Here is a 57,671-nt window from a genome sequence, read left to right on the forward strand (position 1 = left end):
GCATCTGCACGCCACCGCCGGCAGCGCTTCCTTCGAAGCGGTCGGCGGTCACCTGTTGGCGCTCGAGGTCGGTCGCGATTTCGATGGAGCTCCATGTGATGATCCTGAGAGATCGGCTCGAACGGACCACCGACGCGTCGATTGGCGCCAACATCCTGCAACTCGAACCGGCCGGTTTTGACACGAGACTGGCTGCCCTGCCTCGTTTTAGTCGCTGATGGCGCCGCGGGGGACGAACAGTCGGATCGAGACTCCGTTCGGCATCCAGTCGCGCGCGATATCGACCCCGAGACTCTGACTTATTATCTGCTCAAGCCGGCTTCCAAAACCGATCGAACGTCGCTCCAATGCAGCCTGCGGAGGACCGCTGCTCTCAAGCCACACGATCTCCACGATCTCACCCTTCATCGTCGCTGCTATCTCCAGCTTCCCCTCCTCGATGGACAGCGCACCATATTTCGCGGCATTGGTTGCGAATTCATGGAAGAGCAGCGCGAAGTTTGTAATTTTGGTGCCGCTGATGTCGATGTCATCTCCGATCAGCTGCCAACGATTGGCACCGTCCCGCTCATAAGGCGCGAGGATATTCGACAGAAGCTGAAAGAGGGTGGTCTCCGGAGCGCCGGTCGCGGTCTCACCATTTAAACTCGGCAATGTCATCTCATGCGCCCTCGAGAGGGCCATCAACCTGTCCTTCATTCCCGCGGCTAGATCAGCAGTCGTCTTTGCCGTCCTTCCTGCAAGGGTGATGATGCTGCCGGTAATGGCAAACAGGTTTTTTACCCGGTGATGCATCTCGCGCAGCAGAAGTTCCTGACGCTCGGCGGCGCGCTTACGCTCTGATATGTCGCGGGCGATCTTCGATGCGCCGATGATCTTTCCGGTGCCGTCCCGAATAGGCGAGATGGTGAGAGAAATGTCGATCAGGCTACCATCTTTACGTCGTCGTATCGTCTCGAAGTGATCAACGCGCTCGCCGGCCTGAATGCGGGCGAGAATGGCAGGCTCCTCGTTCAGGCGATCGGGTGGAATGACGATCGTGATCGGGTTGCCGATAGCCTCGTCTGCCGTATAACCGAAAAGACGCTCAGCGCCCTTGTTCCAGGTCGTGATGACTCCGCTGAGGCTCTTGCTGACGATCGCATCGTCGGAGGATTCGACAATCGCCGCAAGAAAAGCTGCAGCATTATGTCCGTGCTGCGCAGCTTCTATGTCCGCCTCCAGCTGTCGTAAACGGAGCTGGGCCTGGTCCTCGTGCTGCTGGTTATCGGAAATCGACATTTACGCCCCGTCAGTCAATGCATGTTTCACGAAATCGAGACGGCCGAGGCCGCTAATGCAGCGCTGACCATATTCGCTAAACATCACCAGCAACAGTCAGAATGATAATAGGGGTCGCAAATCCGCATGACGCCTTCCGAACGCGAGATCGCTGGTGTCCTTCCCGAGAGAGGGGTGACAGTTCATACCGGAGACATGGGTTACACTTTTTGCCTTTTCGAGGAGAGCGAAGGTGCCTTGGCAGGAGTGCAACCGCATGGACGAGCGTCTCAAATTCGTTGCGCGGATACTGGATGGCGAGAAGATAGCGGCGCTGTGCCGCGAATTCGGCATCTCCCGCAAGACGGGTCACAAAATCATCAGCCGCTATAACGACAGCGGTCTGCAAGGACTGACAGATCGATCGCGACGGCCTTACCGGCACGCCAATCAGCTTCCTTTCCAAATCGAGAAGCTGATTGTGCGGACCAAGCAGGACAAGCCCAACTGGGGCGCACCAAAGATCAGGGAGCGGCTGGCGCGGCTATATCCGGATGTTCACACGCCGGCGATCTCAACCGTGCATGCCGTCCTCGACCGCAACGGCCTGGTCAAGCACGGTAGGCGACGGCGCAACAGGGCTGAAGGAACAGCACTCTCCAATCCAGGACTGCCCAACGACCTGTGGTGCGCCGATTACAAAGGCGAGTTCATGCTTGCCGATAAGCGCTATTGCTACCCCTTGACGATCACCGACTTCGCCAGCCGCTATCTTTTGGCCTGCGAAGCGTTGCACACGACCAAGGAGGTCTACGCCTTCACCGTTTTCGAACGCGTCTTCAAGGAGTTCGGCCTGCCCAAGGCGATCAGAACCGACAACGGAGTGCCTTTCGCCAGCCCCAACGGACTGTTCAATCTGTCTCGGCTCGCCGTCTGGTGGCTTAGGCTCGGTATCGACATCGAGCGCATCAAGCCCGGCCATCCGCAGCAGAACGGCCGCCACGAGCGCATGCATCTGACACTGAAACTTGAGACAACCAAGCCGGCCGGAGACAATTTCCTGCAGCAGCAAGCCCGCTTCGACGACTTCGTCGAGGAGTTCAACACCGAGCGGCCCCACCAGGCGCTCAACATGGCCTGCCCGGCAGAATGCTACGACGCTTCACCGCGCGTCTATCGCGGCCTACCCGATCTCGACTACCCGTTCCACGACCAGACAGTCACCGTCACAAAATGCGGACGCATCTGCTACAAGCGGAAGAAGATCAATCTCAGTCTGGTCTTCGCCGGTCAGGCCGTCGGCATCAAACAGGTCGAAGACCATATCTGGCTTACAAGCTTTATGGATTACGATCTGGGATACTTCGATGATGAGACATGCAGGCTTGAACGTAACCGATGTCCTACCCCCACGTTGTCTCGGCTTGCCTGATCTGTGATCGGCTTTCCATGGACGAGCGAAGGGAGTTTCTCCATGGAGACTACATTGGAGGTTCTCACGACCAGGAAGTCTGGACGTGAGGCGCATCGGCATTGGCCGGACGAGATCAAGGCGCAGATCGTTTCGGAAAGTCTTCGACCCGGAGCGTTGGTGAATGAAGTCGCAGAGCGACATGGTCTGAAGCCGAACCACCTGTCCACTTGGCGGACGATGGCCCGGCAGGGCAAGCTGGTTCTGCCTGCACCCGAGGATGCGGTCGAGTTCGCAGCCGTGATTGTTGATCCACCCGTCTCGGAGCCGCCGATCAAAAAAGCCAGCCGTCCCGAGATCGTCGTTGGCTCCGTCACTATCCGTCTGGAAGAAGGGGCGTCTGTCGCCCGGATCGCCGCTGTCGCGCGTGCCTGCTCGGTTTCTTCATGATCTTTCCATCGAACCGCGTCCGGGTCATGGTGGCGACCAAGCCCGTCGACTTCCGCAAGGGCCATGATGGATTGGCGGCGTTGGTCAAGAACGAGTTGCACAAGGACCCATTTACGGGGACGGTCTTCGTATTCCGGTCGCGGAAAGCAGACCGGCTGAAGTTGATCTACTGGGATGACAGCGGTCTGGTGATGGCCTACAAGCGGCTGGAAGAACACACGTTCACCTGGCCGGGCGTCAGGGATGGCTTGATGACCTTGGGCCACGCGCAGTTCGAAGCGCTGTTTGCAGGCCTCGACTGGCGTCGGGTTCGTTCCGTAGAGGCGAGACCGCCGGATGCCATCGAATAGATGCGGCACGATGACTCGGGCAGCGGATTCTTCCGGCCAAGCGTGACGGGGTTTGATAGACTTCGGGCATGTTGGATGCCGCCGATCTTCCAGACGATATTGCTGCCCTGAAGGCCATGCTGATCGCGGCGCAAGCCCGCGAAGTTCGCAAGGATGACCGGATCGAGCGACTGGAGAAGCTGGTCGCCGCTTTCAAGCAGGCTGCCTTCGGCCGCAAGTCCGAGAAGGCCGATCCCGAGCAATTCGATCTCGCACTGGAGGACCTGGAAACGGCCATTGCGGCCGTCCATGCCGAAGACGAGGCCGATAGCCTTTCGGGTAAACCGCGCCCCAAACCACGCGCCGCCAATCGCGGCTCTCTTCCCGCCCACCTTCCTCGTGTCGAGGAGATCATCGAGCCGAAAAGCCTGATCTGCCCCTGTGGCGGCGGCCTGCATCGCATCGGCGAGGACGTTTCCGAGCGGCTCGATGTGATCCCGGCGCAATTTCGCGTCGTTGTCACCCGTCGCCCCAAATATGCCTGCCGTTCTTGCACCGACGGCGTTGCCCAGGCTCCAGCGCCTGCACGACTGATCCATGCAGGATTGCCGACCGAGGCGACCATCGCGCATGTGCTGGTGTCCAAATACGCGGATCATCTGCCGCTCTACCGGCAGGCTCAGATAATGGGCCGCCAGGGTATCGATCTCGACCGCTCCACGCTCGCCGACTGGGTCGGCCGGGCAGCATTCGAACTTCGTCCGGTTTTCGACGCTTTGATCGCCGATTTGAAGCACTCGACCAAGCTGTTCATGGACGAGACTCGTGCGCCGGTGCTCGATCCCGGTCTCCGCAAAACCAAGACCGGATACTTCTGGGCGCTGGCCCGTGATGACCGACCGTGGGGCGGGGGTGCTCCACCCGGTGTAGCCTTCACCTATGCTCCAGGGCGTGGCGGGCAGCATGCCGAACGGATACTGCAAGGGTTTACGGGCGTGCTTCAGGTCGACGGCTACGCCGGATACAATCGGCTGATTGCGCCGGATCGTGGGGGTCCCGACATCCGGCTGGCCTATTGCTGGGCGCATGCACGGCGCAAACTGGTCGAGATCACACGCACCGGTTCGGCACCGATTGCCGAGGACGGCGTGAAGCGGATCGGCGAACTCTATCGCATCGAAGCAGAACTACGCGGTCTCGACGCCGACGCTCGCCTCGCTGGGAGGCAGGCACGGTCAGCGCCGTTGATCGCAGACATGCGGACATGGCTCACCCATCATCGTGCCCACGTCGCTGGCAAGTCGCCGCTCGGAGAAGCGCTCGCCTATGTCGCCAAATACTGGGATGGGCTTTGTGTTTTCCTGACTGATGGCCGCATCGAGATCGACAACAATTCCGTCGAGCGAACCATTAGGCCAATTGCCCTCAATCGCAAGAACGCGCTCTTCGCCGGGCATGACGCGGGAGCGGAGAACTGGGCGATCATCGCCTCGCTGATCGAGACCTGTAAGCTCAATTCCGTCGACCCCCTTGCGTATTTAACCAGCACGCTCACCACCATCGTCAATGGCCACAAGCAGAGCCGAATAGGAGAACTTCTGCCGTGGAATTGCCCGGCAGGGTAATATATGCTCAAAGGCTTCTATCGCCCCAATGCGGATGATTGACTGTTTGCCCCTGATGGAAGTAGCTCTGAACCACCTTATCTGAGCAGCGTTATGACCGTCACTATTCCGCACCAGTACCACTTTCCCGATATTGGCGACCAAGAGATTGCCAGTCTGGGCGTACCTTTTGCTTTTGTCTCAGTTTTCGACCACTGGTTGACGGAGGCGGAGTGTATGGCGACGAATTTGTTCACCTATAGAAATGCCTTTAAGGCCAATCAACTTCAGGATTATTTAGCGGGGGAAAGAAAATTTCTCGCGCTCTATAATCATCTCGGAAACGCCGGCGCCATCGTGAACCGTCCAGGAGTGCTTCGGTCCATAAATTCCGCTAGCTCCGAATTTCAACGAATACTGCGGCGTAGTCTGCGCGAGGCTCTGTTCATGGATATATATCTTGAGGGATATGGGGTGCGCATCCTCGGAAATTTTGACCGCACCGATGTAATTATCGCGGATACTCGCGAGCAACTAGATGTGTTGGAAGCGGAAATCGCTAAATTCGGTCTTCACATGCTGCGTAAGTAACATAGGCTGGCGACCGCTTTTGGGCGCATAGTTGCCGTCCTCATCATGGCTCCCGCCCTCGACACTGTAAAACCATCTTCGCCAAGGTGCGACCGGAGCAACGCTTACGCTTGAACCTTTGCCGAACCCTTTCGGTCCAAAAGTGTTACCTATGTCTCAGGAATAAACCGTAACCCATGTGTCCAGAACGGACCTGGCAAAATGCCTTCGCCTTGAAGGGGTTCGAACCGTCGACCCATAGATTATTGGTATGTTCACGCGGTTGGGGGCAAAGGATCAGTGCCTTCGCTAAGGATCGCGAGATACCGCCGGTAGCTAAAAACGCGACCTCGCTTGCGGCCAGTGACCTCCTCAACTACACCGAAACGCTCCAGGTCTGTAAGTGCCGCATTGACGGTGGGCGCGGAAAGGCCTGTCTGTTGAACGAGCTGATTGGCCGTCATAAACGGATTTTGCTGAAATAGGTCGTGGATCCGAAGTGCCGAGCCCGCTCGGTCGCTTTCGGATGTGATGCGCTCGCGGTCTTCCTTAAATACGTCGACGATCTGGGTCGCCGCGTGAAACGCCTGGTTGGCGGTATCGGCAACGCCAGAGAGGAAGAAGTCGAGCCAGGCTTCCCAATTGCCTTGTTCGCGAACCTCCTGAAGCAGTCGATAATATTCCGTCCGATGGGCCTTCAGATAGAGGCTCAGGTAGAGCAGCGGCTTACGCAGAACCCCGTTCGTGCAAAGATACAACGTGACAAGGAGGCGACCGATTCGCCCGTTGCCATCTAAGAATGGATGAATCGTCTCGAATTGGACGTGGAGAAGGCCAGCCTTAATTAGTGCCGGTAGTCTCGACCGATCTTCATGCATGAAATGCTCAAGGGCATCCAGGCAGGCGTCCATTTCCGTGACAGGCGGTGGGACGAAGAGGGCGTTGCCAGGCCGCGTCCCGCCAATCCAATTTTGCGAACGCCGGAATTCTCCCGGATTTTTGGTGCCACCACGCCCACTGTGCAGCAATCGCGCATGCATTTCGCGGATCAAACGCAGCGACATCGGCAGCGCTTCTAGTCGCTCCAAACCATACATCATGGCATCGACGTAATTAGAAACTTCGCGAATATCGTCGATGGGCTGTCCTGCCTGGGCTTCGGTCTCAAAACGCAGGAGATCGGACAGTGTCGACTGCGTCCCTTCGATTTGCGAAGATAGAACAGCCTCCTTCCTGACATACATATAAAGGAAGAGTTCCTGACGAGGAAGCAGCATCGTGATGCCATCTAGCCGTCCGAGAGCTCGCTCTGCCAAGCTAAGGCGTTCCAAGAGTGAAAGCACGTCAATGGCAGGTAGCGGCGGCAACGCAGGTGGTATGAACGCCCGCACTGTTTCGCCGGCAACTGATGTTTCGACAAAGCGGCCGCGCCGCTGATTGGGTTCGGAATCAGACATGACGCGAGTATGGGTTTCGGCCGCTATTTAAGCAAGCGTGGCTTTATTTAAATAAGGAGAAAGCTAAGGTAAGCGCTCTTAAATAAGCCTCGCCACGTTCGACCGCCTTGACGGGATCTGAACCGGCGAAGGCTTGCAATCGATCCGGGGTTAAATGGACAGGCAGCGCGCCACGTTCAGCGTTCAAACCGGTCTAGCATTTTTCTCAACTGCGCGTTTTGCAGCTTCAGCTTTCTGGCCAACTGATCCCTCAGCACCTTGATCTCGTCATCGAGGCTCATCTCGTTTGCAGTGTGTATGATCTTGCCATCGTTCGCTATCGCCACCGCTTCCTTGCCGCGGCTCCTTTGCTTGCGCGGTGCGACCTCGACAGTTCGCTTGATCCCAGGGGTATCATGTGCAGCGGTGACGTCGATACCAATACCACCGGATATAGCCGGATTAGCGACCTCCACTATTTTGGCGACTTCGCCGTCGACCTTGTCGCGGACATCGTTTTCGGCTTCTTCGGAATGCACAGGCACTGCGGAGATTGCAGCGGCATGCCCGTGACGAGGTAGCTCCTCACTTGCCGGTCGAGCAGCGCTAATCAAGCTCTCCTCGTCAAGCGTTTCAGTCGGAGCGGCAATAGCCAACGCGTCCGGCGTAACCTTCTCGCTCGAGCCGTTTTCTCTCTTTTGTCCGCGTCCCGGTGAGATCAGTCGGGCAAGAAGTTTCCAGGGAGACGCCATCTATCCGACCTCGCGCTTTATCCCGCAAGCAGGCAGTGAGTTTGAGTTCCGGCAACAGCATCCGTCGCCGCCAAACTGTATGTCTCGATAAGCATAGAAATGCGGCCGGCGGTTGACCGGCTGCTTAAATCAATCGAGCTTGAGCCGTTTGCGCAAATCGGCATTTTCAGCGCGAAGTTTCTCAGCCAGAAGCTTGCGCAGTCGTTGATTTTCCTCTTCCAACTGCAAAAGGTCTGCCATCTCATCGATCGCCGTCACCGGCGCGGCCGGCGCTGTCTGCACAGACTTTCTAGCACGGCGCACAGGTGCCCGTTTGGCACTCGCAGCAGCTTCGACAACCTTTGTCTTGCGCCCTCTCCTCTTCACACCACCAGTGCCGGACAGAGCAGTTGTCGGCTCTGCCGTTGCGTCAGCTGACGCGGTCTCGAGCGCCGCGGCTTTCTTGGCGCGCGGTTTGCGCTGTTTCTTCGGCGCAATGGGCGTTTCGACAACGGTCGGCACATCGGCACTCAATGCCGTATCAGTCTCGTCGGCCATGCTTATCTCCTGTGTATCTGACGCAGTTGTCGACGGCCAGGGAGGCGGTGTCAACAACGACTCGGGCTGATCTACTTTTGGTAAAGACATTTCATTGTCGGATTTGCCATTCTGAGAGCTGCCCGACAGAAACGTCATTGCCTCTTCCTCCAGGTCTCTAGCGGCGGACTTTAGATCCACGTTGCCCCAGATCGAGTTTGACTTGGTATCGAGATTTCGCCTGCCGGTCTTGTACTCGGCGGCAAAGCTGCGTTGCACTTTTTTCAATATAAGAGGCCTTGGAAAATCCGCGGAAGGGTTTGATGATATGCTGGTACATCACGAATAGCGCCTACCGGACTACCAGTCTACACCCACCGTTATTCCGCTCACCGCACCATTCCGGGAGCAGAATTTGTGGCCAATCGGATGGGAGCTGAGGGCGGTCTTTGCGCTCAGTGTTCTTGAAAGGAAACGACGACCAGTAGTTCGTCCCGAGACTTTCCCACAGGTTCCCGACGATCCATTATGCGATCTTTTTAGCCCAGAGCGTGAACACCATGGCAACAGGCCTGGGACAGACTCTAAAGTTTTCGCTGTGCCAGCGATGAAGGAATCCTGGCTGAAGCGGAAGTCGGCTAGTCGCTAGAAACATCCCTCGGAAACAGGAAACCGATCCATCGGGTGGAAGGTTGCGGCGTGTGAAACCTCATTCTTTTGGATAACTTTCCCCGCGCCGTGAAAGCATCATACTATCTTGGCGAGAAATCTGGAGAGGGGCATGCACTATCGCCAGAGGTCGGTGCTGTTCGCAGCACCTTGGCTGATTATCGGAGCCGCCGCAGTCGGCGCTTCGGGCGGTATAACCATTGCAGACTTCGAAAAGCCGGAACTGTTAGTCGCCACACTGTTTGTCGGCCTTATCGCCGGCATGGTCGTCGAGCAGTCGCTAAACAGGATGAGCAAACAGGCGCGGCGGGAGAGAAGCAGATCACGCTCGGAGCAACGGCGCTGGAACGAGCGCATCGTACGGGGACCCTGGCTTCAGACGTCAGCTGCTGAGCAGTTGCGACCAGCCGACGTCACGGATCAACTGCGTATCGTGATGCGCTCAAATTTCACGATTCAACCACTGCTGAACAAGAGCGAAGCCCGAGTGTTTCGGGAGCTCGACAGCGTCGTGATCGGCTGCAATTCCTCCTGGCAGGTGATGGCTCAGGTTTCATTGGGCGAGATCCTGCGAAGTGCCGACCCGGACGCCTACAGTTGCATCAACTCCAAACGTGTCGACCTTCTCCTCGTCGACGGTAACTGCCAACCGCGGCACGTCATCGAATACCAGGGCGGCGCGCATCACCAAGGCACCGCGGCCGCGCGTGACGCGGTCAAGAAGGAGGCGCTGCGACGTGCCGGGATTGGCTATTATGAAGTGGTGGCTGGCCAAACGACGCCGTCGGAACTCAAGCGATTGGTCGAGAAGCTGGTGGACAAGCCGAGTGTCACTTAAAGCGATCTCATCACGCATGACTGCACGCTCGAGCCTCTCTGAGTGGAGAAATAGATCGCCGTGCCTTGATGGAATGGAGTCGCACCCGAGATGATCTCCGACTTCCAGGTAGTTCGGGAAAATCTGTTTCCGGCCAGTCACGGAGCGATCGAGGACTGGAGCAAGTTCCCCTGGCATCGTGATCGAAGCAATCAAATTCGGGCTTACAAGGCGCATTCGTCGCAAGCCATCGCAATCGATGTGTTCGGCGCCCTGAAGATGAGCAAAGATCGCGACCGCATTTTCGACGCCATCGCCGAGCGTGTGGGAGTGGCACCGGGTGGCACGTGGACAGTAACACTCGAGTGGATTGATACCGATCGGCTTCTGGGAGAACCCAGGCCCACGCAAGTCCATGCACTTGCCGTTGGCTCCGCGGCAGCACTCGTCATCGAGTGCAAGTTCACCGAACCCGGAGGCCAATGCAGCCAAACGGCTGTTTCTCGCTCGGGCGAACGCCAATGCAACGGAAACTACGAAGACCAAATCAACCCGGGCAATGGTGTGCGGTCGCGGTGCGCTCTGACAGGCAAGAGCATCGGCTACTGGGAATACACCCCAAAGATCTTCGAGCTCGATCCAGGTGCCGACCATACGCCCTGCCCTTTTAAGGGAGACGCCTATCAGTGGATGCGCAACGCCGTGTCGGCGGCTGCGATAGGCAAGCACCGCAATCTTCAAGCGGCTGCCCTAGCAGCCTTTGCTGATCATCCAAATTTTCCAACGGCGCGGAAAGTGAAACGGGGCCTGATGGATCCTAGTCTCGCCGGCCAACGAGCGATCACGCCTATATCCCACCAGCAGATCATTGCAATCGCCTGCCACGTCGGCCGGGACCGAGCGCTCTGGAACAGTCTTTCTGCATGGATAGATCACAAGATCGCACGGGCAGCGTCGCGAAAACCCGGCTTCCAAGAGGTTTGAAATGGATGCTGATATCTGGCATCGAGCCTTCTATGACGACGGCGAGTGGGTTTCCTGGTCCGAAGTGGAAGAACAGCTCCGGTATCACGAGTGGCGTGCCAAATATCCCAACGCGATCAGACATCTGATCCCGTATTTTCAGGAGCTCTTGGCACTGGCCGAAAGCTACCACCGCGAGACAGGTCGTCATCTTGATGTGTACGGCGTCATTGGTGAACTGTTTGGCGCCATCACCTACGGAATAAAGCTGAACAAGAACTATGCACAGGGTGCCGACGGTCGGCTTGGCAACGACCACGTTGAGATCAAAACCATTGCGCCATTCAATTCCAATGACGAGGTGTACGTCAAGATGTCGGGCAACTTCAACAAGCTCCTCGTCGTGAAGATCAACGCCGACTTTGAAGTCTCATCGCGGATGGTTGACCGCTCGAAGCTTCGCAAAACGACTAAACCTTTGTTGCGGATAAGGTGGAGCGATCTGCCCAGAGGCCAATGACGACTTCATGCGTGATCGTGCTAGTGGCGGCCTACCCCACAGGTCGTCGAGCGCCCTCTCCTCTCGTGCGGCAGACTGTGGCCGCACGACGTAGCAGCCAACGATCATTAATTCAGAATTTTAGAATGCAGGCGTATAGTCCGCTTGGGATCACAGCATCCCTGCCTTGAGGGGGCCAAGGGCAATGAACTGGAACACATCGTCGACATTCACGCCTGTCGGGCTCGCCCTACGCAGTGAGCCAGCCCGTAAGGTCGTGCGCACCCTCGGCGACGCAGCGTATATTCTGATCAAGGACTGGCCTTCCGATGACGGTGAGGAATACGTTAGCGCGGTGAAGGCCTGCGTTGATGCGATCAGCGGTCAGATTGAGCCGGAACAATTTCGGGAAGCGTTTCTTCGTGCGGCCGATGAGGCGGGTATCGCTGCGCTAACCGTTGTTCACCAATGAGAATTATTGAGGACGCGCAAACATCAGCGGCCTGTTCTGTCCACCTGTCTCCGCAGTTCAAGACGCAGTGATCCCGGTCGGTTGCAGCGAAATCTTGCGCGCCGCCTCTTGACGCCATTGCAACGTGTGACACGCTTACAATGAGGGCGGGAGGACGAAGTGGCTCATCACAACCCATCTGACAGTGGCGGGGATGGACCAGACGGTCTACTGCTAATGACCGTGCTCGTTTACCCGTTCTGGGTCGTCTTTGTTGTTCCGGCGTTGATGTGGGCTCTCCTGTCTTCGGCCTGGAACGCCTATCTGTTCATCAATGCACTTCCAGAAACATCCTGGAGGCGGTGGTCAATCGCCGGATTTTGCATTTTCGCAGGCGTCCTGGTTGAGCTTCTATACCTTACTGCGATCTTAACCGGCAAATCGTATCGGGCGCGTATGAAGAGAGTGGTGGCTTTTGGGGCGCCGGTATTTCTTGCCATGGGTATCATCGCTACCCCGCTTTTTCGTGGTTTTATCTGGCTGCTTTCCTTTATCTTTCCCATCGAATGGCTTTACCTTTCGGCGGAAGGCCCTCTTAGTATCGGGCAGGCAATCGGTTCTATCGTAGGGTTTTTTCTTTGGCCGATGCTATGTGCCGCGGGCATTGCCAGGGGCGTGCTCATCGGCGGATCCGCAATGGCCGAAGCAAGTTGCATTGCGGTCAGCAATCTTGCTGCTGCGGGGCTCCTTGACGTGAGCTCATTGACAAGCTTGGTATGGGAGCTTGTTACCATCGCGTGGGATTTCAAGCTGCTTGAAGCACTCGGCTTCGAACTGGCCCCGCCGTTCTACAGTTTGAACTGGTGGGGCACTGTGTCTTTCGCCGGATACATCGAAGCAGGTATCGAAATTACCGTAAGCGGTGTTCTGACCGCACCTTCCGGATCAGGCTTGATTGGCAATTGTCGGTCTATGTCGATTTTACAGCTTACGCTCAAATCAAAAAAAGCCGGTGCGCCGGGTAGGTCTTGCCTGCGGCTGGGCGCGCGTGGAGGGACGCAAGGGTAACAGATCGTTGCCGAGAGTTATGAGGCTAACGTTTTGGCCGGTGGCTTCCAGCCCAGTTCGGCCATGACGAGGCCTTCGTACCGCTCGCTGATGACGGCGCGTCTCATATTCTCCGCAAGCGGATCGTGGAATATTTCGAACGCGCGCTGGGTCGCTTCATCCGAGAGCCAGCCGTCGGATAGCCGCCAGCGCCGATAGAATAGCCAGTCAAGTTGGCCACACCGGTTTTGCTCGACGCTAGCGCGCGCGCGCGCCAGCTCAATCTCCGACGGGACAATCTCGGGAGGCGCGACGTCCTGCCCTCGTCGCCTGGCGTTGGCATAGTTCGTGTCTGTGAAATTGCGGATACGACGTGTCGCACTCTTTTCGACATCATCGTCGGTAATCGTCACGAGGCGGTCCATTTCGTCCTCGATGTCATCAGGCATTGTCTCGCAGGCAATTTTAACTGCTTCCACAAAGCGAACGTCTTCAAGGTTTGAGGGCTTCCAGCCGTCCGCACCTCGCCAGTGGATCGTCTCTGAAGCTTCTGTCCATCGCCCGTTCTCCGTGAGACCGAGGATGGCGAGCAGCGGTAAAATGTCCGTCCTAGCCCGTGCCGCGTCTGCCGTCTTGTAGGCAGCGACATTCGTGTATGTAGCCGTCCGAATTGGTTGATAGCTCTCCGGTGGCGTGGGCGCTCCCGGATGCAAGAACGTTACATCCGCCAGTCCCAGGACAGTCACGCATATGTCATCCCAGCGCGGTAGAACTTCGGGCAGTTTTGGCCGGTCCTTCGCCAGCGCGCCTGGCCCGAAGCGCTCTGCCTGTCCCAACGCCACCAACGCATCACACCCCAACTGATAAGCTGTCATGCTGCTATCGGACCATCTCAGCGGTGATCGACTGTCCACCGGCAGACTTTCCCTCAGGAATTCGATGACAGCTCTTGGCCAATCGTCGTTCGGTCCGTTCGTACTCATTCGCTTCTCGCCACATTGCCGGGATGATGCAACTATTGCATGTCGTCGGCAGCGCGTCATGGATTTTGGCGTTGTGCGATGGATGTTGGTCAACAATCTCCTTCGAAACCAATCGGGCCAATGAGATAGCTATAGTCAGCTCCATCGACGCGCCTATCGCAGATTGTTCAGACCCTTCATACTAGGGTAATGGGCGGCCGGCGACGACGAGTCATCTCGATAGGCAATTCCATGGCAGAAGACTCTCGATCTGGCTCTGCTTATGACCGTTGACGATGGCGGTGAGCGTGGCGGTCAGATAGGCCAGCGGATCGACCGCATTTAGTTTGCAGGTCTCGACCAGCGAGGCAATGGTCGCCCAGTTCTCCGCTCCAGCATCGTGCCCGGCGAAGAGAGAATTCTTCCTGTTCAAGGCTATCGGCCGTATGGTCCGCTCGACGCTGTTGTTGTCGATCTCGATGCGGCCGTCGCTCAGGAAGAGCCTTAGGCCATCCCAGTATTTGGCGATGTAGGCCAACGCTTCGCCTAGCGGAGATTTGATCGCGACACGGGCACGATGATGGACAAGCCAGGCCTGCATGTCGGCGATCAGCAGCGCTGAACGTTCCTGCCGTCCATCAAGGCGAGCCTGCGGATCAAGGCCGCGCAATTCGGATTCGATCCGATAGAGTTCACCGATCCGTTTGATGCCGTCCTCGGCAATCGGTGCTGCTCCGTTGCGGGCGATATCCACCAGCCTGCGACGGGCATGTGCCCAACAATAGGCAAGCCGAATGTCCGGGCCAACGCGGTCTGGTGTGATCAGCCTGTTGTATCCGGCATAGCCGTCGACTTGCAGGATACCGGAGAAGCCCTGCAATATTCGTTCGGCATGGAGCCCACCCCGACCCGGAGCATAGGTGAAGGCGACACCTGGGGGAGCGCCTCCGTTCCAAGGACGATCATCCCGCGCCAGCGCCCAAAAGTATCCGGTCTTGGTCTTGCGCGAGCCGGGATCAAGTACCGGAGCACAGGTCTCGTCCATGAACAACTTGGTCGAGCGCTTCAGGTCGGCAATCAGCGCATCGAAGACGGGACGCAACTCGAACGCTGCCCTGCCGACCCAATCGGCAAGAGTAGAGCGGTCGAGATCGACGCCCTGGCGGCTCATGATCTGGGCCTGTCGATAAAGCGGAAGGTGATCGGCATATTTGGAGACCAGCACATGGGCGACGGTTGCTTCCGTCGGCAGGCCTGCCTGGATAAGCCATGCTGGAGCCGGGGCCTGGACGACGCCATCAGTGCAGGCACGGCACCCATATTTGGGGCGGCGGGTGACAATGACGCGGAACTGCGCTGGAACCACGTCCAACCGCTCGGAGACATCCTCGCCAATGCGGTGGAGACATCCGCCGCAGATACAAACCAGGCTCTCCGGCTCGATTACCTCTTCAATACGAGGCAGATGCGTTGGAAGGGAGCCGCGGTTGAGCGCGCGTGGCTTGGTAATCCTGTTTCCGGCAGGAACGTCGGCCTCATCCTCGGCATGGATGGCAGCCATGGCCGTCTCCAGGTCTTCCAAGGCCAGGTCGAATTGGTCTGGATCGATCTTCTCGGATTTGCGCCCGAAGGCGGCCTGTTTGAATGCGGCGACCAGCTTCTCAAGCCGTTCGATCCGCTCGTCCTTGCGAGCGATTTGGACAACCTTATCCGCTTCGCTTAGTCGGGCCGCAACCAGCATTGCCTTCAAGGCGGCAACATCATCGGGAAGATCGGCGGCATCCAACATGACCGGAGCCTACCAATACCAAGCCGCTTTTGCGTTCGGAAACTGATGGGCTGAGTCATCGTGCCGCAGGCTATTCGATGGCCTCCGGCGCTCTCGTCTCGACGGCACGAACTCGTCGCCAATCGAGACCCGCAAACAAGGCTTCGAACTGGGCGTGGGTAAGCGTCATCAGCCCATCCTTGATGCCGGGCCAGGTGAAGCTGTGCTCTTCCAAGCGCTTGTAGGCCAGCACGATACCGCTTCCATCCCAGTAGATCAGCTTCAACCGGTCGGCTTTGCGAGAGCGGAACACGAAGACGGTTCCGGTGAACGGGTCCCTGTGCAGTTCGTTCTTCACCAGCGCCGCCAATCCGTCATGACCCTTGCGGAAGTCGACTGGTTTGGTCGCCACCATGATCCGCACGCGGTTCGACGGAAAGATCATGTCGTCGCCGCCAAGGCACGCGCGATGGCAGCGATCCGGGCGGTAGACGCGCCTTCCTCAAGACGGATAGTGACCGGACCGATGACAATCTCGGTGCGGGAGGTCTGCTTGGGGGTTGGCGGTTCAGGTGCGGTCGTCTCGACAACCATGGCCGCGAATTCGACTGCATCCTCAGGCTCAGGCAAAACCAGCTTGCCCTGCCGCGCCAGTGTTCGCCAGGACGACAGGTGATTGGCCTTAATGCCATGGCGCTCGGCGACTTCGTTCACCGTCACGCCCGAACGCAAGCTCTCCGAGACGATCCGCGCCTTGACCTCGTCCGGCCATTGGCGATGGGCCTCACGTCGGCCCCGCCGCGTCGTGAGAACCTCCAATGTAGTATCCATGGAGAAACTCCTTGTTGCTCTTCCATGGAAAGTCGATCACAGACCAGGCGACATCCGGCAACGTGGGAGCAGAACACCGGTTACAAATTACCTCATGTTATGCGAGCGGTGCGTTGAGCGATATCGGCCGATAACTCCGCCACGGACAGGCGGAACGAAACCGATGGTGATCTCCGGGCGACTGATTTTCCCCCGTCGGCATCGGAACAGGAGGATTGACGACTACCGCTGTGAAGCTTATCGCATCGGGTGCCGGCAGTACCAACTTGCCCTGCCGCGCTAGGTCGGAAGGTGGTTTGCCTTCAAGCCGTGCCACTCTGCAACCCCCTTCATTGTTGCGCCGGTCCGAATGCTCTTCGAAACGATTTGCGCTTTGATCTCGTCTGGCCAATGCCGGCGAACCTCGCCTACAGACTTCCTGATTGTAGGAACCTCCAATGTAATCTCCATGGAGCAAGTCCCGCTGCTCATCCACGGAAAGCCGGTCACAGACTAGGAGGACAAGGCAACGTGGGAGCGAGACAGCGGTTACATGCAAATCTCAACTTAAAGTCCACATAAGCTACTTGCCATTTAAGGTGAGAACGGGTATTTTAAACTCGCTTAACTTAGAAATTGCGCACCACTGCAAGCATAGCCTCTCGCTATGCTCCGTCTTTACATGCAAATTCAGTTGCTTACTACTTGACACTCCAGACAAGGATAGACCGCGATGACGGTCAAGGGAACAGAGGACGAGATCCGGCTCCACAATTTCGAGTCGGTGCTCGAACTCGAGCATGAATCAATACGGATTCGTCGCCGTACCGCTAAGATCGATGTCCCCCTTGAAACCCCGGGAGGCTCCCCTTCCGACCTGTTCGGCGTTACTCTCTCTGGAGGCGGAGTACGCTCAGCGTCCTATTGCTTAGGCGCCTTGCAGGCGCTGCACGCCTGGAACTTGATCAACCGCATCGACTACCTGTCAACCGTATCCGGCGGCGGATACGTGGGCACCAGCATGATCGCTGGAATGTATGCGGGCCGAGAGAAGCTAGATGAGCCGAATGCGGGAGAATGTGAATTCCCGTTTTCCCGCGCCTCCGCAGGAGATATCCGGGATTGCGAAGCGGTAAGTCATCTTCGTGATTATAGCCGTTTCCTGGCGCCCCGGGGCTTTCTGGATATTGTCACATCCGTTGCAATAATAATGCGGGGGTGGGCCGTCAATCTCCTGCTGCTTCTCGCTTTTTTGTTTCCTTCTGCCACCATCTTGATCCTGAGCAATCCGACAAGCGAAGAACTTAATCACAGTATCTTACTCGATATGGCAAACCTTGTCCTCCGCCCCGATTGGAGGACGAGCTCGTTTTGGTGGGCTGGCGTAGAGCCTGCGATCAGGAGTCCATTCCTCTTCACAATAGCGACAGCTATCTGTCTCGGCGCTTGGCTGATCGGCTGGGCACTCTACCGATCCTATATTGAAAGCGCAGGCCGTCGGCGCCGGAACGGCACTGCGTCTCTCGAACATGACGGATGGGGGGCAAACGTTGGTCGGTGGCTGATCGTTACCTTTGTCTTCGCAGCTGCCATGGAATTGCAACCAGTAGTCATAGCGGTTCTAACTGAGCAGATGAACAAGCCTGGCACGAACACCCAAGGCTTGACGAGTCTCGCGACTATTGCTGCGTCAATCGTCGGCGTGAGCGCAATGTTTCAGGGAAAGTTTATCGTGTGGATCCAGCGAGCTTTAAGCGTTCCGTCGATTGCGGCCCGCCTGCAATCTCTCTTGGCCAAATCTTTTCTTTACGGCGCGGCATTTATACTGCCCCTGTTGATCTACGGTGTCTTTGTGATGATCGTCATGTGGGGGATCAAGGATGGCACCTCCTATCGCCATGGGCCCGACGTCCTCGTTGCGAAAGACTGGACCTTCTCGATCACGCTAACCGGCCTTTCAATACTCTTCCTTCTCGGAAGCCAGATCGCGAGCAAAAACGCGAAGAGCCGTCCGTGGGAGACGTTGTCTGCGATTTTGCACGGCCACTTCAATCCTAAGGTTTTGATCTTGGTTGGAATCTGGTTGCTAGTGCTTCCGGTCGCCGCTATCGCGACGAGAGCAGGCCCCGGGAAAGACGTTGGAGACTGGATCGTCCTCTGCAACTATCTAGCTCTAACATTAGCCGTGACAGTCGTTTCGGCCGCGTTCACCGAAAACGCGAATGGGTTGCACAGGCTCTACAGGGATCGGCTTCGCGTCGCTTTCCGACTTGCAGACGGTTCTGGAAAACCGCTTCTCCTTCATTCGTTGTCCGACACCGCGCCCTATCTGCTCGTCAACGGCACTTTAAACGTCAGATTGCCGAAACAGGAAACGGTATCTCAGAATATTAATACGCGTGCCACCCCGGATCAGACCACATCTAGCCGCCTACCGGATCCAGCAAAACGCGGACGAAACGCAGAGTTTTTTATCTTTTCCAAGCACGCGATCGGTAGCGAATCGACGCTCTATGCCAATCCAAAATGGATCTGCTCGCAGGAACCAGAGTTGGACCTGGCGGCTGCAGCTGCGATCTCAGGTGCGGCGGTGTCGTCGAGCATGGGAAGGATCGGTATAGGATTGTTCGGACCAACCCTGGCTCTTCTAAATCTCCGGCTGGGGTTTTGGCTGCCCAACCCTTCGAGGCCGAGAGCTCAGGACCGCCACTGGGAAGATCTGTTCCGGCTCTATCTCTTTGCCGAGGCGTTTGGCAGGCTTCGCTCTGACAGCTCACGCATCTATGTCACCGATGGCGGCCATATAGACAATATAGGCCTCTACCAACTGCTGAAGCGTCGATGCAAATTCATAATTGTCATCGATTCCGAAGCCGATCCCGGAATGAATTTCGGCGCCTTCGCTGATGTCCAACGGTTTGCACGGATTGACGAAGGGGTGCTCGTATCGCTTGATTGGCGCCCTTTGCAAAACGCAACGCTCGAACGACTATCCAACCGATCTGGACCGCGTCCCGCCTCTTCTGCTGCGCAGCCTCAGTTTGCGATTGGCTGCATCACCTATGAAGGCGGAGATCAGGGCATTCTTCTTTACGTGAAGGCTGCCGTGACGGGTACCGAGCCGGACTATGTCTTGGACTACGAACGACGTTACCCGGACTTCCCGCACGAGGCAACAAGCGATCAATTCTTCTCCGAGGAACAAATGGAAGCTTACCGAGCGCTCGGTTTCCATACGGTCAACGCGATTTTCATGAGCGGGCAGACGGGCACCAACGACGCGTCGGTAAAATCGGAGCCGGACGCAACCTACGGGTCGATGAACCAACAACAACTGTTGCATGAACTGATTGGGAAGCTGGGAGCTCGGCGTGCCGTCGCGCGGTAACGCTCGCCTCCGGGTGCGATTTCTTTTGTCGAAGCAGGTCAAACTAGGGGGTTGAAGTGAGGACCAGTTTACGCGGCATTTGCGCGATGCTTGCTGAAGAAGCAATCGTCTTAACGACCTACAACGACGGTACCGGCACGATGACGATCGGTGCGGGACACACTGCCGCTGCCGGAGCACCAATCCCACGATCCGGCCTGACGATCTCCCTTGCAGAGGCCGTCAATATCTTCCGAAACGACCTCATTAAAACAGAGCGGGAAGTTGAAAATGCCGTCAGAACACTGCTCTCGCAGCATCAGTTTGATGCCCTGGTCTCCTGGCACTTCAATACCGGCGCCGTGTCGAAGGCCACGCTAACGCGTAAGCTTAACGCGGGAAATATTAGCGGTGCGGCAGCTGAATTCGCAATTTGGAACAAGAGCAAGGGAAAGGTACTCGAAGGCCTGATTAATCGCCGCGAACGCGAGACGGCGGTGTTCTCGAGGGGGGATTACGGCGATCCTAAAGTGCGCGTGCTGGAAAGCAAAGGTGGTCAGGACGAAGTGTTCACCGCAGACCAGATCGAGGCGCTTCTCGGAAGCGCAATTAACTCGGAAGAAGAGCAAACCACCGAGGAGCTGCTAGCCAATCCGATGTCCCAGCTACTCCCGCTGCACCGTCCTAAACAGTCAGCTGGAGTCACAAGGTCCGTACTTAATAAATTTCGCGACCTCTTACCCGAAGATGGACTTGACGATGCGGTCGCAGTGGTGGCCGTCCGTGGTTATTATCTCAACACCATGGGCAAGGAAGGAGCCAACGATCGTGGCGTCTATGACGACGCCGTCTTTGTCGTTGAGCCTGAAGGTGTTCACAACTTCAACGCCAATACCGACCCGGCCCGTTTCGCCCGCGGGGTAGCCAAATTAAAAACGCGTCAAGCCGTCCGATTCCGACCCGGCCCCCACGGGTTCTCGCGCAAGGATGGCCCCTATCCTGCCTTTCGACAGGACAGCAACTGTACTGTCATTCGAGATGAGACCGGCGAGGACACAGACACGGCCGCCAGCAGGTTCTGGATCAATCTTCACCGTGGCGGCATCACGACCACATCCAGCCTCGGCTGCCAAACCATTCCGCCGCATCAATGGAACGAGTTCAAGACGCTGGTGGATGGACTGTTGAAGAAACATAGCCAGGAAACCTTTTATTACTTGCTTGTGGATCAGCAAGATGTGCCACAGGAGGAGAAAGTCGTGTCCATTATTTCGCAAACAAACACCCCTGCAGCCCCGCAGCCAGAAGTCGATGCTGCCCAATCCCTTAAGGAACTCCTGACGCTTATAGCCATGCAACGCGGTCGCACGACTGCGTCTAGGTCCGATTTGATCGGTCTGCAAGAAATCCTTCGCATACTTACAGCCGACACCGCAGTGATCAACGGCGAGGTACTAAACGGCAAGGAACCCGACCCGCTCGTCTCAAAGAGTGACCCGAAACTAACACCAGTCAACGGTGCGTTCGGCAAAGGGATCGGTCACGCGCTTGATGGCCGAAAAACGGCGCTTGGTATCATTGGGATGCTCGCGACCACAATCCTGCCGATCTTCTTTCCGCAGTTGGCACCAGTTGCTGCGGTTGCGGGACCCCTGCTTGATGGCGTTGCAAACACGGCCGCCGCTGCGGGCACGCCACCAGAAGCAGGGTTGGGACGCGAATTGGTGACGGCGGCATTCCCGATCTTTGCTGCGATTACGGGTTGGGGGACGATGGGAAAGATCGAGAAATGGGTTCGCACAATTCGCGATGGAACGCCGACCGCTTCCACCACGTGATTGAACCAGCGCTAACACGAGCTCTAAGCTTGAGGGAGCAAATAACTGGAAGTTTGACATGTTTGTGCACGCCAAAGCCATGCGATTGGCAATATGAACTCGCGGGAACTGGCTAATTGACGACCCGCTGCGGAGCGCGAGATGCTTCCAATCCGAGGGGAACAATTCCATATCCTCACTCCTTACCCGACGGATGTGCATACGCTCCCTGTGACGAGTAGAGGGAGCCCTTAAAGGCGAGGCAGGCTCAATGAGCTGTGGCATGGCGCTTTCAGCACAATTTTGATCCAAGCCGATCTGCCGGAGACGTTCGAGTTGTTCTGAAGGGGCTAATGAAATCGCGGACGCCAGCCTCATGGTGGCAGGCGCCGTCGTTGATCCGCGGGGAGCTTACAATGAAGCGCGTAGGCCTTGTGCATGGCACTTTCGAACCGAATGCTGACTGGTGTGATCCGGGGTCGGTTCTTTATGAGACGTTGCGCAACCGTCTCCACGCAAAGCAGTTTGAGATCAAGGAATTGCACTGGACGGCAAGAAATACCTTCCGGAGCCGTTACGCCGGATCGTTGATCTTACAGAGAAAAATCGCTGGGGCGTTGGCCAGCTCCTCTGAGCTTTATCTCGTCTCACATAGCCACGGCGGCAATGTTGCATTGAAAGCCTCCGATGCTCACTTCGCGCAAGACGTTAAGCAGATCTTCATTGGTACGCCATTCATTAGGGTGAAAACGAAGATCACCGAAGTCAGTTGGTTCGCCGGTCTCATGGCGCTTCCCTTAATGAGTTGGTCCATATATCTTATAGCGTCGGCATTAGATGCAACGTTTGGCTTCCTCATTCCGCAAGCCGACATCTTTTTTCGAACCTATCCGATCCTTCAACTTTTGGCGGCTCTGGTTGCAATCGTTTTGTTGGCGCCGATGTGCGTGATCCTCGCAAGTATGTTTGGATCTCTGATCTGGTGGTTGTTGTCCGCAATTCCTCGCTTGCAACAGAACGTCCGTGACAAGAAGATCGTCACGCTCACCAACACTTGCCTCCCCACTGGACATGTTCTGTGCGTCTACACCTTGTTTGATGAGGCCTACTGGATACTGAAGATTGCGACGGCGCTTCTGGCAGTTCTCTTAGCGGCCGTCTGGGTAACAGCAGCCGGCGCATTCATTTTCAGCTGGCTCCCGATCTACATCGACTTCAAGCTCGCGGTGATCAAGTCCGTTTTTGGAGATTTCGGCCTGCGTGGTGCATTAACACCTATTCCCCCGTGCAGAGTCTGTAGGCCGGAACGATCGGATTTGTTGATCGGGATGTTCTTCTTCCCGGCGTCAGCCATCCTCCCCTTAGCGCTGCTGATCTCGCGTTGGATTGCAAACCTTTTTCTGGTTCGAGCGGCGTTCGGCTTGTTCGATCTGCCGACTGCTCTGAGCAGCCGAATCAGCGTATCCCGAACGCCATTCTATTCCTCGAGTAAGGTATTCAGAAAGCGCGTCGCCTTGACTGCTCCAGCATGGAGCAGGTTTCGTTTTCGACACTCCGTGCTTGTGCGTGACGAATCAATCGCTCATGAGGTCGCGCGGTGGATATTAATGGTCTCGGCTTCAGGGAGGTGCGCGACGTGAGGCTGCGTGTTTGATAGCCTCTGCTCAAGCCAAATCTTCCATTTGATGGACATGATCGCTCTTATCGAGAGACTGCGCGATGCTTTGGCGGCGGTAGGCATGGCCATTCCGAGCGAACGCAACCCATCCTGCAGCTTGTGCTCGCTTGGGCAAGCTGTTGCACCTCGCTCACCCGGACGGCCGCTACAGCAGCTTCATGGCATTGTGCAAACCAATACTCTTCAATCAGCAGGAGGTCTGCGTCAAGGTCTTGACCGAGCTGAAGGCGCACTGGCGAATTTCTTTCCAGTAGTGGCTTTTGACCGCATGCGGGGACCCTGCCGATCAGCCCAGTTGGTAACCTCGTATTTTTTCCCGGACGTGCGCGCGGCAGTTGCTTTTTGCGTCCCGCCGATGAATACTCAAAGTATTATTTTATTGCTGCCAATCGTAAAACTGGAGGGGACATTGACTCAGCTAGTCTTTGTACATGGGGTCGCGACGCGGGCGGGTGTGGATTACGATACGACCGTTCGAAATCGCACGCGCCTGTTTACCGATACCGTATTTGAAAATGCAAATGTTCAGATCCTGAACCCTTACTGGGGTGGCGAGAGCCCGACCATCGACCAAAGCGTCTTTGCGACCGCGTCAGCAGACAATTCATTTTCACTCAACATCGACAGGCCGGCGGGCGGTCAGGACGGTGTTGGTCAGACGGTACCCGGCAATGACCTTTCAATCGTCGCCATTGGCAGCCAGAGTCCCGTCACCGCAATCGATGCGATTCTGAGTGGGGCGGTCGATACTGCGGACCGGGAGGCGAGGCAACTGAATGACGAGGAAGTCGCCGCTTTCAAAAAAGCCGTAAACCTCATCGACGAAGACCGGGCCGATAGCCTTTTCGCCGGAACCCCGGACGAGGTTGTAATCGCCAAACGTCTGCGGAATGACGACGAACCGCGCGCCTTCGGCCTCGTTAGCAAGATCGGAGAAGCGGTCACCGCGGCGACCGACAAGGTCAAGAACGCGGTATCGACCGTCGGCTCGAAAGTTCTGAAGAGCTATTCGCCAGCCGTTGGCGTGTTTCTGGGCGATGTGTTCGTCTATCTCAACGAGGGCGAAACGCGCGAGGCAATCCGTGCCATCGTTCTGAAAGACCTCCAAGCCGCCTATGTCGCTGCCAAGGCCAAGGGGGAGCCGGTCGTACTCGTTGGACACAGTCTCGGCGGAGTGATCCTCACAGATATTCTTTCCGATCCGAAAGGCGCCGGCCTACCGGACGATTTCAAAGTCGCGGTCTTCTTTACCGTTGGCTCGCAGCCGGGCTTCTTTGCCGCACTCGAGCTCATCGCAAAGAAGAAAAATCCGACCGGAGAGCGTCTGAAACTCGACTGCGTCGGGGCCTGGTACAATGTCTTCGATCCGATCGACCCATTCGCCTTCCGTGCGGATGGCCATTTCAAGGATGTCGAGGATGTCGAGTTCGATTCAGTGACGGGGCTGATGGCTGCGCATTCGGCATATTTTACGCGGCCCCAATTCTATGCGCGGTTTCGTGCCCGGCTCATCAAACACGGGGTTCTTATCGCAAAATGACGCTCGTTCCAATTACGCGGATCGAAGAGATCGATGGGCCACAAATGCATGCGCTCGTGATTGGCGTTGGGGCCTATCCGGACGCCAAGGCCGGGAGAGGCAGCCTGCCGGAGCTGCGCGCTGTCGATGACCTGCCTAGCGCTGCCGACAGCGCGAAACTGATTTGTCGCTGGTTGCTCGATAACAAGGACAACTTCGTCGCCAGGCTATCAAGCCTGGACGTGCTGATCTCGGATCCGGCTGACGCAGCCTCCCGTTACGGATGGAACCCGGGGCCTTTCGTCGACGGAGCAACGTCCGAGCGCGTCAAGCAGGCTGGCACCGACTGGCTTGAGCGGGTCCGTCCCGGCGATGTCGCCTTCTTCTACTGCTGCGGTCACGGTGCCGTTTATGGTGGCCAGCCGGTTCTCTTTCTTGAGGATCTCAACAAGAGTAAGATCGAGCCCTGGGCTCACCTCAATCTCGGCGCGCTTGCCCAATCGCTCCGGCGCATGCCTAGCCTCGGCTGCGCGTTTATGTTCTCCGATGCTTGCGGCGAGTTCGTGACCAAGCTGGAGCTGAGCGATGCCCGCGACAGCCGATTTTACATGCCTCCGAATCTTTTCGAGCCAACGCGCAACAATGTGTCTTTCCTGTGCGCTGCATCCGAAGCGCAACTGGCTCACGATGCAACGTCGCTCGGTTTCGAGGGACCATCCGATGACGGCAGCGGGGTGCGTTTTGGACGCTTTACGCAGACGATCCTGAAAGGCCTTCAAGGGTCGTCCTCACGCTGGTCGAAAGCCGGCTGGGTCGTAGACCCCATCTCCCTCTATCAGGATCTTCGCAAGCTCAAGCAGACATTTTTTCGGGACTGGAAGGAAAAGCCGTTCGAGCCCTTCTGCCCCGTGACGCCCAACGATTTCTTTCCCATCATCCGGCACCCGCAGGCAGAGATCCCGCTTGTCGTGATGACCGATCCAGAGGCCCGGATCGTCGACTACGATCTGCACATCTGCCCTTCGAATGAACAGCAAGCGACAAAAATTCAAAGCAGGCAGCAACGCAGTCCCGAAGCGTGGCGGCTGCTGGTGCCGGCATCCCGTGATGCGCTTTATGCCGTTGCCGTCAACAATGCAGCGCGGTACGCAACGCCCTTCATTCCATCCCAACCGATGTTCGACCATGTGGTGACGGTGACATGAAAACGACGCTCTATCTTGAAGCTCCTGCCGATCTGTCAATCGGGACAGTCCGCATCTCCAATCGGAGCGGAACGCTCACGGAATGGACAGCCACACCGGGCGACCGCGTCTTTGAAAGTGACGAAATCAGCCCGGGGCCCTACGTGGTCGAGATCAGTCCCGCTGGCGTGGCTGCCCAGAGCGTCATCTTCAACGTCGAAGAGGGAAAGGCCAATACGCTGACATTGCCGTATTTTTCGGCGCTTTCGTCGATGGGCAGCAATACCGCATTTTTGAGCGCAGGCAGTGAACTCCACGCGAAGTTCGATCGGCAGCAGACCCAGTTTTTCGGGATGGAACCGAGCGCGATCGTGACGCTTCCAGTCACGGCCAGTGTCGAAAAGCTGGCAACAGACGAAGTTGATTTCAAAGAACGCAAGCTGTCCGTCGGCCTCTCTCAAGAGAGATCGGGCCGGAGGGAAAGTTTCGGGCCGTTCAGCGGCCACTCGCACGCCGAACTTGCAGGCAGCCGTCTCGACATTTCACTTTTCGACGAAGCAGCAGGTTCCGCATGGGCCGCTGGCCGCGTTCGCGTCTCGGTCGCGATCGAAGGAAGCCGGGTCGAGCGGGCGCTTGTGCCGCTCTATCGCGGCGGGACCACGATCAGCATCACCCCATCGGCCCTCTCCTCGGCCGATGTGAGCCTGGAGATTGTCCCGGCTGATCCGATGTTGCGGGCGCTTGTCCGGGCCCTCCATGCCGGCGTGTCCGAGGAGGCCAAGGTCATTCGCGACAAGATCATGCCAAAGCTGCAGCTGGAGTCTGATGGTCCGTTCGAAGGCGATCCATGGTCGGCCATTCTTGTCGGCTTGCTTTCGACGCGCTTCCCCGACATTTTCGGTGACGCAAACTACGATTGGATCGTGAACCTCGCTGACCGCGCAATTTTTGCGTTCGATGCTCAGGTCGTTGCCGCCCACTATGCCATAACGCAGGCGGGTAGCGCCGGGGCTGTACAGGAAAAGGCGGTGAAGACGGCGGTTCAACGGCTTGCAAAAGCACAAGCGGCCGGTTCTCCGTATTATGCCTATGCCGACGAACTGTTCTCAGAGCTAATTTCGGGCCTCAACGAGCTACGCATCGCCGAGAAGATTAGCGATCCGGAGATCGCAAAAGCCGTACACCGGATGTTCAGTCGATATAAGCGTGAACTAATGCTGCAGAAAAAAAGCGGCGCGACGTTTGTCTGGTTTCGTCGCGATCAGGAAGCTCTCCGGAATGGCCTTCTAGTCCCAGACCGAAAGTCGTCTGGCCTCCTTCGTCGGCCTGACACGTCAATAATTTTCGAAGGCCGCATAGCCTCAGGCAGGGTCTCGCTCGGGAACGGGCAAGGGCGACAAAAGTCCTCGCGCCGCCGACAACTGGTTGGGGACCTGGCCTTTTCCCCGCCAACCGGCGATCGCTCCTTCGAAAATTGCCCAGCCTTGTCGCGCCAGCCGGGGCCGAGAAATGACCCCAACAAGGGGCGCTTCGGCGGACAAGCTGCTACGGCAGGATTTTCCGTGACCGCGACCTTCGCAAGAACGGATGACGAGGATTGGACTAAGATCAATCTTGTTGTCGAAGCGGACCAGAATATCGATATCGCACTTGGCGACAGCGTATGGTTCTTCCTTCATCCTACATTTTCGCCTGCGCAGCTGAGAGTCCTCTTTCGTGGCCGGCGGGCGGTTCTGTCAACCGAAGCATATGGCGGGTTTACAGTGGGCGTCTGGATTCCGAAATATAAAGCTGAGCTGGAGCTAAATCTCGCCGAGCTTTCGCAGGCTCCGTCGATTATCCGCGACAGGTGACGGCCTGCGGTCGACTAGGAACACATGCAGATTGGCGCCGTAGCTGTTCGCCGGGTCGCTAGAGCAAATCTATCGCCTTGAAAGGATTCGAACTACTAACCCGGCGATTTCCTCCGCGGTTGCGTTCGCTTACTTCACAATGCGATAGGCGATATGCCGAGCGAGTGGCGTGTCGAGCATGCTGGTGGGCTCAAGCTTGATCTGATTGGGGTCGAACAGGCGAGTCCCAGCACCAAAGAGCACCGGCACGATATGCAACTCGATCTCGTCGACAAGCCCGCCGGCCAGTGCTTGGCGAAAGACGTCGGCTCCGCCCATGAGGCTCACATCCTTGCCTCTGGCCGCCGACTTCGCCTGCTTCACCGCGTCGGGAATTGTCCCAGCCGCGTGATAGATTCCAGTGCTGTGCGAAGCGAGTAACGGCCGGTGGGTGACGACGAAAAGCGGCAGCTTTAACGGCCCCGTCGGCCCGTTCTCGTCCCAGTATGGGATCGAGTCGTCATAGCATTTGCGCCCGCAGATCACGCTCCCAACATTGCTGGTGAGGCGCTGCACATATGCATCGCCCTCTGCATCGCCGTTGAAGAACCATTCGTGAAGAAATTCGCCGTTCTTGCCGAGTGGTTCCTCCATTGTCTGGTTACCTGCGCTAATGAAGCCGTCAAGCGACATGCTGATATTGAAAGCGACCTTGGTCATTTGCGTTCTCCGTGCCCGATCGGTTGAGGTTGAGCCTTCATGACGAATCAGTGTCGGTCAAATCTACATCTGGCAAAAAATAACTCGGAGCGGTCTCTTGAAGCGTCCGAACTACTCTGTGATGCGCGGCATCTATCCGCAGCAGATGCTGGCAGCCACGCAAGGTGAATGAAACCGCTGCTAAGGACTGCTTTCCGCCCTCCCAACTTCGGCTTGTGTGCACCCGTCGATACATTGCGCGATCTTCTCCGCCCAGAACGTGAACACAAACGTAACAAGCCGGACGCTGGCCTCGAAAAACCTCGCCGTGCCAAGCTCGTTGGCCCGCTATTTCAGTGCCAGTGGCGTAAAAGGTATTTATGGAATCTGACGAATTCCAAATTCTCCACGCTACCGACGACGATGTTCCGCACCCAGCCTGTGGCAAATTGGTGCCAAGAAAAGATCTTACGCTTATGGCATATCGCATCAAACCAGGACACGCATGAGTGCCCTGCGTGTATCAAGGATGAGTGAACATGCGCATTTTGCTTGTTGAAGACGATAGTATCCTCGGCTCGTCGCTTAAAAGGGCGCTGGAGAAACACGCCTTTGGCGTTGACTGGATGCGCGATGGCCAGTCGGCCCTGGAAGCGGCGGAGCATTCCGATTTTGCGGCCGTTATCCTCGACATCAACCTGCCGATCCTGAGCGGCATCGACGTTCTGAAAGGAATGCGACGGGCCGGAAATACCGTTCCGATCCTGCTGCTGACAGCTCTCGATGCGATAAGGCGCAAGGTTGAAGGTCTTGATGAGGGAGCGGACGACTACATGGTCAAGCCCTTCGACCTCGATGAACTGCTTGCCCGCCTGCGAGCGCTCATTCGGCGCCGCGACGGGCGAACGGAAAGCCTGTTGCGGTGCGGCGATGTGGAGGTAGATCCGTCGGCGATGGTCGCACGAAAAGCCAATATGCAGCTGCATATTACGGCCAAGGAATTCCACCTCCTTAAGGTGCTGATGGAGCGCAGCGGCCGATACGTGACGAAGAACGACATAGAGTATGCGCTATATGATGCCCACAGCACGGTTGAAAGCAATGCTATCGAGGTTACGATCTACAATCTGCGCAAGAAGCTCGGCACCGACTTCATCAAGTCCATCCGCGGCGTCGGTTACATGATCGAACGATGAGGACATCCACCCTTACGCGCCAGCTCTTCCTCAGGATCGCGCCTGTCGTGATGGTGGCGATCGTGGTGATCGGCGCTTTCGCTTTCAACAGCGCCACGCGTGAGATCAACAACATCTACGACGCGCAGCTCATCAATGATGCGAACGTGTTGTGGAGATTGCTACATTATCGGCTGAAGCATTCGATTGATCGCACGCCGCAGCAAGTCGATGACATCGATTTCAGTATGGATAACCAGCTTGCCTTCAATGAAGACGCCGACGATTACGCCGATGCGCATATGTTCCGCGCCTGGGTGAACGACAAGATTATGTATTATAGCAGCACCGCCTTCCCGCCCGAAGTGCCGTACCAGAAGGTCGGCTTCACCGACCTGGCCTATAAGGGAGAGAATTGGCGCGTTTATTCGCTGCCGATCCCCGATTCCGGCATTATCATGGAAGTCGGCGAGAAGATTTCGCTGCGCCAGACGCTGGTCTCCAACATCCTCCTGAACCTTTTCTTTCCGCTACTCATTCTGGTGCCGGTCATCGGTTTTCTGATCTGGCTTGGGATCCGCAGCGGCCTGCGCGCCATTTACGGGTTGGTCTATCAGATCCGCACGCGCTCGCCGGACGACCTTTCGGCCATCCTCGTCGAGGATCTGCCGCGGGACCTCCTGCCGCTTGGCCGTTCGATCAACCATCTGCTCGAAAAGCTCGGCCGCTCCCTGACGCTGGAGCGGCGTTTCTCGGATCTTGCCGCCCATCAACTGCGCACGCCGCAGGCAAGCGTCAAGCTGCTCCTGCAGATGCTGGACAAGAGCGACAGCGAACAGGAACGCAAGCCGATCATCGCGGATCTGGTGGCCAGCAACAACAGGGCAATGCACCTAATCGAACAATTGCTGCGCCTGGCACGTGTGAGCCACCATCCACTCAATCTGGTGCCGGTTTCACTTTATCGGCTGATCGCATCGACGCTCGCGGATTTCGGCAAGATCATCTCCAGCCGCGATCTTGATGTTTCCCTGGAGGGTGCGGAAGCGGCTCAGGTGCGTACAGACGAGTCACTGCTGCAGGTGATGATCAGCAACCTCCTGGATAACGCCATCAAATACACCCCTGTCGGCGGCAGGATCGAAGTCATGGTCGAGCCCGAGGCGGATTTCTGGCTGATCTCGATCAGCGACAGCGGACCTGGTATCCCCGAGGAGGAGCGTGAGGCCGTCTTCAAGCGATTCTATCGCCTGGACACGCTGCAGGCCGAAGGCGCCGGCCTCGGCCTTGCGATTGTCGCCGATACCGCCGAGCGCCTTTCCGTGTCGATAGCGCTTTCGACACCCCCCTGGGGTAACGGCCTGCGGGTCGAATTGCGCCTGCCCAAAGACTGAGGGCTACGACTGAGGCGCTGTAGCCGCCCACTCGTTTTTCATTTTCGCATCATTTTGCCCTCAGCCTTGCCTCATCGACTCCCGGTAGACACAGCCGCGGATCAAGTCGAAGGGCCACTGGATGCAAATATTTTCCGATTTTGACGGTACGATTTCCATTCGGGATGTGACTGATATCGTCCTGTCCTGCTTTGCGGGTTCGCAATGGGAAGACATCGAGCAGGAATGGAAGGACGGTCGGATCGGGTCAGCCGAGTGCATGCGCCGCCAGATCCCCCTCATCCGGGCAACCCGGCACGAGCTCGACGCACTCCTCGACACCGTGGCAATCGATCCCGGCTTCGTGGCCTTCCGTGATTACTGCCGCGAAAGCGGCCTGCCGGTCACCGTCGTCAGCGACGGCGTCGATTATTTCATTCGCCACGTCCTTGCGCTGAACGGCATCAGGGATCTGCCCGTCATCGCCAATATCCTGACCCATCGGGGGGTCGAGGGTCAGGACACCTATGCGCTTGCACCTTCGGCGGCGACAGCCGGCTGTTCGGCAGGTTCGGGCGTCTGCAAATGCAAGGTCATCGGCGGCATCGAGCGGCAGATCTACATCGGCGATGGACGGAGCGATTTCTGCGTCTCCGGCCGAGCCGGTCTCGTCTTCGCCAAGGGCAAGCTCGCCGAATACTGCAGCGACCAGGGCATTTCCTACATCGCCTTCGATGATTTCACCGACTTGATCCCCAGGATGCAAGCCGTCCTTCCCGGCATCGCGCGGGCCCCCCGCGCACTGCTCCAATCTTCAATCGCATAACCAGACCGAGAGGTTCACTATGAACATTGTCAACGCCGACGCCTTCAAGGAAAACACCGCGCTCACCGAAAAGTCGGAAGCCGAGCTGCGGGTTCTGGAGGAGACCTATTGCTCGCATGGCGATACGGTCCACTACGCGGCGGAACCGAAATTCTTCGAGGAATGCGAAGGCTCCTACGTCTATGACGCAAAGGGGACACCGTTTCTCGATCTGCAGATGTGGTATTCCGCCGTCAATTTCGGCTATCGCAACGAGAGGCTGAATGCCGCCGTGCATCGGCAGCTCGACCGGCTGCCGCAAGTCGCCTCGCAATATCTGCATCGCGAGAAGGTCGAGCTTGCGACGATGATCGCCCAAGATGCCGAGCGCAAGTTCGACCGCAAGGGGCGCGTTCATTTCAATGTCGGCGGCTCGCAGGCAGTCGAAGATTCGCTGAAGCTGGTGCGCAATTATACGGGCGGCAAAAGCCTGATGTTCGCCTTCGAAGGCGGCTATCACGGCCGCACCCTCGGCGCCTCGGCCATCACCTCCAGCTACCGCTATCGCCGCCGCTTCGGCCATTTCGGCGAACGGGCGCAATTCATCGAGTTTCCCTATCACTTCCGCGGCCCGAAGGGCATGTCGAAGGAGGAATACGGAGAGCATTGCGTGCGCAAGTTCGCCCGCCTCTTTGAAAGCGAATATAACGGCGTCTGGGATCCGAAGGTCGGCAGTGCCGAATATGCGGCCTTTTATATCGAACCGATCCAGGGCACCGGCGGCTATGTCATTCCGCCGATGAATTTCTTCACCGAACTCAAGAAGGTCCTGGATCAGCACGGCATCTTGCTTGTCGTCGACGAGATCCAGATGGGAGTCTACCGGACCGGAAAACTCTGGTCGATCGAGCATTTCGGCGTCTCGCCCGACGTTCTCGTCTTCGGCAAGGCGATCACCAATGGGCTTAACCCCCTCTCGGGTGTCTGGGCCAGGGAGGAAATGATCAATCCGACCGTCTTCCCGCCCGGCTCCACCCATTCCACCTTTGCCAGCAATCCGATGGGAACGGCCGTTGCGCTCGAAACCATGAAGATGCTGGAAGAGGAGGATTTCGGCGCGGCGATCATGGCCAAGGGCGCCTATTTCCTCGATGGCCTGAAGCAGCTTCAGAAGCGCCATGCAATCGTCGGCGACGTCGACGGGCTCGGATTGGCGCTGAGATGCGAAATCTGCAAGGAAGACGGTTTCACGCCCGACAAGGCGACGATGGACTGGCTTTGCGACGAAGGCATGAAGGGCGACCTCCAGGTCGGCAACAAGGTCTATGGCCTCGTTCTCGATGTCGGCGGCTACCACAAAAACGTCATCACCCTGGCGCCGAACCTGCTGATCTCACACGAAGAGATCGATCTGGCGCTGACGCTGCTCGACCAGCTCTTCACGCGCGCGGCCCGGAGGTAGCACGGTGCAGCTTCTCCTCCTTCATCTCGACGATGCTTTGGAGTTGCAGCCTGACTTCGTGCGCACCTGCACGCTTGCAGGCGCGTGCCACCATGTCGACAAGCGGGGCGGCAGTGCAATCAGATTGTGGGGCAGGCAGAAGATGTTGACCGACCTTGGCCGGGATATCTCCCGGTCACTGCCCTCTCGAGGCAGGGGACCGCAGCTTGCCTTCATGGGCTCGGGCGATTTCCACCACGTGACCGCTCTGCTTCTCGATACGGCCCTCGAACGGCGACCGGTTTCGACCACTCTCATTCATTTCGACAATCACCCGGACTGGGTGAATTTCGAGGGCGGCATGCATTGCGGCTCGTGGATCAACAGCGCCCTGTCTAACCCCAGGATAGAGAAGGTCGTCACGGTCGGCGTCTGCAGCCACGATCTGCGCAACCCCGAACGCAAGGGCGCCAATCTGCGCGGGCTGAGGGAAGGCAAGCTTGAGCTTTACCCTTACGAGCATCCACCAAGCCGCGTCTCTGCCGAATACGGCAGCGGCGCCAGCTACCGGCAGGATGGGCGCGCCCTGTACTGGAATTCCATCTCCGAGATCGGCGAAGAGAATTTCGTCGACCTGATCCTCAGCCGCATCGGCACCGAGGCGGTCTATTTCACGATCGACAAGGACGTGCTTGCCGCCGATGATGCCGTGACCAACTGGGATCAGGGTCGCATGCGCCTGCCCTATCTGATGGCGCTGATCAGCGAGATCGGCAGCCGCCATCGCGTCGTCGGCGCCGACGTCATCGGCGATTATTCGGTGCCGAGCTACGCCGGCGGCCTCACGACCCGGCTCCTGAAGCAGGCGGAAATCTTCATCGATCAGCCGCGGCTGCGCCAGGCGACGGACGCCGTGCGCAACATCAACAGCGCCGCAAATCACGCCTTGCTGGAAGTCCTGGCGGAATTGATGGAATGACCGGCGGCCTCACCTTGCCGATGTTCGGCCTGATCCTGTTCTGCGTGGTCGCCGAAACCGCCCGCGAGGTCTGCTTCAAGCAGGCGGCCAACGACAGCGCCGTTCTGGCAACCCTGGCCAAACCGCTGACCTGGCTCGGCATCGCCTTCTGGGCGATCGAACTGCTTGCCTGGACGGCGGTGCTCGCCCGCGTGCCGCTGACCATCGCCTTTCCGCTGATGGCGCTCAGCTATGTCGGGACCGTCGTCGCGGGTGCCGCCGTCTTCAAGGAAACTATCAACCTTCGCCACGCGGCTGGCGTGTTTCTCATTGCCGCCGGCGTGGCCTGCGTGGGAGCAACCGGACTATGAAAATCTTTGCTCATACCAGATGGGATGCCGCCCCCGTGCTTGCGGCCTTCGCGCATCTCGTCTTCGACATCTACCTGATCGTCGGCTTCGAAAGCCGGCCGCTCTGGGTCTCCGCGATCCTGGGTTGCCTCTATGCCGTATCGATATCCTGGAACATCAACAGCATCTCGCACAATTTCATCCACACGCCCTATTTCAAGCCGCGCTGGATGAATTACGGCTTCGGCCTACTGGAGTCGGTGGCGATCGGTTTTTCTCAGACCTATTACCACTGGGTGCACATGCGCCATCACTCCGGCAACAGCGACCGGCCGGATGAAAACGGCGGTACGATCGATCTCCTGTCGATCTACCGCCATGGCCAGAACGGCGAGCCAGAGAATGTCTGGTCCTACACGCTGAAGAGCTTCTTCCGCGACAGTCTCGGCGATATTCACAAGGCGATCGCCAAGAACCGTCCTTTCGACGCCGCATGGGGCCGTTTCGAATTGTTGGCCTTCCTCGGCCTGGCGGCGATCGCGCTGATCTACGATTGGAAGGCGGTGCTGTTTTTCGTGCCGTTTTACTACGCCGGCAACTGCCTATCGTCGCTCAACGGCTATTACGAACACCTGCATGGCGATCCGGACGAACCAATTGCCTGGGGCGTGAGCAGCCACAAGCCGTTCTACAACTGGCTTTGGTTCGGCAATGGCTACCATGCCGAACATCATTACCGGCCGCGCACCCACTGGACGAAGCTTGCGGCACTGCACGAACAGATCAGGGAAGACCAGGAAAAGGCCGGCACGCATGTGATCAGCACCTGCCACGCCCTGGGCTTCATGGCTCCGGAAAACCGCGAGATGGAGCTTCGGCATGAGGTCTGAGCAGTTGAGCTTCTTCCTGCCGGGAACCAATGGCAAAGGTGTGCTGCTGATCCACGGCCTGACGGGCGCCCCGGCCGAAATGAAGCTCGTGGCGCGCCAGCTCAACCGGCGCGGCTACAGCGTTCACGCGCCTTTGCTCGCCGGTCATGGCGAAGACATCAGGACGCTGCGCCGTACCCAGTGGGAAGACTGGCTGGCAAGCGTCGTGCGTGGATCCGAATTCCTGGCGGAGCGCACGCAAGCGGTTTTTGCCGCCGGCATCTGCGTCGGCGGCAAGCTTTCATTGCTGGCCGCCAAGCACCGGCCGGACCTGATCAAGGCGGTGGCGATCTACTCGCCCTGCTTCCACTACGACGGCTGGGACGTTCCGCGACATTATACGATACTGTCGCCGCATATAGGCTGGCTGTCGCGCGTGCCGTTTCTCGACCGGCTCAATTTCAGGGAAAACCAATCGCTCGGCATCAAGGATGATCGCATGCGCCGCCTGGTCGAGGACATGGCGGGCGAAGGCATGCTCGACAAATTCCCCGGCCGCGGCATCGTCGAGATGTATCGATTGGGCAAGGCGCTTCGCGGAACCTTGCCGGAGATCCAGACGCCAACCCTGATCCTCCACGCCGAAGAGGACGATCTTAGCAACCCCCGGCATGCGCTTTACATATCCGATCACATCGGCGGGCCGCATGAACTCAAGTGGATCAAGGACAGCTACCACATGATCCATCTCGACCGTCAGCATCGACAGGTCGCGGAATTCACGGCCAATTTCTTTGAGGCAGGCCATGCTGAAGCTCGCTTATAGACAATTTCCCGCCGAAGACGGCGAGCCGGTCGCACAGGTCTACGACACGATCCGCGCCATCGGCCGCGAAGCCTGGAATGCCTGCTACCGCGGCCAGGTCGAAGATTATGATTGCCTGCTTGCGATCGAAGACGCCGGCATCGGTGACTTCGATTGGCGCTACATTGCGATCGTCGAGAACGGAAGGATCAGCGCCGCCATGCCGGCGTTCCTCTGCCCTTATCCGCTAGACACGACACTGGAAGAGGGGTTGCCGCGCCGGTTGATCCGCCGCGTGCGACAACACGTTTCAGGCTTCCTGGTGCTGCGGCTTGCCTGCCTCGGCTCGCCGTGCACCGAAAACGGCGTCATAGGCTTTCATGCCGAAGTGCCGGAGGAACGTCGTGAAGCACTGCTCGGCGAGCTGCTCGACGCCTTCGAAAGTCTCGCGGCTCGGGAAGGCTGCGCGCTGATGGGGATCAAGGATATTCCCGCGCCGGTCGCCCTGGAATTCGGCGCCGTGTTTTCAAAACGGCGCTATGCCGCAATCGGCGGCCTGCCATCCGCCTGGCTCGATGTCGATTTTCAGACGATCGACGAATACATGGCCCGGCTGTCTGCGGGCACGCGCAAGGACATGCGGCGCAAGATGAAGTCCTTCGACGCCGTCCGGGTCGAAATCAGAACGGATGTGGGCGACGTGCTGACGCGGATCATGGCGCTCTACCACGATACACGCAATCGCAGCGAATGGCAGTTCGAAGAGCTGACGCCCGCCTATTTTGAGGGGATCCTGACGCATATGCGCGGCCGTTCGTTCTGTGTCCTCTATTTTGTCGAGGACGAACTGATGGCTGCCAATCTTATCGTTCATGATGATCGCGTCGCGATCGACAAGTTCTTCTGCATGGATGGCGAACAGGGACGGCCGTACAATCTCTATTTCCTGAGCTGGTTCACCAATCTGCGTTATTGCCTTGATAGCGGTCTCAGCCGTTACCAGAGCGGCCAGGCATATTATGAAAACAAGGTGCGGCTCGGCAGCCAGTTGACGGCCAACACCATGTTTTTCCGCCACCGCAATCCCGTGCTGCAGACATTGCTGCGGCTTGTCTCCCCGCTTTTTTCCGCGGAGCAAGCCAAGTGATGACGTCGATGCGCCTGACATGGCTTGCCGTGCCTGCTCTCAATACGCTGTTTCAGATTTTCATGAAGCTCGGCGCCGTACAGTTGAACGGTGCCGAGGGAGCGACCTTGCTGCACGACGCGCTTGCCTCGCACTGGATCCTGGCGGCCCTCGTCGTCGAGGTTGTCTGCTTCTTGGTCTGGATGACCATTCTGGCCGAGCTCGACCTCAGCCGGGCCTTTCCGCTCTCGGGTATCAGCTATGTCCTGATCATTGCGAGCGGCTGGTTGATGTTCGGCGAGCCGGTCGTCGCACTCCAGATCGTCGGTAGCGGCCTGATCCTTGCCGGCGTCTGGCTGATCGCCGGCGCATCGGAGGCGACGCACGCAGTCAATGACCCCCGCAGCGGGCACGCCCTGCCCCGCGCGCATCTTGGCAAGGATCGGTGATGGTGCAATCACAAGGCTTCCTCTTCGAGAGGATCGGCGCTGCGGCCGCGGCCTTCACCAACTGGATCATGGCGCGGGCGCTTTCTCGCATCGTCACGCATGGTTGCCTCGACGTTACCACGTCCAATGGCCGCCTGCTCTCCTTCGGTGACGCATCCGGTGAGCGGGTTCATGTGCGCTTCGCCGATCTTGATGCGCAATGGGCCTTCCTGATCGATGCCGATATGCGGCTCGGCGAACTCTACATGGACCGCCGCTTTCTCGTCGAACGTGGTTCACTTTACGACTTCCTGGCAATGATGTTGCGCGAGGCGCAGAACGCCAGGCATCCCCTCGTCGCCCGGCTTATCGATGGTGCCCGCACCCGGTTGCGCACCTTCCGCCATCGCAATCTGCCGACGCGCTCGAAAGCCAATGTCGCGCATCACTACGATCTCGACGGACGGCTCTACGAGCTCTTCCTCGACGCGGACCGGCAATATTCCTGCGCCTATTTTGAAAGTCCCGACCAGTCGCTCGATGGCGCGCAGCTTGCCAAAAAGCGGCATCTCGCCGCCAAACTGCAGATCGCCCCCGGCAACAGGGTGCTCGATATCGGCTGCGGCTGGGGTGGGCTGGCCCTGCATGTGGCGGATCATGCACGGGGTGGCCATGTGCTTGGTATCACGCTGTCGGAAGAGCAGCATGCCTACGCGATAAAACGGGCCGCCGAACGCGGGGGAAGCTCAGCGGCTGTCGAGTTTGCGCTGCAAGACTACCGCAGCCTGACGGGACGTTTCGACCGGATTGTCTCGGTCGGTATGTTCGAGCATGTCGGGCGGGCATTCTATCGCGCCTTCTTCGAAAAATGCGCCGAACTGCTGGACGACGACGGCGTGATGGTCTTGCATACGATCGGCTGTTCGGCGACGCCGGGCTTCACCACGCCGTGGCTCGACAAATATATCTTTCCCGGCGGCTATATTCCCGCCTTGTCCGAAATCATCCCGGAAATCGAGAAGGCCGGGCTCGTCGTCACCGATATCGAGGTGCTGCGCCTCCATTATGCATGGACGCTGGCAGAGTGGCGAAGACGCTTCATGGCAAGATGGGACGAGGCTGCAGCGCTTTACGATGAGCGCTTCTGCCTGATGTGGGAATATTACCTTGCCAGCGCGGAAGCCGCATTCCGCTATGAGGACCTGGTGGTTTTCCAGATCCAGTTGACCAAGCGTAATGACAACCTTCCGGTGACACGCGACTATATCGGGGCCTATGAGAAGGCGGCGGCGCGGCGCTTAGAAGCCGATCTGGAAGGAACGGTTGAGGGTAAAGCCGATCACGTTTTGATCGGCTGAGCCGATCTTCGAGGGGATCGGACTGTCGGCCGCATCGCCGACCAGGCGGCTGTATTTGTCATAGACCTGCACGGTCCAGGCCGGCGACAGCGTATAGGTCGCTGCCGCGGTGAAGCCGATCGATTTCACACTGCCGCTTGCGCCGAACGCATCGACGTTCCCGTTGCTGGCGGCGTCAGTGACCGAAACCCCGAAATTGTTGCGCATATAGGTGGAGTCCGCGAGAGACAGGCGCGGGCCGGCAGACAGAAGCCAGCGATCCCCAAGCGGCTGAAACCAGTCGAGATAGAGATCGGCAAGCAGACCGTCGCCACCCCAGAGCGCCTGACGCGTTTCGGCCCGTACGCGCAGGCGATCCTCTATCGGCCAATATTGCAAGTAGACACCGGCATCGAAATTCCAGTGTACCCGGCGCAGACCTTGCAAGTCGGAGTCTTCGAGCGGCGACCGCCCGCCTCTCAGACCGACAACCGGGCCGATCTCGACGCCACCGACATCAAACAGACCATAGTCGATATTGTCGTCGGGAGCGCTGTATTCCGCCGCATCTCCCAAGCGCCTGACGTCAAAGGACGGCATACCGCTGACGGAAAGATGCTTTGACCCTTCATAGGACGGACCATATTCGACGGAGCCACCGAAGGTGACGATCCATTGGCTCTTCGCCGATGTCGCATCCTGGCTCATTCCCGGGTGAGCATCGATCAATGTCAGTCCCAGGGAAACGGCTGCAATCGCAGGTGACGCCTTCCAAAAAGAGACCATATACGCTCAGCTCCGCGGCACTCAAGCGGACGATAACGCCGCCGCAATACTCTTCTACAGTTTAAGCCGCGGTTGGGCCATAGCCGGACCGTCCTACGGCCGTCGACAAATTCGGCAACACGATTGATTTCTATCTGTCTCCGACGCGCAATGCCAAGTCGGCCAAGCGCTTTCTCGGCAAAGCTTTGAACGGACGACATGAAATTCGGCTCCGACAACGCCAGCCATGAAGAGCGCTGCTCCCAAGGCCACAGTTCGCTTCAGAGCTCTTCTTCGGCAACCGTTAGCCGCTGGCTTCGGCTGGACTTTGCGAATTTGTCATCCTCATCTATCGCAGCCAGCTCCTCGCCTTCATGCCGCACGCTCATGAAGGCTACGATCGTTACGATCGCGGCGAGGAAGATTGCACTCGTTATGATCGTGCCGAAACCGAGGCCGCCATATTGTGCGGGCTGAGACATCAGGTCGCCGAACGAAGCACCCAGAGGCCTTGTCAGAATGTAGACCAGCCAAAAGCCAAGTATCGGATCGAGACCCAAGAAGAAGAAGCCGATGGCAAGCGAGATGATGATCATGCCGAACAGGACGCCGGTAGCCAGGTATCCCAGCGCGAATTCTTCGGCCACCAGATCGCCGGCGGCCGTGCCGAGCGCGAAGGTGAACAGAATGGCGAGCCAATAGAAAGCCTCGCGCCGCCCGGTGAATATGGAGTGGATCGAAAGAGTCCGCTCGGTCTGGAACCACACCAGGAAAGTCATCGCCAGGGCGATCGAGAAAGCAGTCGTCGTAGCCAGCAGCGGCACATGGAAGTTGTCGACCAGATTGTCTGTAATCAACGTGCCAACGATGCTGATCAGCACCACGGAAAGCCAGTAGGCGGCGGGAACATATTTCTTCTGCGCAAACTGCCAGCCCAATGCGACCGCCAGGATTGCGGACATGATCAGCGACGTCGCCGTCAGGCCCAAACCCATCTGCACATTGAGATAGTCGGCCGCCGTTTCACCCATGGTGACAGCCATTAGTTTAATGAGCCAGAAATCCGCCGTGACGCGGGGAACGCGATTGTAAACAGCAGCTTTGGTGGTCGGTGCAGACATAGCGAGTATCCTTGCATGGGCGCTGAACGTCTCGGAGGGCAGTTCGGGGGCGAGCAGCCGCCCGCCTATTGAGCAGGCTGAGCCGGATTGTTGAGAACCGCCATGAGAGCGGCGAGCGCTTTACTGACTTTGTCAGCCGACGGAGGGGATTGACGCAGTGCCTTCAGCGCCGCGTCAGAGGCGGCGTCTATATTGTTCCAGTCATTCTGGTTTAGCGGACGGATCGCGGTCTCGGCCTGGTCCCACGCCGTTTCATAGTCGGTGATGCGTTTTGCAGCGCTGGCGAGGTCGCCTTTGGAAGCGAGGGTCTGGACATCAGCTATGATCGTCTTAAATGGCGACAGATCGCCGAGGCTCGCCGTTTTGGCGGGTGCGGTACTGGCGTAAAGTTCAAAACTCGTGAAGGCCGCCACCGGAACAGCAATGAGCGCGATGGCAAGAAAAATCTGTCTCATTAGCGGATTTCCCCTAAATTCTGGCGATGCAAGGACGGCATCACTTCCGTTCGCCGGTTGAATGGCCCGCCCGCGCGGCAGCGCGATACGCTCGCTGCTCTCCCGTTGACGATCGGTTCGCCCACCGTGATTACGCGGGTTCAATTAGCTGAGAATTAGAGCGGATGTCGGCGTGGCACTGGACGCGCGCGAAAGCGGCGGCAGGTAGTGGCACCGGCCGCCGCAATTTCATTTCTGTGGAACCAGATGGGAGACAACCACCTTACCCCCCTTGTCCGCGTAAGTTAGCTGGACCTTCTGGCCGACGCGGAGTTTGGTGTCTTCGATCCCTTCGGGCAACACGTAAGTCTTGCCGTCCGACAGCGTGATCGTATCCGCATCCTTGCTGATTGCGGTGATCGTACCGGATGTCTGGGCAGCGAATGCGGCACTGATCGGCGCCAGCACCAGCATCGCGGCCATGATCATTTGCGTTTTCATTCTCGTTCTCCTTTCACGGTTTCAGCCCCATCTCTGCAAACTTTAACAACGGCAGCATGGACTTGTCAGGTAACGCCCGCCTTCATTCACCTCTGAGCTTCTCGGCGACGTGTGTCCGATTGCGCCGTGCCTCACCCGTCGCGGCCAGCAAAGCGGCGCCCGCCGCCGCGACGATGAGAGCGGCGAGGTAGAACCACGGCACCGAAAGCACTTCGGGCGGCGGGTCGAACACGCCGGTCAGCAGCTTGACGAGCACATAGGCGATCAGCATGCCCGCGGTGAGACCCAGGAGCATGCCGCTGCCGGTGACCAATGCCGCTTCGCTCCAGACGAAGGCGCCGAGTTGCCGTGGCTGGGCTCCGAGAGCGACGAGGACCGCGAAGGAGTGTTCGCGATCGGCAAACCCGAGGCCAAGCACCAGCCCACCCGAAGCGGCAAGCATGACCAGCGCGAAAATCAGCTCAAGCCGCGTTAGACCGGCGAGATCAACCGCGGTGAGGCTCGACCCGATCAGGGCGACGGCATCGCCGATCTGGCTGACCTTGAGTCCAGGTAGGCTCGCAGTCGCGTTTCGGGCGGCCAGAGCGACGCGGGCAGGATCGCCGCTCGAACGGAGGAGGACGATCTCGCTTGCTGCGGAACCGGTCTGCTCGGCGATGTAAGCGGCGTTGGCGACCAGAAACGAATCCTTGGGCGCAGTCGGGAATTCGCGCACCACGCCGACAATGTGAAAGCGGACGATGTGGTATTGGTGATCGGTTGCGTTTTGCAGGCGAAGATTGATGCTGTCGCGGCGGCTGAGCTGATAGTCGTTCACGGTTTCCTGAGAGACCAGCACGCCATCGGGCGTTCGCGCGAGATCGGCAAGTGTCGCCCTGGCGTCGCCATTGGCGAAATAGGCGTCGGACATCGCCGTGGCTGTCCCGATGCGCGTCGGATCGATGCCGTAGAGATCCTGAAGGTCGGTTCCAACGTAAACATATCGATGCTGCATCGGTTGGGCGGACAACACGCCCGACAGCTTCGAAAGACGGTCGAGTGCCTGGGAGGCAGGCGCAGCGGATGTGCCCGTGACGGTGACATCGGCCCCGTTGGTGAGTTCAGCGTCAATCCGTGCCTGAGCCTCATAGGTTGCGTTGAAAATCGCGGTCGACGCGGCGAAGGCAAAAGCCAGCGCGGCCAACCCGATGCCAGCAGTCAGTCGCCGGCCTTGCCGTCCAAATGTCGCGGCCACCACATCCGCGAGACGTCCGGCGACAGGTCGCAAGCCCTTGGCGATCACCGACCGGCCTTGCCGCAACGCGGCCCGGACGAGCCGCATGGCCAATAGCGCCAGGCCGATCCATAGCAGCACAGGGGCGAGGAAGGCAGTGTAGTCGACGGCCGCCGCCGCCACGCCCTCTGGCGCGAGAATGACCTGATATCCGCTCGCTGCTGAACGCCAGTAGAGCGCCACAGCGAGCGTCAGCAGGGCCAGATCAAGATAGAAGCGGGCCCAGAGCGGTGCCAGATCAATGTCGATTGGCCGCCGGGCGGCCGCAATGGTCGAGCCGCGGGCGTCGCGCCAGGCGGGGATCAGGATCGCTGCGAGCGAAAGCGCGATCCCGGCCACCGCCACCGCGCTGAGCAAAGGAACCGCTGCGCCGCGCAAGAGCGCCACCCCGAGGATGAAATTCGCGGCAAGAGCAGCAAGGAGAATCCCGAGGATCGCACCGCCGACACCCGCAGCCGCCGCTTCAGCGGCAGCCAGGCGAAGAACTGTATCGACCGTTGCTCCCCGCAGGCGCAGCAACGCCTGATCGCGGCGTCGCCTGTCCCGCCCGGCTCCGGCTACGGCAACCGCAAGCAGCATGGCGAGGATGGCTCCAGGGGCGCCGAGGAACAAGAAAACCAACCGTGCATAGAGGGCATCCTCGCGCACCGCCCCCAATCGGGCCGCTATGTTGTTTGCAAGCAGCGCGGTTCCGGCGACACGAGCCTCGAAATTGTGGCCGCGCTCGGTTGCCCAGGTGCTCGCAGTGAGCGGGTCGGAGGGCAAATGGTGATGATCGAGCTTGACGTGGAACTCGGTCCGAACGGTCTCGGACCGGCTGGCGCCTTGCTGCTCGAACACCTGCTGCCACTGAGACATCGGCAACAGCAGAACGTTGTCGGGCGGGGCTTGTGGTGCGGCGCCTGCCGGGACACCTATCGCCTGAAACATCGCGTCGGCGTTCGGCAAATCGACGATGCCGGCGATCGTCACGCTGATATCAGGCGCTTGGTGGCGGTGGATGATGACCTGATCCCCCACAGCGACATGCAGGTTGGCGGCAGTCTGCTGCGCTATCAGGACGCCGTCGACCGATCCTACGAGCCGTCGAACCTGTGCCGGGAATTGGTCGAAATAGCCTGGTCCGATGCCAAGTACCGTGCCGCCACCCGTGGTCTGCACGGTGCCTCCCGTGTTCGCCTCAAAACCAGGTACGTCGGCATAACCGATCGACTGCAGGCCGGTTACCGGCGCGGCGGAGCGGATTGCAACCCCAACCGCACTATGATCCGTCCCCGGTAGCGGTTGAACCTGCCAGTCGACGGGGACCTGCGCAACCGATCGTGCTGTCATCTCAGTCGCACTCGATTGCAAAAACGTGCCCAGGCATGCGATGAAGGCGACTGTCAGCGCCACACCGCCGACGGTGCCGACCAAGCGGCCGGAACGCGTTCGGATAAGTCCGATCAGCCAGCGCCTGTACATGCCGACCTCTCAACCATGCTTTCGAATTTGCCGTGACGCATCCACCAGATGCGGCTCATCTTTGCAGCGATACGCTCATCATGCGTCGCGATGATGATGGCGCTTCCCGTCTGCTGACCCCAGGCGAGGAGCCGATCAACCAATATCGAAGCGCCAGCCAGGTCGAGCTGGCCTGTCGGCTCGTCAGCGACAACCAATTCCGGGTTAGTCACAATGGCTCGGGCTACAGCGATCCGCTCGGCCTGGCCGCCGGAGAGTTGCTCCGGCAACTTTGCCGCCAGCGCTTCGACGCCGAAAGTGGCAAGTGCTGTCAGGGCGCGTTCCTCGGCGTCGGAGCCGTTACCGAGAAGGACCGGCAGCGCGACATTCTCGATGGCGGTGAGCGCGGGTATCAGGTTTGCAGATTGGAAGACGACGCCGATCCGCTCGGGGCGCAATGTGTCGGACGAACCGAGCCCAGGCCATTCCAATTGTCCTGAGCTTGGCACATCCAGCCCCGCGATCAGGTTCAAAAGCGTCGTCTTTCCGCAGCCTGAAGGTCCCATGATGGCAATGGTTTCGCCGGTGCAAATCTTGAAGGAGCAGCCTTGAACGGCCGCCACGACGCCCCGCTCACGCTGGAAGCTGCGCCACAGATCCGTGGCCACCGCCAAAGTCTTAGCCATGCACGATACCTCCATCACGGATATCGATAATGCGATCGGCCCTTGCGGCGAGCGTGGGGCTGTGGGTGACGATCAGAACGGCGGCGCCGCTCCGGCAATTTTCGACGAGACGATCAATGACGAGCTGTTCTGTCGCTGCATCGACTTCGGCGGTCGGCTCATCGCAGAGTAGGATTGCCGGTTTTGCCGCGAGCGCCACGGCCAGGCCAGCGCGCGCAGCCTCACCGCCTGAAAGGTAGGAAGGTAATGCGTCGGCGAGGCCGTCAAGGCCCAATCCGCCGACAAGGCCGTCGATTTCATCCGGTCTGCCGTGGCCGGAAATCTCCATCTGGAGACGAATGTTGGCCCGCACCGTCAGATGGTCGAACAGATTGCCGGACTGCATGAGCATGCCAAAATGACGGGCCCTAAGGCGAGCCCGCTCCGGTTCGGGGCGTCGGGTCACCCGCTCGCCCAGGACAGACACGACGCCACCGTCCGGCTCATCGAGCCCGGCAAGACAAGCAAGCAGCGTCGATTTCCCGCTGCCGGAGGGGCCTCTCAATGCAGTGAATTCTCCTGCATTGAGGATGAGGGCAACCCCGCGCAGAGCCACAACTTCGTCGTCGCCGGCATGAAAGAAGCGGTAAAGCTCGGTCGCCTCCAGAGCGGACATGAACTCACCTCCACTGCAAGGAGTTGGAGATCAGTTGCCACTGGTCTACGTTGTCAGCACCCGCCGGAGCGGCAAGATCAAGGGTGACCATCTTGCCGTTCTTGAAGAGAATGAAGCGCTCGTGTTCGAGCCTGATCTGCCTATTTGTGACCGGATTGGGCGCGGAATTCGATACATAGCTGATGCGGATAGCCGGTCCGGCCGCGAGCTTCACATCCTTGATCGCGGCGACTTTGACGGCGTGCCCGGCTGCCTTGAGGTCCGGGATCTCGTGGGCCTTGGCTGAAGAAACCGTTGGAGCAGCACGCGCAGTACCAATGGTGACATCTATCTCATCGTATTTATCGACGAATCGAACGCCATGGTCGATCGTGGTCCGTGACCATCCCTCAGGCACCTTCAGGTCAAATCCATCAGGAGAGTTGTAGGTAATGAAGACCTGATTGTCCGGAATGTCACCCGGTGGGTTCGTCTCAGGCGCAACAAGTTTCTCCTGCGCCACAGCGGAAGCAAACGCGCCGGATAACACCGTGAGCAGCACGGCTAATGCGGCGGATATTCGATAGCGGACAGTCATGATTGGCGCTCCTCTACGGACTTGAGAAGGCATGTGACGCCTGCAGAATTAGGAGGGTCTTAGATGATCAGCCGCTATGGAGTCGGCCTGCACCAAAATCTGTGCAGGGGAATCCGTTTAGGTTACTTTGAAGCATGCGTGTTCTTGTGATCGAAGATGATGTCATGCTTGGCCGGGCTCTCGTGCAAGCCCTTGATGATGCCGGAATGGCAGTGGACTGGGTGCGCGACGGGCAACTCGGCGCCGAAGCCGTTGCTGTTGGCGGGCATGGTATTGTGTTGCTCGACCTCGGCCTACCCGGCCGTTCGGGCCTGGAAATCCTGCGCTCGCTGCGGACGGTCGGCGACAAGAGGCCGATCCTGGTCATCACTGCCCGTGATGGGCTCGACGATCGGGTCGCGGGGCTCGACCTCGGGGCCGACGACTATCTGGTGAAGCCGTTCGAGGTCAAAGAACTGCTCGCGCGCATGCGCGCGGTCTTGCGCCGACATGGCGGTCAAGCGGTTTCAATCCTCTACACGAGCGAGATCGAGCTCGATCTATCTAGCCATGAGGTGAAATATCGTGGGTGTGGCGAAGTATTGCCAGCGCGCGAATTTGCGCTGCTTCAGGCATTGCTGGAGCGTCCCGGAACCATTCTTTCCCGCACCCAGCTTGAGGAAAGGCTCTACGGTTGGGGTGAGGAGGTAGAAAGCAACGCTATCGATGTGCTCATCCATTACGTGCGACGCAAGTTCGACAAGGACATCATACGCAACGTCCGAGGGGCCGGCTGGATGGTCCCCAAGTGAAACGCACGATTTCGATCCGACGCACGGCTTTCAAATGGCTCGCCGGGTTAATGGCGACCATCGGCGTCTGCGCGGCGACAACATCGTACTTCCTCGTCAGGAACGAGGCATCCGACTTCCTCGACAATCAGTTGCGGCAGATCGCGCTCTATGTCGGGGATGCCCGTTCATCGCCAGAAACAGACGCTGATAGCGGTGCGCCACACGATCCCGAGGACGATTTCGTCATCCAGGTCTGGGATGCGGCCGGCAAGCCGTTGCGACTTTCGCATCCCGCCGTTGCTATTCCTCAGCAACACGCGACCGGGTTTGTCGACATTTCGACCGGCAGCGACAACTGGCGCGTCTATACGCTGATCGCGTCATATCGAACGGTTCAGGTTTCCCAGGATATGAGCGTCCGGCAGGAGCTGGCGACCAGTGCAGCGCTCCAAGCGGCACTTCCAATTATTGTTCTGATTCCATTGTCATTGCTCACATTGAGTTGGATCATCGATCGGATCATGGCTCGACTCAATCGATTGGCCGTCGCGGTTGCCTCCAGAGACACGACAGTCGACAGCCCTGTTCCGACCGACGACGTGCCCGCTGAAATCATTCCTTTCGTAAATTCAATCAACCTACTGCTCGCCCGGCTTCGCGCATTGCTGGAGAGACAGAGGCAGTTCATCTCGGATGCAGCCCATGAATTGCGTACGCCGCTGTCGGCGCTGCAAATTCAAATCGACAACCTTCGGCACGACGATCGGGATGGCCGATTTTCCCGGCGTTTGACCGAGCTCGAAGCCGGAATCGGCAGGGCCACGAGCCTTGTAAGCAAACTCTTGCGCCTAGCGCGCTACGACGCTCACGAGATCGCGCCCGCGTCGCAACCGATCGATCTCGTCCAGCTTGCACTCGACACTGTTGCGCGCCTGACCCCGCTCGCGGAGAGCCGGCGGATTGACCTGGGCATCACGTGCCTGGACAGGGCTATCACGATCGGTTCGCTAGCCGATTTCGAGGTCATCCTGGACAATCTGGTCGAGAACGCGGTGCGGTACACGCCACCGACCGGGACCGTCGACGTCTCGGTGGTTGCCGCCGGGCAAGAAGCACGGATCGAAATCCGCGACACCGGCCCCGGCATCGCGGAAGAAGAGATGCCCCGCGTCTTTGAACGATTCTTCAGGGCAAGGCCCCAGGATAGCGAGGGGAGCGGCTTGGGGCTGTCGATCGCAAAGGCGGCAGCCGAAAGACAAGGAGCGCGCCTCGCACTTGCCATGCGCGAGGACGGGCCTGGCCTTGTCGCATGCCTCATTGTACGAATGGCCTCAATGAAGGCCTAGGTGTTTGATGCCAGGTGCCGTCATCGCCAATGGACAAGTAGTCGTTTCCGATCAAGTCAAAATCATCCAGCACCGGGATGGAGGCATTCTCTTGCAAATCATGGTCGAAAACGGCCATGGACAAAGCAAGTTCCGATATCGGCGCGCTATTATCGGCATCAAAATATGGCGGTGCGCCCGCCGGTGGCTATCAGAAGCACTCGTACACAGGTGAGACCCTCTGCCCTGTCAACTGGTTACGAAAGAAGCCTAGGCTCTCTTGCGAGTCCGGATCGTGCGTCGGAAACACCATCTGCGTGGGGGAATGCCATCCGATGTTCAGCCCCATGAACGACAGAGCCGCGACGTCGAACCCACGATTCACGGCGATTTCAAGCCCGAGACCGACGGCGCACGCCCAGCGCATCCCGCAACGATGCCTTCAGCGCTGTTAAGCATCCCCTAAAATTGTTGCCTGGCAATTTCGAGGAGCGCTTGCACAAATAGAACTTTAATATATCCTTAATCTGAGGGGTTAATAAAATGAGTATTTCGGTTTCCGTCGCGTTTATTGACGATCACCCTATCCTTCTTGAAGGGTTAGTGAGCTTATACTCTGGGAAATCTGATCTGAACATTGTTGGGCAGGGAGAAAACGCAGTTGACGCCCTGAAGATTGTCTCGGAACTCGATCCGGATGTTGTTGTGGTGGATTTGAGCATGCCGGGCGACGCGATCGCCGCGATTCAGATCCTGGCCCACGATTATCCGCGAACCCGCATCCTGGTTTTCACTGCGACATCCAGTATCGAAACGGCTATCCACGTGCTCAATCTCGGGGTCGCCGGCTACGTACTAAAAGGATGCTCCGCTTCCGATCTTCATCAGGCCATAAAAACGGTACACGCTGGCGGCACGTTCATCACGCCTGGCTTTGCGACCAAGGTGATCATGTCGATGAAGACTGCGGAACTGCGACACAAGACAGAAAGAGTCACCAGGCTCAGCACCCGTGAGGAGCAAATAATCCGTCACCTCATGCGGGGCAGCACGAACCGTGAAATCGCCGCGAGCCTCGACATCAGCGAAAAGACCGTCAAGCACTACATGACGGTGCTGATGCAAAAGCTCGACGCGCGAAATCGGCTTGAAGTCGTACTGGCCGCCCAAAAGCTAAATATGCTGTCCGGGCCTGCGACTGGGAACGGTCTTCCGGGAAATCTCAATTGAACTCTGGAAGTGCGGTTTGAGGCGCTGCGAGATGATCATTCTGATCAAGCGGCAGCACGGCCAGGACGAGAGTTCCGTTGCCGCGATGAATGGTGCGCATCTTTCCTCCGAACGAGCGAATACGGCGCCTTTGCGTCAGCTTGCCCAGCCGAACGCGCTCTGACTCGGGGTGTGACTGTGCCGGGGCGAGCCCGACATCCCTCACGGCAATGAAAAACCGGCCGCGTCTGGCGCCGTAATGCAGGCTCAAACTGTTTGCGGGAGCATGACGGTGCGCGTTTATCAGAGCTTCTTGTGCGAAGCGGTAAACGCAGATAGCCAGATGCACCCGAATTCGATCCGGGGCAAAATCGCACTCCACCTCGACCTGTTGGCCGGTCAGGTCAGCATGCCGTTGAACGGCAAGCGAAACGACTTCGTTGAGCGACAGACCATCAAGTTCGGGAAGGACGAGACCCGAAGAAATGTTCCTTATTTCGTCGAGCACTCCGGTGACATGCTGAAGGAGCTTGGCGAACCCATCTCGCCCGATGACGACCTTGTCCGGCAGGCTTTCGCCCTGCACCGGCATATCGCTCAAGCGAAGTTTGATCAGCGTGAGAATCTGGATCGGACCGTCATGCAGGTCGCTGCCGATCTGGTCGAGAATTTTCTCGTTCAGCCGGCCTGCTTCAAGTCTCGCATCTTCCGCGGCGAACCTGAGGCGCTTGTTTTGTCTCGACAGCTCCAGTGCATGCCGGAGATTGGCGAGAATCGCTGCATGTTGGCGGTCAATCAGAAGACTGCCGCTGCGCACGATGAGATAGAGCAGGCCGAGCATCGGCACTGCCACCAACAGCACGATCGCCATCGTGGCCCGCCACGCAACCGAAATCTCATTCAACAGATAGTTTGGGCGCTCGTAAAATTCGGTGACTAGGATCGTACTTCCGGCGTCGTCATGGACTAGCGGGGCATATACCTCGATGTATTCGGCCCCGAATTTCTCTTCTGGATTTTGGCTCTTCGTCGTGTGCGCGCGAGATACCATTATCTCGCCCGCTATCGCCCGCTCCAAGTCCGGCATGCTGAGTTCGTCTCCGACCGTTCTGTCGGACGCCGAATAGAAGAGACTGCCATCGGCATTCCAGATCTTGATCTCCTTGACGTGCTCGCTCAGAGGTCCGCTTTTGAGGAGTTCGGCGAGCTTTGTGCGTAACTCGGGACTTACCTGGCGGTTCTTGATGTTCTCCTGTGTAATCAGCGGACCAATGAATGCCTGCAGATAACCGGCATCAACAGTTCCGGCGCCTTTGAGGATGGCTTTCTCGATGCTTCTTGTCGTCCACAATCCCAGGGCAAACATCAGCACGAGCACGACCATCGAAGCGATGATGATGAATTGCACTTCCAGCCTGGACCGCCGAAAGAGCTTGCTCAGCGTTTTTACGAGCGTCTCGGACGACCGTACTCCGTGGCTTTCGCCCTCGATTTCCTGATCGACGCTTGCCATTCCCCACCCGATGGTCATTTGTCGCTTATATTCGTATTGCCGAATGTTCTTTTCGCCAACTGAAATCGCGCAATTCGACAAGGTTTGACGAATTGAGGTTACCGCGGCCTGGCGATCTCGGGGATTACATGACGGCCGCAGCGACTTTGGTCTGAATCTTCCGAGACTAAGGTCACCATCCTGTCGCCGACTTTGGTGCCTCTTTTGATCAGACTTTCTCATCTACCAGCCCCCTTGCCTCAGGGACATCATGTCCGCCAGTACCCGCAATAGCGGTCGATTCACCGCCTGACACATTAGTGGTCTGGCATGGCTCTGGGGAGGGACGAACATGGCTACGAGTTTTACCGTCAATAAGGCTGACCTCGAATACATTCTCAAGCAGATTCAGATCGCGGAGAAGCACGCAAGCGGAACGTCGCTGGTGCAGGCCATTCAGGACGCCTACGGGATTTCAGCGACGGACGCGGCGCTGCTGCCTGCGGGCCTTCGCACAGTGGATGGACAGGACAACAACCTGCTCGCTGGCCAAGCCGAATTCGGCGCTGCGGATAACCCATTTCCCCGGCTGACCGACCCGATTTTCCGCAATGACGCCGATGGCGATACCATGCCGTTGGGCCCTCCGGGCGGGCCGGTCGTCAACAACACCAATTATGGTGTTATTGGCACCCCGACCGGCGCAAATGGTGGCCATTCGGGCAACGTTGCTGACGCGGATCCCCGCATTATCAGCAATCTGATCGTCGATATGAGCGTTAGCAATCCGGCGGCTATTACGGCCTGGTTTGCCAATCCTCTCTCGGTCGAAGCATGGCTCGAAAGGAATCCCGGTAAGAATCCGGTGGCTCCAGGCGCGGCCGTCGACGTCAATGATGTCGAACTGACAAACGCGGATCTGGCGGAAATACCCAACCAGTCTCCCGACATCGGCCTTTCACCCGGCTTCAATGCCTTCATGACCTTCTTCGGTCAGTTCTTCGATCATGGTCTTGACCTTGTCACCAAGTCCAACAACGGCACGGTCTTCATTCCGCTGCAGCCCGACGATCCGCTCTACGTCCCGGGTGGCAATGCCAATTTCATGGTGCTGACGCGTGCCAACCCGACGGTCGACGCCAACGGCGTGCCGCAGCACACCAACACGACCACGTCCTTCGTCGACCAAAACCAGACTTATACCTCCCATGCGTCGCATCAGGTATTCCTGCGTGAATATGCCAGGGTTGATATCCCCGGCGATAGTGTCGGTGCAATTGTCGTGTCAACCGGCCATCTACTCGACGGAAGCACAACCACTGGATCGCTGAACGGCGCCATTGCCAACTGGGGCGAGGTCAAGGCTCAAGCCCTTGATATGCTCGGCATCCGATTGCGGGATACGGACGTCGTCAACGTGCCGCTGCTGAAAACGGATCAGTATGGCAATTTCATTCCGGGCCCAAATGGCTTCGCGCAGCTCGTCATGGCGCCGGACAGCACCCATGCGACGACCTGGTTCAAGGAAGGCACGGCGGCAGGTATCACCACCGACGGTGCCCTGAAGACCGGTCATGCGTTCCTCGACGACATAGCCCATGCCGCAAACCCCGTGAACTCGCAGACAGGCGCCTTCAAGACGGCTGACAGCGATGCGACGGTCGGACTGTCGAACGCGATTGCGCTGTCCAACGGCAGCTTTGAAGCGGATTCCATGACATCCGGCCCCGACGTGATCGCCGATGCGGTCCTTGGAAATTACGCGTTCATCGATCCGCAGGGATGGGATATCACCGGATTTGGCGGCGTTTATGCCCCGACGGCAGCCGCCATCGGCGCGGCCGGGCATTCCGGCGGCAATGTCGTCTTTCTCGACAATGCCGCAACCCTCGTTCGCAACACCGGTGTGTCCCTGCAACAGGGCAGCGTCTACCAGATGACGTTCAATGTCGGCGACAGGCTGGACACGAATTTCGGCGGAGGCACGGCGCGTCTTGTGGCGACTGACGGAACGGTCCTTGCCACGGCCACACTCCCGACACCTGCTGACGGTCAGTGGGCTCCCGTGACATTGAACACCGGCGCCGTTTCGGCCGCCAATGCCGGCAAGGAACTCCGTATCGAGTTCATTCACGGCGGCAGCGGCCAGGTGCTGATCGACAACGTTCAACTCGGATTGGGTACGGCCAACAGCTTCGACAATGAGTTGCTCGACAAGCACTTCATTACCGGTGACGGGCGCGGAAATGAAAATATCGGCCTGACGGCGGTGCATACGATCTTCCACTCCGAACACAACCGGCTGGTGGAGGCCAACAAGGAAACGATCCTTGCCAGTGGTGACCGCGCTTTCATCAACGAGTGGCTGCTCGTCGACATCGGCGCAAACGACCCCATTCCCACGAGCCCCACCGGCCTCTTCTGGGATGGCGAGCGTCTGTTCCAGGCCGCGCGCTTCGTGACCGAGATGCAATACCAACATCTGGTCTTCGAGGAATTCGCCCGCCGCATGCAGCCCAATGTCGATGCTTTCGTCTTCACCAACACAGCCGACGTCGATCCCTCGATCGTGGCTGAGTTCGCCCACGTAGTCTATCGCTTCGGCCACTCGATGCTGACAGGTACTGTAGACCGGCTCGAGAACGATCTGACAACGGTCGACGATGGCGACCAGCTGACGCTGATCAACGCATTTCTCAATCCGCAAGGCTTCATCGATAGCGGCGCCGATCTGGAGGAGGCGACCGGAAACCTCATCCGCGGTTTGACGCGCGATGTGGGCAACGAGATGGACGAGTTCATTGTGTCGGACGTCCGCAGCAATCTGCTGGGCCTGCCTCTTGACCTGGCGGCACTCAACATCGCACGCGGCCGTGATACAGGCGTGCCGTCTCTCAATGAAACCCGTTACCAGCTTTACGAGGATTTCGGCCTCGCCGATCTCAAACCCTATACGAGCTGGACGGACTTCGCACAGCATCTCAAGCATCCCATCTCGATCGTGAATTTCATCGCCGCCTATGGCACGCACCCGTTGATCGCAGCAGAATCCACGGTCGAAGGGAAGCGGGCAGCCGCAATGGCAATCGTGCTCGGCACCAGCACGACGCATACAGTGCCCGGCGACCGGCTCGACTTCCTGAACGGTCGCGGCGCCTATGCCGCCACGGTCAACCCAACCAATCCGAAAGACCTCGGCGGCCTCGGCGGCCTGAACGACGTCGACCTCTGGATCGGTGGTCTGGCCGAGGAGCTGAACGAGTTCGGCGGCATGCTCGGCTCCACCTTCAATTTCGTCTTCGAATACCAGATGGAGCATCTGCAGAACGGCGACCGGCTCTACTATCTGAGCCGTACCCAGGGCCTCAATCTGCTCAATCAGCTTGAACCCAACAGCATCACCGATCTGGTCATGCGCAATACCGACCTTGGCGCCGCCAATTCAACGCATCTGAACGGCGCGCTATTCACCACGCCGGATATGATCCTCGAGCTCGACTCGAACATTATGCAGGAAGACTACAATTCGGCCGATCCGCTTTCGAAAGATCCCATCCACGACGATGCCTTCCTGCAGGCGATCGACCCGAAGGTCTATCGCGTCGCCCCTGGCACGGATGTCGATAACGACGGCCAGGCTGACGGCGGCGTGCTCAAATTCAGCGGCGGCGAACATGTCGTGCTAGGCGGCACAGAAGGCAATGACAAGCTGTACGGCGACAAGGGCATCGACACGCTCTGGGGCGACGGCGGCAACGACTACCTGAATGCCGGAATGGAATCCGATGACGTCTTCGGTGGCGACGGAGACGACATCATCGAAGATCCCTTCGGTGATGACGTGCTGCGCGGCAACAAGGGCAATGACGTCATCAGCGCCGGCACGGGTCTTGACCTCATCTTCGGTGATCAAGGCAAGGATTTCCTCATTGTCGGCCAGGACGACAAGGAAGCGTTCGGCGGCGACGGCGATGACTTCATCCTCGGCGGTACCGGCAAGGACTTCCTGCTCGGTGGCGAAGGCGACGACTGGATCGAAGGCGGCGAAGGCTTCGACACGATCGCCGGCGAAAACTCCGAGCTTTTCTTCAACAGCCCGATCATCGGTCACGACGTGCTCTGGGGCCAGGGGAACGATCAGGACTACGACTCCGAATCCGGCGACGACATTATGCTTTCCGGCCCCGGCATCCAGCGCTTCGAGGGCATGTTCGGTTTCGACTGGGGCATCGCCAAGTTCGATCCTCTCGGAGCGAACTACGACTTCCAGATCCCGATCTTTACGACCATTCCGACTGACATCCTGCGCGACCGCTTCGACCAGGTGGAAGCAGCCTCTGGCTGGGTCCACGACGACATCCTGCGGGGCGACGATCGCGGCCACAGCGGCGGTTCATCCAGCCCCGACTCGACCCCGGTCGAACTCTTCGTCGACCACACCCTGGACGCTGCCGGCGTTCAGCGCATCAATGGGTTGAACGACCTCTTGAATGGCAGCTCCAGCGCCGTCATTACCAGCTTCAAGAATGGCAATATTCTCCTGGGAGGCGATGGCAACGACCTGATCCAGGGCCGCGGCGGCTTCGATGTCATCGATGGCGACGCCTGGCTTAACGTCAGAATCGCAATCACGCAGACCAAGACGGGAGGACCAGTTCTTGGCACGGCCGAGAGCCTGACATCTCAGGTGTTTGCGGTCGATGCCAACGGCAATGCGACAACAACGGTCCTCTATGGCGGACGGCCGCTCAACGCCTTGATGCTCGACGGGACGCTCAATCCCGGCCAGTTGCAGATCGTCCGCGAAATCAAGTACGACGAGACGCCCGAGAACAATGTGGACACGGTTCTCTTCCAGGGCGGCAACCTCGAATATGAAATCGAAGGTACCCGCATCGTGTACGACACGGTGACGGGCGTCGCCCTTAGACGCGAAGGTGCCGATGCCAACGGCAATGCTAGCACGGACTGGATTCGCGATCTGAATGGCGACGGCTTCATCACCGTACGCGATCTCGACGACGGCACAGTTGCCGCGCCGGGCCGTCCGGGTGCGCTGACCGTCAGCCGCGGTGCGTTGACCGACGACACCGACAGACTGGTGAACGTCGAGCGGCTTCAGTTCGCCGACGCGACCCTTGATATCGGGAGCAGTCCGAACACGCCTGCGACCGGGACGGTCACCATCCAGGATCCGACCATGTTCGGCACGTTCGTCACGCCGATCGTCGGCCAAGTCCTGACGGCCAAGCTGACCGGCGTGGCCGATGAGGACGGTCTGACACTCGATGCGAACGGCAATCCGGTCGGCCTGACCTTCGAATGGCAGACGACGGAAGCCGGCAACGATGGCGGCTGGGTAACGATCACCACCGGGCTGACCTATACTGTCCGACCTGTCGATCCGGCGCACGTGCTGCGCGCGGTCGCTGTGTTCAAGGACAATGACGGCATTACCGAACGTATCGCGTCGGTCGGCACCGACAACGTCACGGCGCCGTTCGTCATTGCCGAAAACACGGCCACCGGCATCGTCATCGGTCCTATCCCCTTCAGCATGGACTATGATCCGCTGGGGCTTGGCGGCACGGGTGTCACCGATGGCGACATCGTTCGACTCACACACGCCATAGCTCCTGGTCAGGATGCCGGCGGACGCTTCGAAATTTTCACGGATGCCAATGGCGTGCAGCAATTGCGGGTCAAGAACGGCGGGACGGCCTATCTCAACTACGAGGACCCGACGAATCCGGACCACGCCTACGAGATCATGGTCAACACCTATACGGATGTGGACCAGGCAACGCTTGTCGCCCAACGGCAGTTCACAATTCAGCTTACCGACGTCAATCCCGAGACTTCCCTTGCGCCAACACTGGATCTCCACGCAGCCGACGCCGGAAACTATCTCGAGCAGTTCGCCACCCAGAGCTACACGGGCAACGACACCGCCGGCACGACCGCATGGACCACCAGCTGGACGGAAACCAATGATGGCGGGAGCCCCACCGGCGGCGACATCGAAATCAATGGCGGTCGCCTGAGATTCGACCAGAACATCACCGGCAATGAGTCCATCACCAGATCGGTCAATCTGACGGGTGTTTCGACGGCTATCCTGAGCTTCGACTATCAGGACGATGAGCTCGACGACGGAGAAAACGTCGTTGTCGAAGCATTCAACGGCACCAGCTGGGATGTGCTCGACACGCTGGGTGGCGCTGACCAGGACGGCAGCTTCAGCTTCTCGGCGCAACTAAGCCCGGCGCAAATCGGTGCTCACTGCGCGATCCGCTTCCGCGCCGAGGGGGATTGGGAAAACGGCGAGAATTTCTACATC

The 57,671-nt window shown here is 58.5% G+C and carries 50 protein-coding genes and 1 pseudogene (1 of these 51 running past the window's edge); 32 read left to right on the forward strand and 19 right to left on the reverse strand.

What is annotated here, in order from left to right:
* Positions 1 to 207: 207 nt before the first annotated feature.
* Complete coding sequence (locus FHT75_RS32725) at positions 208 to 1,281, reverse strand: PAS domain S-box protein (protein ID WP_183851516.1); 1,074 nt, start codon at positions 1,279 to 1,281, stop codon at positions 208 to 210.
* A 232-nt stretch (positions 1,282 to 1,513) separates the two neighbouring features.
* Between FHT75_RS32725 and FHT75_RS32730 the strand changes: the two genes are divergently transcribed.
* The 5 genes from FHT75_RS32730 to FHT75_RS32750 all read left to right on the forward strand — a co-directional run bounded on the left by FHT75_RS32730 (position 1,514) and on the right by FHT75_RS32750 (position 5,645).
* Positions 1,514 to 2,692, forward strand: a complete 1,179-nt coding sequence (locus tag FHT75_RS32730; RefSeq protein ID WP_409527382.1) for an integrase core domain-containing protein — start codon at positions 1,514 to 1,516, stop codon at positions 2,690 to 2,692.
* Between the two features lie 54 nt (positions 2,693 to 2,746).
* The gene (tnpA, locus tag FHT75_RS32735) at positions 2,747 to 3,121 is read left to right on the forward strand and encodes an IS66-like element accessory protein TnpA (protein WP_246713009.1); all 375 of its coding nucleotides are present in this window, start codon (positions 2,747 to 2,749) and stop codon (positions 3,119 to 3,121) included.
* Positions 3,118 to 3,471 (forward strand): IS66 family insertion sequence element accessory protein TnpB, encoded by a 354-nt coding sequence (tnpB, locus tag FHT75_RS32740; RefSeq protein WP_183845526.1) that lies wholly within the window; start codon positions 3,118 to 3,120, stop codon positions 3,469 to 3,471. Before tnpA (FHT75_RS32735) ends, tnpB (FHT75_RS32740) begins: the two co-directional genes overlap by 4 nt.
* A gap of 68 nt (positions 3,472 to 3,539) precedes the next feature.
* The gene (tnpC, locus tag FHT75_RS32745) at positions 3,540 to 5,075 is read left to right on the forward strand and encodes an IS66 family transposase (RefSeq protein ID WP_183845527.1); all 1,536 of its coding nucleotides are present in this window, start codon (positions 3,540 to 3,542) and stop codon (positions 5,073 to 5,075) included.
* 93 nt (positions 5,076 to 5,168) lie between these two features.
* Complete coding sequence (locus tag FHT75_RS32750; RefSeq protein ID WP_183845528.1) at positions 5,169 to 5,645, forward strand: hypothetical protein; 477 nt, start codon at positions 5,169 to 5,171, stop codon at positions 5,643 to 5,645.
* Between the two features lie 254 nt (positions 5,646 to 5,899).
* Here FHT75_RS32750 and FHT75_RS32755 read toward each other — a convergent pair whose 3' ends face one another.
* From FHT75_RS32755 to FHT75_RS32765, 3 genes are all read right to left on the reverse strand, one after another.
* Entirely contained in the window at positions 5,900 to 7,081 is a 1,182-nt protein-coding gene (locus tag FHT75_RS32755) for a Fic family protein (protein WP_183845529.1), read from the reverse strand.
* Positions 7,082 to 7,257: 176 nt separating this feature from the next.
* Positions 7,258 to 7,812 (reverse strand): hypothetical protein, encoded by a 555-nt coding sequence (locus FHT75_RS32760; protein ID WP_183845530.1) that lies wholly within the window; start codon positions 7,810 to 7,812, stop codon positions 7,258 to 7,260.
* A 129-nt stretch (positions 7,813 to 7,941) separates the two neighbouring features.
* Positions 7,942 to 8,616 carry a transcriptional regulator gene (locus tag FHT75_RS32765; RefSeq protein WP_183845531.1) on the reverse strand — a complete coding sequence of 225 codons (675 nt, stop codon included), beginning with the start codon at positions 8,614 to 8,616 and terminating at the stop codon, positions 7,942 to 7,944.
* Positions 8,617 to 9,109: 493 nt separating this feature from the next.
* Here FHT75_RS32765 and FHT75_RS32770 point away from each other — a divergent pair, with 493 nt between their 5' ends.
* From FHT75_RS32770 to FHT75_RS32790, 5 genes are all read left to right on the forward strand, one after another.
* Positions 9,110 to 9,835, forward strand: a complete 726-nt coding sequence (locus FHT75_RS32770; protein ID WP_048338567.1) for a DUF2726 domain-containing protein — start codon at positions 9,110 to 9,112, stop codon at positions 9,833 to 9,835.
* A gap of 90 nt (positions 9,836 to 9,925) precedes the next feature.
* Positions 9,926 to 10,798, forward strand: a complete 873-nt coding sequence (locus FHT75_RS32775; RefSeq protein WP_183845532.1) for a PGN_0703 family putative restriction endonuclease — start codon at positions 9,926 to 9,928, stop codon at positions 10,796 to 10,798.
* Between the two features lies 1 nt (position 10,799).
* Positions 10,800 to 11,297, forward strand: coding sequence for a hypothetical protein (locus FHT75_RS32780; RefSeq protein WP_048338569.1), 498 nt, complete (start codon positions 10,800 to 10,802; stop codon positions 11,295 to 11,297).
* A gap of 184 nt (positions 11,298 to 11,481) precedes the next feature.
* A complete protein-coding gene (locus FHT75_RS32785) occupies positions 11,482 to 11,748 on the forward strand; it encodes a DUF982 domain-containing protein (protein WP_183845533.1) in 267 nt (88 codons plus the stop codon).
* Between the two features lie 159 nt (positions 11,749 to 11,907).
* On the forward strand, positions 11,908 to 12,795 hold the full coding sequence (locus tag FHT75_RS32790; RefSeq protein WP_183845534.1) for a hypothetical protein: 888 nt from the start codon (positions 11,908 to 11,910) through the stop codon (positions 12,793 to 12,795).
* Positions 12,796 to 12,812: 17 nt separating this feature from the next.
* Here FHT75_RS32790 and FHT75_RS32795 read toward each other — a convergent pair whose 3' ends face one another.
* From FHT75_RS32795 to FHT75_RS36565, 5 genes are all read right to left on the reverse strand, one after another.
* Positions 12,813 to 13,649, reverse strand: coding sequence for a hypothetical protein (locus FHT75_RS32795; RefSeq protein WP_245277431.1), 837 nt, complete (start codon positions 13,647 to 13,649; stop codon positions 12,813 to 12,815).
* Positions 13,650 to 13,968: 319 nt separating this feature from the next.
* On the reverse strand, positions 13,969 to 15,525 hold the full coding sequence (gene tnpC / locus FHT75_RS32800; protein WP_183845536.1) for an IS66 family transposase: 1,557 nt from the start codon (positions 15,523 to 15,525) through the stop codon (positions 13,969 to 13,971).
* Positions 15,526 to 15,595: 70 nt separating this feature from the next.
* The gene (tnpB, locus tag FHT75_RS32805) at positions 15,596 to 15,949 is read right to left on the reverse strand and encodes an IS66 family insertion sequence element accessory protein TnpB (RefSeq protein ID WP_027684257.1); all 354 of its coding nucleotides are present in this window, start codon (positions 15,947 to 15,949) and stop codon (positions 15,596 to 15,598) included.
* On the reverse strand, positions 15,946 to 16,335 hold the full coding sequence (gene tnpA / locus FHT75_RS32810) for an IS66-like element accessory protein TnpA (RefSeq protein WP_183845537.1): 390 nt from the start codon (positions 16,333 to 16,335) through the stop codon (positions 15,946 to 15,948). The genes tnpB (FHT75_RS32805) and tnpA (FHT75_RS32810) overlap by 4 nt, the downstream gene beginning before the upstream one ends.
* 279 nt (positions 16,336 to 16,614) lie before the next feature.
* Complete coding sequence (locus tag FHT75_RS36565; protein WP_080759953.1) at positions 16,615 to 16,806, reverse strand: transposase; 192 nt, start codon at positions 16,804 to 16,806, stop codon at positions 16,615 to 16,617.
* 241 nt (positions 16,807 to 17,047) lie between these two features.
* On the opposite strand from FHT75_RS36565, the gene FHT75_RS32820 reads away from it, so the two are divergent.
* The 6 genes from FHT75_RS32820 (at position 17,048) to FHT75_RS32845 (ending at position 27,732) form a co-directional block, all read left to right on the forward strand.
* A complete protein-coding gene (locus FHT75_RS32820) occupies positions 17,048 to 19,702 on the forward strand; it encodes a patatin-like phospholipase family protein (RefSeq protein WP_048338572.1) in 2,655 nt (884 codons plus the stop codon).
* A gap of 86 nt (positions 19,703 to 19,788) precedes the next feature.
* The gene (locus tag FHT75_RS32825; RefSeq protein WP_210299156.1) at positions 19,789 to 21,519 is read left to right on the forward strand and encodes a lysozyme; all 1,731 of its coding nucleotides are present in this window, start codon (positions 19,789 to 19,791) and stop codon (positions 21,517 to 21,519) included.
* A gap of 395 nt (positions 21,520 to 21,914) precedes the next feature.
* Complete coding sequence (locus FHT75_RS32830) at positions 21,915 to 23,138, forward strand: hypothetical protein (protein WP_183845539.1); 1,224 nt, start codon at positions 21,915 to 21,917, stop codon at positions 23,136 to 23,138.
* Positions 23,139 to 23,144: 6 nt separating this feature from the next.
* Entirely contained in the window at positions 23,145 to 24,716 is a 1,572-nt protein-coding gene (locus FHT75_RS32835) for a hypothetical protein (RefSeq protein WP_155295772.1), read from the forward strand.
* A complete protein-coding gene (locus FHT75_RS32840; RefSeq protein WP_155295773.1) occupies positions 24,713 to 25,900 on the forward strand; it encodes a caspase family protein in 1,188 nt (395 codons plus the stop codon). Before FHT75_RS32835 ends, FHT75_RS32840 begins: the two co-directional genes overlap by 4 nt.
* A complete protein-coding gene (locus FHT75_RS32845; protein ID WP_048338576.1) occupies positions 25,897 to 27,732 on the forward strand; it encodes a pYEATS domain-containing protein in 1,836 nt (611 codons plus the stop codon). Before FHT75_RS32840 ends, FHT75_RS32845 begins: the two co-directional genes overlap by 4 nt.
* A gap of 129 nt (positions 27,733 to 27,861) precedes the next feature.
* Here FHT75_RS32845 and FHT75_RS32850 read toward each other — a convergent pair whose 3' ends face one another.
* Positions 27,862 to 28,431, reverse strand: a complete 570-nt coding sequence (locus FHT75_RS32850; RefSeq protein WP_183845540.1) for a dihydrofolate reductase family protein — start codon at positions 28,429 to 28,431, stop codon at positions 27,862 to 27,864.
* Between the two features lie 518 nt (positions 28,432 to 28,949).
* On the opposite strand from FHT75_RS32850, the gene FHT75_RS32855 reads away from it, so the two are divergent.
* The 11 genes from FHT75_RS32855 to FHT75_RS32905 all read left to right on the forward strand — a co-directional run bounded on the left by FHT75_RS32855 (position 28,950) and on the right by FHT75_RS32905 (position 39,098).
* A complete protein-coding gene (locus FHT75_RS32855) occupies positions 28,950 to 29,606 on the forward strand; it encodes a response regulator transcription factor (protein WP_183845541.1) in 657 nt (218 codons plus the stop codon).
* Positions 29,603 to 30,979 (forward strand): ATP-binding protein, encoded by a 1,377-nt coding sequence (locus FHT75_RS32860; protein WP_183845542.1) that lies wholly within the window; start codon positions 29,603 to 29,605, stop codon positions 30,977 to 30,979. Before FHT75_RS32855 ends, FHT75_RS32860 begins: the two co-directional genes overlap by 4 nt.
* Before the next feature lie 121 nt (positions 30,980 to 31,100).
* Complete coding sequence (locus FHT75_RS32865) at positions 31,101 to 31,784, forward strand: MtnX-like HAD-IB family phosphatase (RefSeq protein ID WP_183845543.1); 684 nt, start codon at positions 31,101 to 31,103, stop codon at positions 31,782 to 31,784.
* A gap of 19 nt (positions 31,785 to 31,803) precedes the next feature.
* Positions 31,804 to 33,225, forward strand: a complete 1,422-nt coding sequence (locus FHT75_RS32870; RefSeq protein WP_183845544.1) for an aspartate aminotransferase family protein — start codon at positions 31,804 to 31,806, stop codon at positions 33,223 to 33,225.
* A 4-nt stretch (positions 33,226 to 33,229) separates the two neighbouring features.
* Positions 33,230 to 34,183: an arginase gene (locus FHT75_RS32875; RefSeq protein WP_183845545.1), complete on the forward strand. Its 954-nt coding sequence runs from the start codon at positions 33,230 to 33,232 to the stop codon at positions 34,181 to 34,183.
* Positions 34,180 to 34,533 carry a permease gene (locus FHT75_RS32880; protein WP_183845546.1) on the forward strand — a complete coding sequence of 118 codons (354 nt, stop codon included), beginning with the start codon at positions 34,180 to 34,182 and terminating at the stop codon, positions 34,531 to 34,533. Before FHT75_RS32875 ends, FHT75_RS32880 begins: the two co-directional genes overlap by 4 nt.
* On the forward strand, positions 34,530 to 35,402 hold the full coding sequence (locus FHT75_RS32885; RefSeq protein ID WP_183845547.1) for a fatty acid desaturase family protein: 873 nt from the start codon (positions 34,530 to 34,532) through the stop codon (positions 35,400 to 35,402). Before FHT75_RS32880 ends, FHT75_RS32885 begins: the two co-directional genes overlap by 4 nt.
* Positions 35,392 to 36,207, forward strand: coding sequence for an alpha/beta hydrolase (locus FHT75_RS32890; RefSeq protein ID WP_183845548.1), 816 nt, complete (start codon positions 35,392 to 35,394; stop codon positions 36,205 to 36,207). The genes FHT75_RS32885 and FHT75_RS32890 overlap by 11 nt, the downstream gene beginning before the upstream one ends.
* Positions 36,188 to 37,333, forward strand: coding sequence for a GNAT family N-acetyltransferase (locus FHT75_RS32895; protein WP_183845549.1), 1,146 nt, complete (start codon positions 36,188 to 36,190; stop codon positions 37,331 to 37,333). Before FHT75_RS32890 ends, FHT75_RS32895 begins: the two co-directional genes overlap by 20 nt.
* The gene (locus tag FHT75_RS32900) at positions 37,333 to 37,761 is read left to right on the forward strand and encodes an EamA family transporter (protein ID WP_183845550.1); all 429 of its coding nucleotides are present in this window, start codon (positions 37,333 to 37,335) and stop codon (positions 37,759 to 37,761) included. Before FHT75_RS32895 ends, FHT75_RS32900 begins: the two co-directional genes overlap by 1 nt.
* Positions 37,761 to 39,098: an SAM-dependent methyltransferase gene (locus FHT75_RS32905; RefSeq protein ID WP_183845551.1), complete on the forward strand. Its 1,338-nt coding sequence runs from the start codon at positions 37,761 to 37,763 to the stop codon at positions 39,096 to 39,098. The genes FHT75_RS32900 and FHT75_RS32905 overlap by 1 nt, the downstream gene beginning before the upstream one ends.
* Here FHT75_RS32905 and FHT75_RS32910 read toward each other — a convergent pair.
* Positions 39,039 to 39,863, reverse strand: a complete 825-nt coding sequence (locus FHT75_RS32910; RefSeq protein WP_183845552.1) for a MipA/OmpV family protein — start codon at positions 39,861 to 39,863, stop codon at positions 39,039 to 39,041. The genes FHT75_RS32905 and FHT75_RS32910 overlap by 60 nt on opposite strands.
* 98 nt (positions 39,864 to 39,961) lie before the next feature.
* On the opposite strand from FHT75_RS32910, the pseudogene FHT75_RS32915 reads away from it, so the two are divergent.
* A pseudogene (locus FHT75_RS32915) lies at positions 39,962 to 40,057 on the forward strand (DDE-type integrase/transposase/recombinase); the annotation flags it as partial.
* Positions 40,058 to 40,123: 66 nt separating this feature from the next.
* On the opposite strand, the gene FHT75_RS32920 reads toward FHT75_RS32915, so the two are convergent.
* From FHT75_RS32920 to FHT75_RS32950, 7 genes are all read right to left on the reverse strand, one after another.
* Positions 40,124 to 40,963 (reverse strand): hypothetical protein, encoded by an 840-nt coding sequence (locus tag FHT75_RS32920; protein WP_183845553.1) that lies wholly within the window; start codon positions 40,961 to 40,963, stop codon positions 40,124 to 40,126.
* 65 nt (positions 40,964 to 41,028) lie between these two features.
* Complete coding sequence (locus tag FHT75_RS32925) at positions 41,029 to 41,418, reverse strand: hypothetical protein (RefSeq protein WP_183845554.1); 390 nt, start codon at positions 41,416 to 41,418, stop codon at positions 41,029 to 41,031.
* 228 nt (positions 41,419 to 41,646) lie between these two features.
* Positions 41,647 to 41,898: a DUF1344 domain-containing protein gene (locus FHT75_RS32930; RefSeq protein ID WP_183845555.1), complete on the reverse strand. Its 252-nt coding sequence runs from the start codon at positions 41,896 to 41,898 to the stop codon at positions 41,647 to 41,649.
* Positions 41,899 to 41,980: 82 nt separating this feature from the next.
* Positions 41,981 to 44,635: an FtsX-like permease family protein gene (locus tag FHT75_RS32935; protein WP_183845556.1), complete on the reverse strand. Its 2,655-nt coding sequence runs from the start codon at positions 44,633 to 44,635 to the stop codon at positions 41,981 to 41,983.
* Positions 44,617 to 45,300 (reverse strand): ABC transporter ATP-binding protein, encoded by a 684-nt coding sequence (locus FHT75_RS32940; RefSeq protein WP_183845557.1) that lies wholly within the window; start codon positions 45,298 to 45,300, stop codon positions 44,617 to 44,619. Before FHT75_RS32940 ends, FHT75_RS32935 begins: the two co-directional genes overlap by 19 nt.
* Complete coding sequence (locus tag FHT75_RS32945) at positions 45,293 to 45,955, reverse strand: ABC transporter ATP-binding protein (RefSeq protein ID WP_183845558.1); 663 nt, start codon at positions 45,953 to 45,955, stop codon at positions 45,293 to 45,295. The genes FHT75_RS32940 and FHT75_RS32945 overlap by 8 nt, the downstream gene beginning before the upstream one ends.
* Before the next feature lie 4 nt (positions 45,956 to 45,959).
* A complete protein-coding gene (locus FHT75_RS32950) occupies positions 45,960 to 46,532 on the reverse strand; it encodes a hypothetical protein (RefSeq protein ID WP_183845559.1) in 573 nt (190 codons plus the stop codon).
* 134 nt (positions 46,533 to 46,666) lie between these two features.
* Here FHT75_RS32950 and FHT75_RS32955 point away from each other — a divergent pair, with 134 nt between their 5' ends.
* The 3 genes from FHT75_RS32955 (at position 46,667) to FHT75_RS32970 (ending at position 49,860) form a co-directional block, all read left to right on the forward strand.
* Positions 46,667 to 47,323 carry a response regulator transcription factor gene (locus FHT75_RS32955; RefSeq protein ID WP_183845560.1) on the forward strand — a complete coding sequence of 219 codons (657 nt, stop codon included), beginning with the start codon at positions 46,667 to 46,669 and terminating at the stop codon, positions 47,321 to 47,323.
* Entirely contained in the window at positions 47,320 to 48,651 is a 1,332-nt protein-coding gene (locus FHT75_RS32960; protein WP_183845561.1) for an ATP-binding protein, read from the forward strand. The genes FHT75_RS32955 and FHT75_RS32960 overlap by 4 nt, the downstream gene beginning before the upstream one ends.
* A 522-nt stretch (positions 48,652 to 49,173) precedes the next feature.
* On the forward strand, positions 49,174 to 49,860 hold the full coding sequence (locus FHT75_RS32970) for a response regulator (protein WP_210299157.1): 687 nt from the start codon (positions 49,174 to 49,176) through the stop codon (positions 49,858 to 49,860).
* Here the strand turns inward: FHT75_RS32970 and FHT75_RS32975 are convergent.
* Positions 49,853 to 51,352, reverse strand: coding sequence for a sensor histidine kinase (locus FHT75_RS32975; RefSeq protein WP_246713010.1), 1,500 nt, complete (start codon positions 51,350 to 51,352; stop codon positions 49,853 to 49,855). The genes FHT75_RS32970 and FHT75_RS32975 overlap by 8 nt on opposite strands.
* Before the next feature lie 331 nt (positions 51,353 to 51,683).
* On the opposite strand from FHT75_RS32975, the gene FHT75_RS36125 reads away from it, so the two are divergent.
* Positions 51,684 to 57,671 carry the 5' portion of a peroxidase family protein gene (locus FHT75_RS36125; protein ID WP_246713011.1) on the forward strand. It continues 2,448 nt past the right edge of the window, so only the first 5,988 of its 8,436 coding nucleotides appear in the window; its start codon is at positions 51,684 to 51,686; its stop codon lies beyond the right edge, outside the window.

Origin of the sequence: Rhizobium sp. BK112 (assembly GCF_014193215.1) — a bacterium.
GTDB lineage: Bacteria > Pseudomonadota > Alphaproteobacteria > Rhizobiales > Rhizobiaceae > Rhizobium > Rhizobium anhuiense.

What these genes read in the sequence shown, in the direction of transcription:
- FHT75_RS32870 (WP_183845544.1), top strand. Translation starts at nt 31,804, where the DNA reads ATGAACATTGTCAACGCCGACGCCTTCAAGGAAAACACCGCGCTCACC.
- FHT75_RS32820 (WP_048338572.1), top strand. Translation starts at nt 17,048, where the DNA reads ATGACGGTCAAGGGAACAGAGGACGAGATCCGGCTCCACAATTTCGAG.
- FHT75_RS32920 (WP_183845553.1), bottom strand. Translation starts at nt 40,963, where the DNA reads ATGTCTGCACCGACCACCAAAGCTGCTGTTTACAATCGCGTTCCCCGC.
- FHT75_RS32950 (WP_183845559.1), bottom strand. Translation starts at nt 46,532, where the DNA reads ATGACTGTCCGCTATCGAATATCCGCCGCATTAGCCGTGCTGCTCACG.
- FHT75_RS32725 (WP_183851516.1), bottom strand. Translation starts at nt 1,281, where the DNA reads ATGTCGATTTCCGATAACCAGCAGCACGAGGACCAGGCCCAGCTCCGT.
- FHT75_RS32975 (WP_246713010.1), bottom strand. Translation starts at nt 51,352, where the DNA reads ATGGCAAGCGTCGATCAGGAAATCGAGGGCGAAAGCCACGGAGTACGG.
- FHT75_RS32935 (WP_183845556.1), bottom strand. Translation starts at nt 44,635, where the DNA reads ATGTACAGGCGCTGGCTGATCGGACTTATCCGAACGCGTTCCGGCCGC.
- FHT75_RS32885 (WP_183845547.1), top strand. Translation starts at nt 34,530, where the DNA reads ATGAAAATCTTTGCTCATACCAGATGGGATGCCGCCCCCGTGCTTGCG.
- FHT75_RS32895 (WP_183845549.1), top strand. Translation starts at nt 36,188, where the DNA reads ATGCTGAAGCTCGCTTATAGACAATTTCCCGCCGAAGACGGCGAGCCG.
- FHT75_RS32940 (WP_183845557.1), bottom strand. Translation starts at nt 45,300, where the DNA reads ATGGCTAAGACTTTGGCGGTGGCCACGGATCTGTGGCGCAGCTTCCAG.
- FHT75_RS32770 (WP_048338567.1), top strand. Translation starts at nt 9,110, where the DNA reads ATGCACTATCGCCAGAGGTCGGTGCTGTTCGCAGCACCTTGGCTGATT.
- tnpB (WP_183845526.1), top strand. Translation starts at nt 3,118, where the DNA reads ATGATCTTTCCATCGAACCGCGTCCGGGTCATGGTGGCGACCAAGCCC.
- FHT75_RS32905 (WP_183845551.1), top strand. Translation starts at nt 37,761, where the DNA reads ATGGTGCAATCACAAGGCTTCCTCTTCGAGAGGATCGGCGCTGCGGCC.
- FHT75_RS32830 (WP_183845539.1), top strand. Translation starts at nt 21,915, where the DNA reads ATGAAGCGCGTAGGCCTTGTGCATGGCACTTTCGAACCGAATGCTGAC.
- FHT75_RS32755 (WP_183845529.1), bottom strand. Translation starts at nt 7,081, where the DNA reads ATGTCTGATTCCGAACCCAATCAGCGGCGCGGCCGCTTTGTCGAAACA.
- FHT75_RS32880 (WP_183845546.1), top strand. Translation starts at nt 34,180, where the DNA reads ATGACCGGCGGCCTCACCTTGCCGATGTTCGGCCTGATCCTGTTCTGC.
- FHT75_RS32845 (WP_048338576.1), top strand. Translation starts at nt 25,897, where the DNA reads ATGAAAACGACGCTCTATCTTGAAGCTCCTGCCGATCTGTCAATCGGG.
- FHT75_RS32970 (WP_210299157.1), top strand. Translation starts at nt 49,174, where the DNA reads ATGAGTATTTCGGTTTCCGTCGCGTTTATTGACGATCACCCTATCCTT.
- FHT75_RS32945 (WP_183845558.1), bottom strand. Translation starts at nt 45,955, where the DNA reads ATGTCCGCTCTGGAGGCGACCGAGCTTTACCGCTTCTTTCATGCCGGC.
- FHT75_RS32785 (WP_183845533.1), top strand. Translation starts at nt 11,482, where the DNA reads ATGAACTGGAACACATCGTCGACATTCACGCCTGTCGGGCTCGCCCTA.
- FHT75_RS32865 (WP_183845543.1), top strand. Translation starts at nt 31,101, where the DNA reads ATGCAAATATTTTCCGATTTTGACGGTACGATTTCCATTCGGGATGTG.
- tnpB (WP_027684257.1), bottom strand. Translation starts at nt 15,949, where the DNA reads ATGATCTTTCCGTCGAACCGCGTGCGGATCATGGTGGCGACCAAACCA.
- FHT75_RS32890 (WP_183845548.1), top strand. Translation starts at nt 35,392, where the DNA reads ATGAGGTCTGAGCAGTTGAGCTTCTTCCTGCCGGGAACCAATGGCAAA.
- FHT75_RS36565 (WP_080759953.1), bottom strand. Translation starts at nt 16,806, where the DNA reads ATGAGCAGCGGGACTTGCTCCATGGAGATTACATTGGAGGTTCCTACA.
- FHT75_RS32795 (WP_245277431.1), bottom strand. Translation starts at nt 13,649, where the DNA reads ATGACAGCTTATCAGTTGGGGTGTGATGCGTTGGTGGCGTTGGGACAG.
- tnpC (WP_183845536.1), bottom strand. Translation starts at nt 15,525, where the DNA reads ATGTTGGATGCCGCCGATCTTCCCGATGATGTTGCCGCCTTGAAGGCA.
- FHT75_RS32850 (WP_183845540.1), bottom strand. Translation starts at nt 28,431, where the DNA reads ATGACCAAGGTCGCTTTCAATATCAGCATGTCGCTTGACGGCTTCATT.
- FHT75_RS32825 (WP_210299156.1), top strand. Translation starts at nt 19,789, where the DNA reads ATGCTTGCTGAAGAAGCAATCGTCTTAACGACCTACAACGACGGTACC.
- FHT75_RS32775 (WP_183845532.1), top strand. Translation starts at nt 9,926, where the DNA reads ATGATCTCCGACTTCCAGGTAGTTCGGGAAAATCTGTTTCCGGCCAGT.
- FHT75_RS32930 (WP_183845555.1), bottom strand. Translation starts at nt 41,898, where the DNA reads ATGAAAACGCAAATGATCATGGCCGCGATGCTGGTGCTGGCGCCGATC.
- FHT75_RS32840 (WP_155295773.1), top strand. Translation starts at nt 24,713, where the DNA reads ATGACGCTCGTTCCAATTACGCGGATCGAAGAGATCGATGGGCCACAA.
- FHT75_RS32900 (WP_183845550.1), top strand. Translation starts at nt 37,333, where the DNA reads ATGACGTCGATGCGCCTGACATGGCTTGCCGTGCCTGCTCTCAATACG.
- tnpC (WP_183845527.1), top strand. Translation starts at nt 3,540, where the DNA reads ATGTTGGATGCCGCCGATCTTCCAGACGATATTGCTGCCCTGAAGGCC.
- FHT75_RS32910 (WP_183845552.1), bottom strand. Translation starts at nt 39,863, where the DNA reads ATGGTCTCTTTTTGGAAGGCGTCACCTGCGATTGCAGCCGTTTCCCTG.
- FHT75_RS32855 (WP_183845541.1), top strand. Translation starts at nt 28,950, where the DNA reads ATGCGCATTTTGCTTGTTGAAGACGATAGTATCCTCGGCTCGTCGCTT.
- tnpA (WP_183845537.1), bottom strand. Translation starts at nt 16,335, where the DNA reads ATGGATACTACATTGGAGGTTCTCACGACGCGGCGGGGCCGACGTGAG.
- FHT75_RS32750 (WP_183845528.1), top strand. Translation starts at nt 5,169, where the DNA reads ATGACCGTCACTATTCCGCACCAGTACCACTTTCCCGATATTGGCGAC.
- FHT75_RS32925 (WP_183845554.1), bottom strand. Translation starts at nt 41,418, where the DNA reads ATGAGACAGATTTTTCTTGCCATCGCGCTCATTGCTGTTCCGGTGGCG.
- FHT75_RS32780 (WP_048338569.1), top strand. Translation starts at nt 10,800, where the DNA reads ATGGATGCTGATATCTGGCATCGAGCCTTCTATGACGACGGCGAGTGG.
- FHT75_RS32955 (WP_183845560.1), top strand. Translation starts at nt 46,667, where the DNA reads ATGCGTGTTCTTGTGATCGAAGATGATGTCATGCTTGGCCGGGCTCTC.
- FHT75_RS32860 (WP_183845542.1), top strand. Translation starts at nt 29,603, where the DNA reads ATGAGGACATCCACCCTTACGCGCCAGCTCTTCCTCAGGATCGCGCCT.
- FHT75_RS32760 (WP_183845530.1), bottom strand. Translation starts at nt 7,812, where the DNA reads ATGGCGTCTCCCTGGAAACTTCTTGCCCGACTGATCTCACCGGGACGC.